This window comes from uncultured Pseudophaeobacter sp. (assembly GCA_905479575.1).
In the GTDB taxonomy this organism is placed as follows: domain Bacteria; phylum Pseudomonadota; class Alphaproteobacteria; order Rhodobacterales; family Rhodobacteraceae; genus Pseudophaeobacter.
This window is the reverse complement of sequence record CAJQNB010000007.1, coordinates 57,672-115,342: the sequence shown is the minus strand read 5'-3', so window position 1 is coordinate 115,342 and position 57,671 is coordinate 57,672. Positions and strand designations below refer to the sequence as shown.

The 57,671-nt window shown below is 61.8% G+C and carries 41 protein-coding genes and 1 riboswitch (1 of these 42 only partly in view); of the genes, 20 read left to right on the top strand and 21 right to left on the bottom strand.

Annotation, left to right across the window (positions count from 1 at the left end):
* Window positions 1-70 precede the first annotated feature (70 nt).
* A complete protein-coding gene (locus tag QZ268_RS02700; RefSeq protein ID WP_295447561.1) occupies window positions 71-292 on the top strand; it encodes a hypothetical protein in 222 nt (73 codons plus the stop codon).
* Between the two features lie 39 nt (window positions 293-331).
* A complete protein-coding gene (locus QZ268_RS02695; RefSeq protein WP_295447559.1) occupies window positions 332-1,024 on the top strand; it encodes a CDP-alcohol phosphatidyltransferase family protein in 693 nt (230 codons plus the stop codon).
* 179 nt (window positions 1,025-1,203) lie between these two features.
* Here the strand turns inward: QZ268_RS02695 and QZ268_RS02690 are convergent, their stop codons facing one another.
* Window positions 1,204-1,656, bottom strand: coding sequence for a methylated-DNA--[protein]-cysteine S-methyltransferase (locus tag QZ268_RS02690; RefSeq protein WP_295447557.1), 453 nt, complete (start codon window positions 1,654-1,656; stop codon window positions 1,204-1,206).
* 187 nt (window positions 1,657-1,843) lie between these two features.
* On the opposite strand from QZ268_RS02690, the gene QZ268_RS02685 reads away from it, so the two are divergent.
* A complete protein-coding gene (locus QZ268_RS02685) occupies window positions 1,844-2,236 on the top strand; it encodes a hypothetical protein (RefSeq protein WP_295447555.1) in 393 nt (130 codons plus the stop codon).
* A gap of 248 nt (window positions 2,237-2,484) precedes the next feature.
* On the opposite strand, the gene ileS is transcribed toward QZ268_RS02685, so the two are convergent.
* The 4 genes from ileS to QZ268_RS02665 form a co-directional block, all read right to left on the bottom strand.
* A complete protein-coding gene (gene ileS, locus QZ268_RS02680; protein ID WP_295447553.1) occupies window positions 2,485-5,400 on the bottom strand; it encodes an isoleucine--tRNA ligase in 2,916 nt (971 codons plus the stop codon).
* Window positions 5,401-5,676: 276 nt separating this feature from the next.
* On the bottom strand, window positions 5,677-6,153 hold the full coding sequence (locus tag QZ268_RS02675) for a DUF2269 domain-containing protein (protein ID WP_295447551.1): 477 nt from the start codon (window positions 6,151-6,153) through the stop codon (window positions 5,677-5,679).
* A 1-nt stretch (window position 6,154) separates the two neighbouring features.
* Complete coding sequence (locus QZ268_RS02670) at window positions 6,155-7,480, bottom strand: SDR family oxidoreductase (protein ID WP_295447549.1); 1,326 nt, start codon at window positions 7,478-7,480, stop codon at window positions 6,155-6,157.
* Window positions 7,481-7,661: 181 nt separating this feature from the next.
* Window positions 7,662-8,372 (bottom strand): VIT1/CCC1 transporter family protein, encoded by a 711-nt coding sequence (locus QZ268_RS02665; protein WP_295447547.1) that lies wholly within the window; start codon window positions 8,370-8,372, stop codon window positions 7,662-7,664.
* 158 nt (window positions 8,373-8,530) lie between these two features.
* Between QZ268_RS02665 and QZ268_RS02660 the strand changes: the two genes are divergently transcribed.
* Window positions 8,531-8,980, top strand: coding sequence for a group III truncated hemoglobin (locus tag QZ268_RS02660; RefSeq protein ID WP_295447546.1), 450 nt, complete (start codon window positions 8,531-8,533; stop codon window positions 8,978-8,980).
* Window positions 8,981-9,568: 588 nt separating this feature from the next.
* On the opposite strand, the gene QZ268_RS02655 is transcribed toward QZ268_RS02660, so the two are convergent.
* The 3 genes from QZ268_RS02655 to QZ268_RS02645 are packed head-to-tail and all read right to left on the bottom strand — an operon-like array spanning window position 9,569 to window position 12,491.
* Window positions 9,569-10,588: a TIGR01620 family protein gene (locus QZ268_RS02655; protein ID WP_295447544.1), complete on the bottom strand. Its 1,020-nt coding sequence runs from the start codon at window positions 10,586-10,588 to the stop codon at window positions 9,569-9,571.
* Window positions 10,585-11,079 (bottom strand): GNAT family N-acetyltransferase, encoded by a 495-nt coding sequence (locus tag QZ268_RS02650; RefSeq protein ID WP_295447541.1) that lies wholly within the window; start codon window positions 11,077-11,079, stop codon window positions 10,585-10,587. The genes QZ268_RS02655 and QZ268_RS02650 overlap by 4 nt, the downstream gene beginning before the upstream one ends.
* On the bottom strand, window positions 11,076-12,491 hold the full coding sequence (locus QZ268_RS02645; RefSeq protein ID WP_295447539.1) for a YcjX family protein: 1,416 nt from the start codon (window positions 12,489-12,491) through the stop codon (window positions 11,076-11,078). Before QZ268_RS02645 ends, QZ268_RS02650 begins: the two co-directional genes overlap by 4 nt.
* 109 nt (window positions 12,492-12,600) lie before the next feature.
* On the opposite strand from QZ268_RS02645, the gene truA reads away from it, so the two are divergent.
* Window positions 12,601-13,407 (top strand): tRNA pseudouridine(38-40) synthase TruA, encoded by an 807-nt coding sequence (gene truA / locus QZ268_RS02640; protein WP_295447537.1) that lies wholly within the window; start codon window positions 12,601-12,603, stop codon window positions 13,405-13,407.
* A gap of 191 nt (window positions 13,408-13,598) precedes the next feature.
* Here the strand turns inward: truA and QZ268_RS02635 are convergent, their stop codons facing one another.
* The 3 genes from QZ268_RS02635 to QZ268_RS02625 all read right to left on the bottom strand — a co-directional run bounded on the left by QZ268_RS02635 (window position 13,599) and on the right by QZ268_RS02625 (window position 18,117).
* A complete protein-coding gene (locus QZ268_RS02635) occupies window positions 13,599-15,755 on the bottom strand; it encodes a hybrid sensor histidine kinase/response regulator (protein ID WP_295447535.1) in 2,157 nt (718 codons plus the stop codon).
* Window positions 15,756-16,071: 316 nt separating this feature from the next.
* Window positions 16,072-16,878: a thioesterase family protein gene (locus QZ268_RS02630; RefSeq protein WP_295447533.1), complete on the bottom strand. Its 807-nt coding sequence runs from the start codon at window positions 16,876-16,878 to the stop codon at window positions 16,072-16,074.
* Window positions 16,879-16,881: 3 nt separating this feature from the next.
* On the bottom strand, window positions 16,882-18,117 hold the full coding sequence (locus QZ268_RS02625; protein ID WP_295447531.1) for an acyl-CoA dehydrogenase family protein: 1,236 nt from the start codon (window positions 18,115-18,117) through the stop codon (window positions 16,882-16,884).
* 123 nt (window positions 18,118-18,240) lie between these two features.
* Between QZ268_RS02625 and QZ268_RS02620 the strand changes: the two genes are divergently transcribed.
* The gene (locus QZ268_RS02620) at window positions 18,241-19,176 is read left to right on the top strand and encodes a glyoxylate/hydroxypyruvate reductase A (protein WP_295447529.1); all 936 of its coding nucleotides are present in this window, start codon (window positions 18,241-18,243) and stop codon (window positions 19,174-19,176) included.
* 19 nt (window positions 19,177-19,195) lie between these two features.
* Here the strand turns inward: QZ268_RS02620 and QZ268_RS02615 are convergent, their stop codons facing one another.
* From QZ268_RS02615 to QZ268_RS02595, 5 genes are all read right to left on the bottom strand, one after another.
* Window positions 19,196-20,941: an amidohydrolase gene (locus tag QZ268_RS02615; RefSeq protein ID WP_295447527.1), complete on the bottom strand. Its 1,746-nt coding sequence runs from the start codon at window positions 20,939-20,941 to the stop codon at window positions 19,196-19,198.
* 212 nt (window positions 20,942-21,153) lie between these two features.
* Window positions 21,154-24,021, bottom strand: coding sequence for an aminomethyl-transferring glycine dehydrogenase (gene gcvP / locus QZ268_RS02610; RefSeq protein ID WP_295447525.1), 2,868 nt, complete (start codon window positions 24,019-24,021; stop codon window positions 21,154-21,156).
* Window positions 24,022-24,197: 176 nt separating this feature from the next.
* On the bottom strand, window positions 24,198-24,557 hold the full coding sequence (gene gcvH, locus QZ268_RS02605; RefSeq protein ID WP_295447523.1) for a glycine cleavage system protein GcvH: 360 nt from the start codon (window positions 24,555-24,557) through the stop codon (window positions 24,198-24,200).
* 160 nt (window positions 24,558-24,717) lie between these two features.
* Window positions 24,718-24,800, bottom strand: a riboswitch (glycine riboswitch).
* 210 nt (window positions 24,801-25,010) lie between these two features.
* Window positions 25,011-26,480, bottom strand: coding sequence for a glutamine synthetase family protein (locus tag QZ268_RS02600; protein WP_295447521.1), 1,470 nt, complete (start codon window positions 26,478-26,480; stop codon window positions 25,011-25,013).
* 80 nt (window positions 26,481-26,560) lie between these two features.
* Window positions 26,561-27,877, bottom strand: coding sequence for an aromatic ring-hydroxylating dioxygenase subunit alpha (locus tag QZ268_RS02595; protein ID WP_295447519.1), 1,317 nt, complete (start codon window positions 27,875-27,877; stop codon window positions 26,561-26,563).
* A gap of 165 nt (window positions 27,878-28,042) precedes the next feature.
* Here QZ268_RS02595 and QZ268_RS02590 point away from each other — a divergent pair, with 165 nt between their 5' ends.
* The 4 genes from QZ268_RS02590 (at window position 28,043) to QZ268_RS02575 (ending at window position 31,584) form a co-directional block, all read left to right on the top strand.
* On the top strand, window positions 28,043-28,819 hold the full coding sequence (locus tag QZ268_RS02590; protein ID WP_295447518.1) for an IclR family transcriptional regulator C-terminal domain-containing protein: 777 nt from the start codon (window positions 28,043-28,045) through the stop codon (window positions 28,817-28,819).
* Between the two features lie 240 nt (window positions 28,820-29,059).
* Window positions 29,060-29,884, top strand: coding sequence for a bifunctional allantoicase/(S)-ureidoglycine aminohydrolase (locus tag QZ268_RS02585; protein WP_295447516.1), 825 nt, complete (start codon window positions 29,060-29,062; stop codon window positions 29,882-29,884).
* A 205-nt stretch (window positions 29,885-30,089) separates the two neighbouring features.
* Window positions 30,090-30,476, top strand: coding sequence for a hypothetical protein (locus tag QZ268_RS02580; protein ID WP_295447514.1), 387 nt, complete (start codon window positions 30,090-30,092; stop codon window positions 30,474-30,476).
* Between the two features lie 121 nt (window positions 30,477-30,597).
* Window positions 30,598-31,584, top strand: a complete 987-nt coding sequence (locus QZ268_RS02575) for a glyceraldehyde 3-phosphate dehydrogenase NAD-binding domain-containing protein (protein WP_295447512.1) — start codon at window positions 30,598-30,600, stop codon at window positions 31,582-31,584.
* Between the two features lie 356 nt (window positions 31,585-31,940).
* On the opposite strand, the gene QZ268_RS02570 is transcribed toward QZ268_RS02575, so the two are convergent.
* From QZ268_RS02570 to puuE, 3 genes are all read right to left on the bottom strand, one after another.
* Entirely contained in the window at window positions 31,941-33,374 is a 1,434-nt protein-coding gene (locus tag QZ268_RS02570) for a nucleobase:cation symporter-2 family protein (protein ID WP_295447510.1), read from the bottom strand.
* Window positions 33,375-33,442: 68 nt separating this feature from the next.
* A complete protein-coding gene (locus tag QZ268_RS02565; protein ID WP_295447508.1) occupies window positions 33,443-33,940 on the bottom strand; it encodes an ureidoglycolate lyase in 498 nt (165 codons plus the stop codon).
* Window positions 33,937-35,355, bottom strand: a complete 1,419-nt coding sequence (gene puuE / locus QZ268_RS02560; RefSeq protein ID WP_295447506.1) for an allantoinase PuuE — start codon at window positions 35,353-35,355, stop codon at window positions 33,937-33,939. The genes QZ268_RS02565 and puuE overlap by 4 nt, the downstream gene beginning before the upstream one ends.
* 199 nt (window positions 35,356-35,554) lie before the next feature.
* On the opposite strand from puuE, the gene uraH reads away from it, so the two are divergent.
* Entirely contained in the window at window positions 35,555-35,923 is a 369-nt protein-coding gene (gene uraH / locus QZ268_RS02555; protein WP_295447504.1) for a hydroxyisourate hydrolase, read from the top strand.
* A gap of 309 nt (window positions 35,924-36,232) precedes the next feature.
* Here the strand turns inward: uraH and QZ268_RS02550 are convergent, their stop codons facing one another.
* On the bottom strand, window positions 36,233-37,177 hold the full coding sequence (locus QZ268_RS02550; RefSeq protein ID WP_295447502.1) for a LysR family transcriptional regulator: 945 nt from the start codon (window positions 37,175-37,177) through the stop codon (window positions 36,233-36,235).
* A gap of 192 nt (window positions 37,178-37,369) precedes the next feature.
* Here QZ268_RS02550 and QZ268_RS02545 point away from each other — a divergent pair, with 192 nt between their 5' ends.
* From QZ268_RS02545 to QZ268_RS02525, 5 genes are all read left to right on the top strand, one after another.
* Complete coding sequence (locus tag QZ268_RS02545; protein WP_295447500.1) at window positions 37,370-38,602, top strand: urate hydroxylase PuuD; 1,233 nt, start codon at window positions 37,370-37,372, stop codon at window positions 38,600-38,602.
* A 257-nt stretch (window positions 38,603-38,859) separates the two neighbouring features.
* Window positions 38,860-40,683 (top strand): BamA/TamA family outer membrane protein, encoded by a 1,824-nt coding sequence (locus QZ268_RS02540; RefSeq protein ID WP_295447498.1) that lies wholly within the window; start codon window positions 38,860-38,862, stop codon window positions 40,681-40,683.
* Entirely contained in the window at window positions 40,683-44,195 is a 3,513-nt protein-coding gene (locus QZ268_RS02535) for a translocation/assembly module TamB domain-containing protein (protein WP_295447496.1), read from the top strand. Before QZ268_RS02540 ends, QZ268_RS02535 begins: the two co-directional genes overlap by 1 nt.
* 148 nt (window positions 44,196-44,343) lie before the next feature.
* Window positions 44,344-44,628, top strand: coding sequence for a hypothetical protein (locus tag QZ268_RS02530; protein ID WP_295447494.1), 285 nt, complete (start codon window positions 44,344-44,346; stop codon window positions 44,626-44,628).
* Window positions 44,628-45,599 (top strand): glycosyltransferase family A protein, encoded by a 972-nt coding sequence (locus QZ268_RS02525; protein ID WP_295447492.1) that lies wholly within the window; start codon window positions 44,628-44,630, stop codon window positions 45,597-45,599. The genes QZ268_RS02530 and QZ268_RS02525 overlap by 1 nt, the downstream gene beginning before the upstream one ends.
* 188 nt (window positions 45,600-45,787) lie before the next feature.
* On the opposite strand, the gene QZ268_RS02520 is transcribed toward QZ268_RS02525, so the two are convergent.
* Window positions 45,788-46,543 carry a WecB/TagA/CpsF family glycosyltransferase gene (locus QZ268_RS02520; protein ID WP_295447490.1) on the bottom strand — a complete coding sequence of 252 codons (756 nt, stop codon included), beginning with the start codon at window positions 46,541-46,543 and terminating at the stop codon, window positions 45,788-45,790.
* Between the two features lie 401 nt (window positions 46,544-46,944).
* On the opposite strand from QZ268_RS02520, the gene QZ268_RS02515 reads away from it, so the two are divergent.
* The 4 genes from QZ268_RS02515 to QZ268_RS02500 all read left to right on the top strand — a co-directional run.
* Entirely contained in the window at window positions 46,945-48,408 is a 1,464-nt protein-coding gene (locus QZ268_RS02515) for a hypothetical protein (protein ID WP_295447487.1), read from the top strand.
* 272 nt (window positions 48,409-48,680) lie between these two features.
* The gene (locus tag QZ268_RS02510) at window positions 48,681-55,217 is read left to right on the top strand and encodes a type I polyketide synthase (protein ID WP_295447484.1); all 6,537 of its coding nucleotides are present in this window, start codon (window positions 48,681-48,683) and stop codon (window positions 55,215-55,217) included.
* Window positions 55,218-55,222: 5 nt separating this feature from the next.
* Window positions 55,223-56,236 (top strand): glycosyltransferase family 2 protein, encoded by a 1,014-nt coding sequence (locus QZ268_RS02505; RefSeq protein ID WP_295447482.1) that lies wholly within the window; start codon window positions 55,223-55,225, stop codon window positions 56,234-56,236.
* Window positions 56,233-57,671 carry the start of a MupA/Atu3671 family FMN-dependent luciferase-like monooxygenase gene (locus QZ268_RS02500; RefSeq protein ID WP_295447480.1) on the top strand. The gene runs 3,208 nt beyond the window's last position, so the window shows 1,439 of its 4,647 coding nt (coding positions 1-1,439); the start codon lies at window positions 56,233-56,235; its stop codon lies beyond the right edge, outside the window. Before QZ268_RS02505 ends, QZ268_RS02500 begins: the two co-directional genes overlap by 4 nt.

Sequence of the window (57,671 nt, the reverse complement as noted above, 5' to 3'; positions counted from 1 at the left end):
CCGGCTGCATCTGTGGTTAACGCCTTGCCGCTTATCTGAAGCCTCCTCTTGCTCCAGAAAGGATGCTCAGTTGACTGTACAGACTCTTGCGTTTCATCCCGCCCCTGCTTGCCCCGCCCCGGCCCCGTCGCAGATCCACATTCCGCGTCTGCCCCATCGCATTCGCCGGTCCGATCTGCCCCAGCCAGATTCGCCCAAGGCAAAAATGATCTTGCTTGCTGCGCAAAATGAGGCCCACGACACGGTGATGATGGGCCTGCAACGTCAGGAATACCCCACTTGGTTGCACTGAGGTCTTGCAGGCGTCGGTGAAATTCGCCATCACGAGATTATGACACCACAGTTTCGCGCCCTCTCCGTTCACCTGCTCACCGCCACAGGTGCTGTTTTTGCAATGCTCTCCATGCTGGCCGCAGCGGAGGCCAAATGGAGTTTGATGTTCGTTTGGCTGGTTGTGGCCTTTGCGGTGGACGGCGTTGATGGACCATTGGCGCGACATTATCAGGTTGGTCGCTATGCACCGCAGTTTGACGGCGTGCTGCTGGATCTGATCATCGACTACCTGACCTATGTCTTTATCCCGGCCTTTGCCCTGTTCCAATCCGGGCTGATGTCGGGCTGGACTGGCTGGTTTGCCATTATTGTCATCACCTTTGCCAGCGCGATGTATTTTGCCGACACCCGCATGAAGACCAAGGACAATTCCTTTTCCGGATTTCCAGGCTGCTGGAACATGCTGGTGCTGGTGATCTTTGCCCTGGAACCCAGCCATTGGACCATACTGGTGCTGGTGACTCTGCTGTCTATTGCCATGTTCCTGCCCCTGAAGTTCATTCATCCCGTGCGCACCGAGCGCTGGCGCCGGGTCTCGCTTCCGGTCGCCCTGGCCTGGACTTTTTTTGCCGGCTGGGCCGCCTGGGTGGATTTCCACCCGGAAAGCTGGGCGCATTGGGGCTTGGTTGTGACCTCTGTCTATCTGTTGTTTGTCGGCATTGCGCAGCAGATCTTTCCGCAGCGTGACTGACCTTCCACTTTGCGTGACTGGCCTCCCACTTTGCGTCCTGCCAAAGCCAGCCCCTGTTTGCAGCGGTGTAATATAAAAGAGGCCAACCCCTCTGTGCTGTGACTGAGTCAAAGCACATGCCCGCCGGAACGTTTGTGCAAAGACACAATCCAGAGGTCGCATTGGGGGCGCGCAAAGCCTTAGATCAGTAAGCTGGCAGCGCCTTCGTGTTTGAGCAGGGCTATTTTTGTCTCAATCCCCGTGCCGCCAGAAAACCCGCCCAGGCCCTCTGCCGCCAGAACCCGGTGGCAGGGAATGATTACCGGGATTGGATTGGCGCCACAGGCATTGCCCACGGGTTGAGGCGGGATGTTCAGCTCCTTGGAAATATCGCCATAGGTCCTGGTCTGCCCCATGGGAATTGCCAGCATTGCCGCGCAGACCGCCTGCTGGAACGCCGATCCGGCAATATGCAATGGCAGATCAAAACGATGCAGCTCCCGGGCAAAATAGGCTCTGAGCTGGTCTATGGCGCGGTCCAGGAGCGCGGTTCTGGATTGTTCCTGCGGCCCCCAGCGCAGGCCGGTTATCGCCCCATCGGTCTCTGTCACGCTCAATATTCCGACAAATGTATCAATCTGGGCCGACGGCATTGCAGATGCTCCGTAAGGATAAGGACGGTTTCCTGCACTAGGGCATAGATTTGGGGCGTAAATACAGAGTAAATTCGCACTTTCGTATAGGTCGCTAACCTAATTCCTCCGAACCGTGACCCAAGGGGGGGCGTCAATTTTGATAAAAATCTGTTAAAACAAGTTCAGAAAGAATGAATGGGTTAAGATGATGATCTCTGCAATTGGTTCAAATCTCAATGTCAGCAACCTTGCCGCCTCTTACAAGGCAGGCGTTCCTGAAATGGATGCAAGTCTTAACGAAGGTAAGACCCAAGGAATGGATCGGGCCATCCAGCGTGAAACAGCGCTGAAGGCGGCAGAGAAAGCCCAGCAATCCGAAATGGGCACCCCCCAGTCAGCAGGCCCGGCCCTGGAAGCGGCAAGAAACAAGGCCCTGGGCCGTGTCAGCTATGCCGAACAGGCAATGTTGGCGCAGTTCCTGGCTCTGACCTCGAACCATGCCCCGGGCCCAAAACCTGTCAGCAGCCTGATGGCAGAAGACAGCTATCGCGCCGCGCGCAGCCAAGCTGTGGCTGCGGTTGATGGAGCCTCTCTGTAACGCCCTCCACATCAGAACCCTCCCGCGTTTTACGACCTCTCTCTCCTTCCCCTCCAGACAAGAAAACCTGCCGCGCATGGCGCGACAGGTTTTTTTTGTTCGTCCGGTCCAAGCTGCGAGTCGCACCGCAGATTGGCGGCCGTTTTATGGGTGGCCGGGCAGCACCAGGCTGCCAGACACGTTTTGAGTTCAGACCCTTATACGATTGGGCCCGTATAAGCTGAGGCCTGTATAAGCTGAGGCGCGCCTCAGCTCAGGGCTGTATCGCAGCGGCCGCAGAGGCCGGCGTGGGAATGGCTGCCAACATCCGGCAGGATTTTCCAGCAGCGCTGGCACTTGTCGCCTTCGGCTTTTTCAAAGACCACCGAGATACCGTCGACTTCGGGCATACGGAAGGCCTCTGCCGGCGCCGGGTCAGTGGTGAGGGAGATGTCGGAGGTGATGCAGATATCGGCAAAGTTCACCGATTTCAGCAGGGCCAGCACCTCTGGATCACGCACATGCACCACCGGATTTGCCTCCAGCGAGGCACCAATCACCTTGTCGATACGCTGCAGTTCGAGTGCAGCTGTCACCACCCGGCGGGCCTGACGGATCTGCGCCCATTTGGCCGAAAGCGGCTCGTTCAGCCAATCTGCCGGGGTATCGGGGATATCGACCAGATGCACCGAGCTGTCCTCGCCGGGGAAACGCTCCAGCCAGACTTCTTCCATGGTGAACACCAGGATTGGCGCCAGCCAGGTGGTCAGACGGTGGAACAGGATATCAAGCACGGTCCGGGCGGCGCGGGCATTCAGCGTGTCGCCGTCACAATACAGCGCATCCTTGCGCACATCAAAGTAGAAGGCGGAAAGGTCGACGGTGGCAAAGGTAAAGATCGCCTGCCACACCCCGTTGAAATCAAAGGCTTTATAGCCGTTGCGGACCTGGTGATCCAGCTCGGCCAGACGGTGCAACACCCATTGCTCCAGCTCGGGCATATCCGCAGCATCAACGCGCTGATCATCGGTGAAATCATGCAGCGAACCCAGCATATAGCGCATGGTGTTGCGCAAGCGACGATAGCTGTCGGCGGTGCCTTTCAGGATCTCAGGGCCGATGCGCTGATCCGAGGTATAATCGGTCTGCGCCACCCAGAGCCGCAGGATATCGGCGCCGTACTGTTTGACGATCTCCTCAGGCACGATGGTATTGCCCAGAGATTTGGACATCTTGTTGCCCTTGCCATCCAGGGTAAACCCATGGGTAACAACGTTTTTATAGGGCGCGCGCCCCTTGGTGCCGCAGGCCTGCAACAAGGAGGAGTGGAACCAGCCCCGGTGCTGGTCGGTGCCTTCCATATAGACATCTGCAATGCCATCTTCGGTGCCGTCTTTGCGGTCGCGCAGAACAAAGGCATGGGTCGAGCCGGAATCAAACCAAACGTCGAGCACGTCGAACACCTGCTCCCACTCGTCCGCCTTGTAATCCGATCCCAGGAAACGTTCCTTGGCGCCGTCCAGATACCAGGCATCGGCGCCTTCGGTTTCAAAGGCTGCAACGATACGGGCATTCACCGCGTCATCGCGTAGCAAAAAGCCCTCATCCGTGGGCAGCAGACCCTTTTTCACAAAGCAGGTCAGCGGCACGCCCCAGGCGCGCTGGCGCGACAGTACCCAGTCCGGGCGGGCTTCGATCATGGAATAAAGCCGGTTACGGCCCTTTTGCGGCGTCCATTTCACCAGCTCGTCGATCGAGCGCAGGGCGCGTTCGCGGATGGTTGTGCCCATCTCGTCCTGACCGTCGCCCACCGCGCGATCCACGCTGGCAAACCACTGGGGTGTGTTGCGATAGATGATCGGTGCCTTGGAGCGCCAGCTGTGCGGGTAGCTGTGCTTGATCTTGCCACGGGCCAGCAAGCCGCCGACCTCGACCAGCTTGTCGATTACGGCCTTGTTGGCATCGCCCTCGCCGCCCTTGCGGTTAAGGATGTATTTGCCACCAAAGAACGGCAGATCGGCGCGAAAGCCGCCATCATCCATGACGTTATAGGTGATCACCTGCTCCAGCATGCCCAGATCACGGTAGAGCTCAAATTCCTCCATCCCGTGGCTTGGCGCGCAGTGCACAAAACCGGTGCCTTCTTCATCGGTGACAAAGGGCGCGGCGCGGAAATCACGCGGCGCATCCCATTCACCGTTGCTGCCGTCGGCTCCAGCCAGCGGGTGCGACAGTTGCAGCGGTGCCAGCTCATCCGCTGGTACGGTGCGCACGCGGCTATACTGGCCCTCGGCAAGGCGGGCGCGGGACATCACGTCAGCGGCCAGTTTGTCGGCCAGGATGAAGCGATCGCCTTTGGCGGCCCAGCATTCTTCCGGCGCGTCGGTGACCTCGTAGAGGCCGTAATCAAAGCTGTCGCCATACACGACGGCCTTGTTGGACGGCATGGTCCAGGGGGTGGTGGTCCAGATCACCACATGGGCGCCTGCCAGGTCTTCAGATCCGCCGGTGACGGCAAACTTCACCCAGACGGTAAAGCTCTCCTTGTCGTGGTATTCCACCTCGGCCTCGGCCAGGGCGGTTTTTTCCACCGGCGACCACATCACGGGTTTGGAGCCCTGATACAGCGTGCCATTCATCAGGAACTTCTGAAACTCCGCCGCGATCACCGCCTCGGCATGGAAATCCATCGTGAGGTAAGGATCAGCCCAGTTGCCGGTGATGCCCAGGCGCTTGAACTCTTCGCGCTGGATATCCACCCATTGGTCGGCAAAGGCGCGGCATTCCTGGCGGAACTCCACCACATCCACGGCATCTTTGTTCTTGCCCTTCTTGCGGTACTGCTCTTCGATCTTCCACTCGATCGGCAACCCGTGGCAATCCCAGCCCGGCACGTAGCGCGAGTCAAAGCCCATCATCTGGTGCGAGCGCACGATCATGTCCTTGATGGTCTTGTTCAGCGCATGACCAATGTGCAGATGGCCGTTAGCGTAGGGCGGGCCGTCATGCAGCGTGAAAGGCGTGCGCCCTGTCTTTTCGCGCAGCCGGTCATAGACGCCGATCTTGGCCCAGCGCTCCAGCCAGTGGGGCTCGCGCTTGGGCAGGCCTGCGCGCATGGGAAAATCGGTCTTTGGCAGGTTCAGGGTCTGTTTGTATTCGGGGGTATCAGCAGTGTCGGCGCACATGGGTGGCGTCCTTTGGATAATCGGTTCGGAAATCGGGATATTCGGTTCGGCGCGATGGCTCAAGCGCCTTTGCCCGGCGTCTCATGTGATCAGAGCGCCGGGGATATAATTCGAATAATGATGGCCAGGATATTGGACATGCAGGCGTTATAGGCCGACTACGCCCCGGGGTAAAGCGGGGTTCTACCAACGCTGAATGTCGCAGCCCAAGGTTTGATTTCTGGAAAATCCGCTTGCACCGACCCGCCTGCGACACCCTGCCAGAGACACCGAGCTTCAAAAGCCTATATCGGGGCGCGCCAGCATCAGCCAGACGATGGCCAATACGGCTGCAAAGGCGGGAAAGCCGCAGGCAAACCAGATGCGAAACAGGCGATGGTATGTGGCTGGGAGCCCGGCCCCTGTGGTCGCCGCCGCGCGCGCAAGATCCCGGAGCCGGATCTGGATCCACACCACCGGCAGCCAAAACAGCCCCGTCAGCAGATACAGGCCCAGCGACAGCAGAATCCAACCTTCCCACAGGCTCCACCCCAGCGCATGTGCCAGCAAAGCACCGCTCACCGGCTGCACCACCACGGCTGTGGTGGTAAACAAGAGATCGGCCAGCACAACCACCCCGGCGGTATGGGCAATTATCCGGGGGTCCGCGCTGCGATGCGCCATCACCATAAAAAAGGCGATACCAGCGCCGGTGCCAAGCAGGGTACAGGCGCCCAGCACATGCAGCCAGCGCAGGATCAGGTCATACTCCACCTTAACGCTCCTGCAGCAGTTGATGGGTGATCAGGGCCAGCATCAGCCCCGGCAATGTCTTGACCAATGGACCCAGCGGATCGCTCCACATCTGCGGCGTCACCAGGCTGGCAGCGCCAAGGTAAAACAGCGTCACAGCCACCATGCCAAGACAGGCCTGCCGTGCCCGGGGGCGCCACAACAGCGCCAGTGCCAGGACGATATCGACGCCCGCCCAAAAGGCCACACTGGTGCGGGACAGGCCGGGGCTCCAGCCAGCTGCTGTCAGATGCAGTGCTGCGCTGTCGAGCTGCCACAGGGCGATGATGCCGGATAAAAACCAAAACAGGCTCAGCAGCGCCACCGCAAAGGGCATGCAAAGCAGCATCCGCGCTTCCAGCCGGTGCTCCCGCCCCGCCCGCATCTCGCCCAGGATCTGTGGCAGGGCAGCCACCCCCTGCCCGGTCGCTTGGCGGTAGGGGGCGGGATCGCCAGCGATGCCCTGTTCCAGCACCTGAACCGCAGTGCGGCGCAGCGGCGAGCGCCAGCCCAAATAACCCAGCACATCCGCCCCCCGGGTGGTCAGCCACAGCAGCGGGCGCGGCAGCAAAATCTGCCAGCGCGCCGGGGCAAAACCCAGCCAGGCCCGGGTCTGCCGCAGGATCTCTTGCAGGCTGTGCGGCTGATCCTCCACCAAATCATAGCTGCCCGGCGGCAGCGCGGCCCGCGCCGCCTGACAGACAGCAGTGGCCACCGCCTCCAGACCGACAGATTGGATTTGTGCCTGCCCCAATGCCACGGGTTGCACCACAGGCATGGCCGCCAGCATCCGCAACAACGCAGTGCCGCCAAAAGCACCCTGACCAAGAACCAGCCCAGGTTTCAGCACCCAGATATTGGTGCGGTCGGCCTGTTTCACCACCGCCGCATCTGCAGCCGCCTTGCTGCGCATAAATTCTGTGGCGCTGTCAGTACTGGCCCCCGCAGCAGAAATCTGCACCAGGCCAGTCCCCGTATCGCCGCAGGCCACCGCCAAAGCGGCAATCGCCAGATGCTGCACCTGATCCAGCTCTGCCGTCGAGGCCTGCAATTGCCCCGCTGCGTTCACCACCAGATCATAGCCCCTGATGACCGCCAGCCAGTCCTGCGGCTTTGCAAAACTGCGCAGATCTCCGGGGACAAACGCCACCCCCGGCACGACGCGCTCTGCCATTTTGCCATCACGGCCAAAGACCGCAACCGCGCAGCCCGCCCGGATCAGCGCCCGCACCAGCGCGGCGCCAATAAACCCATAGCCCCCAAGGACCAAAACCCGAGGTCCTGTACTGGGGGCGGTGCTCTTGGCCATTGTCATAAATTTCCATTGAATCAGCCCCGGCAAGCTGGCGCAGCGCCGGGGTTTTGTCCAGCGCACAAGGCCGCCTGTGGCACCTGCGCACACCAGTTTAGGAAAGTCGGGGGCAAGATTACCAGACCGCTAATTCGTTTCGCACGCGAAACCTTTGGGGCAGTGCCTCTCCCGGCCTGGCTCAGGCCTGAAACAGGCAGCCTACCCCATAGGCCAATGCCGCAGCTGCGCCGCCAATGGCCAGGGTCTCTGCCCCCGAACGCCACCAGGGCGTCAGGGCCCAGTGGCTTTTGAAGGCGCCAATGGCAAAAAAGGTCACCAGCGTCAGCCAGACCGAAATGGTAAAGGCCGATTCCAGCCCCAGCAAGAAGGGTAGCAACGGCACCATTCCCGCCAGCAGAAAGGCCGCAAAGGTAGCCAGCGCCGCGCGCATTGGGTCAGGGTCCACCGGGCTGACGCCATATTCGCCCTCCATCATCAGGTTGATCCAGGCCTCTTTGTCGGCGCAGATCGCATCGGTCGCCGCCTCCAGCACCGGCCCCGACAACCCCTTGAGCCGCAGGATCTCTCGCGCCTCGCCGCGCTCACCTTCGGGGTAGGTTTTGATGTGGTTCTCCTCGACCTGACGCAGGCGATTGAGATCGTCCAGTTCCGCCTTGGTGCCGGAATAATTGCCCGCAGCCATCGAAAACCCATCCGCCAGCACATTGGCCAGCCCCAGCGCCACAATGACAAAGGGCGACAACCCCGCACCCGCCACCCCGGCGACAATTGCGAAGGTGGTGACCGAACCATCAATGGCACCGTAAACCACATCCCGCAGCACCCCGCGCCCCGGAGGCCTGCCAATGCGGTCGCTGATTTCCTGCGGGCTGTGTCCGTGATCGACCATGGCGGGCTCCTTCTGTTAGGGCTCCTACATCTAATGGATCCGGGCGCCTGTGCCTTGCGACAGATCAACGCCGCCCCTACCCATCAGCCAAGGAAACCCCTATGTGAGGGCAGCAGCGGAACCGGCCGCTGGGCCAAGACCGCAAGCGAGACAGCCCCATGACCAAGACCTCTCCTACCGATACCCCCCAAACCGCCAATCACCCGATGAAGCGCTTTGACATCAGTGGATCCGAAATCGACCGTGTGGTGACCCTGTTCTACATCCGCATCCGCGCGCATCCAGAGCTGGGGCCCATTTTTGCCCGCTATGTGGCAGATGCAGACTGGCCCGCGCATGAGGCCAAGATCGCCCGGTTCTGGCGGAATGCGATCCTGCGCGAAAAGAGCTATAACGGCAACCCGATGCGAGTGCATGTCTCGCGCCCCGAAATCCAGGCAGAGCATTTCCCACAGTGGCTAGGGCTGTTCCACGAAGTGCTGCGGGCCGAGCTGCCCGCGCCGATTGCGCTGCAATGGGGCACGCTGGCAGATCGTATCGGCGAGGGCTTTCGCACGGGGATCGTGGCCATGCGCCAACCCAAGGACGGGCCGCCCAAACTTTTCTAAGGCACAGCGACGTCCAGACCGGCCCCAAACCTGAAATCAGGACTGACCCCAAAGTGCCCAAAGTTGAGAATTGGAAAATTATCGCCCCATATTCCGGTTAGGCCCGCGATAATTGTTAGAAAAACACCACTAAAGAAACGCAAAATAGCCGTGATAGAGCTGCCACCGCAATCTCAATTCTGTGAATAAATATGCCCCGCCTGTGGATAACACCTCTCCACCTGTGGAAAACAGCGCTCTTGCAGAGCCTCGCGGCTCCCATGGCGCAGCTGCCACCTGACCCAGATTTTTGCGCAGGTCACCGGCCGCTGAGCGGGTGAGTTCCAGCCAGGTGGGGGCAAAGACAGGCAAAGCAACGGATCCCGGTTATCACTGATACTCACAGCTAGCGCCTGTCCGCAGCTCAGCTGAAGAAAAGGGTAAAGGCCCTTAATATCATTATGATTTTGGGTCCCTCCTAGCACTGTGCACAGGTATTTCCACAGGGTTTTCCACAGAAAAGATCACCCTGACCTGTGGGTTTGACGCGGCCTGTGGGTCTGACGCGGCCTGAGCTACGCAGAACAGGCGGTTGGATTATCGCGACTTTTACGGTTCCGGGGCCTGATCGCGGCGAAACAGCCCGGCCAAGGCGCCTTTGATCACCCGCCGGGTCGCGGGGCGATGCGCCCGCGAGAAGGGCGAGGGGCGGCAGACCTCCATGGCAGCGATGCCAACGCGGGCCGACAGGGCGCCATTGACAACCCCTTCGCCAAAGCGGCGTGACAGCTTGGACAGGACTGAACCGCCCAGCACCGACTCCAGAACATCATCCCCCGCAGCCACCGCTCCGGTGGCGGCAAGATGGGCCAGCACCGCGCGGGTCAACCGCCAGGAGCTGAACAGCCCCGAGCGCCCGCCATAGATCTGCGCCACCTGGCGGATCATCCGCACTGAGGCCAGCAGCGCCACAGTGACATCGGCCAGCGCCAGCGGCACCAGCGCCGTCACTGTGGCAACCTGACGGGCGGCGGCCTCGACCTCTTGCAGGGCACGGGCATCCAGTGGCGCCAATAGCTCTTCTTCTGCCAGCACCAGCAGAGCATCGGCGTCCAGCACCTCATCCTGTCGCTCTGACAGCCGGGCCAATTGCCAGGCCATATCCGGGCGCCCGGCATAAAAACGCTGCAGCTTGGCCACATGTGACTTGGCGGCGGCAAGGTCGCTATGCGCCAGCGCTGCCCCCTGACGCAGCCCATCGACCCGCTTCAACCGGGCCAGCGCTGCCAGCTCGCGCAGCAGCATCACCAGCGCCAGGATCAGGGCCAACACCAGCCCGGCGCTGACCGCCCAGCCCAAAAGCGGCATCCGCGCCACCAGCCCAACGGCAAAATCCCAGGCCGCTAAGGACACCACCGCGCCCAGCAAGCCCAGCACCAGCCCCCAGAACCACCGCGCCAACCGTGAAGGCGGCCGGGCCGCCAGACGCGCCGCCTGCTCCATCGCAGCAGGGGGCGCAGACTGGTCCAGGTTCGGCAGAACATCCGGCACCGGCGGAGCCGCCGCGACATCCGGAGTCTGAGGGCTGTCATCCTGCTCCAGATCAAACAGTACCGGTTTCTGGCTCATCCCTGTTGCTCCTGCTGTTGGGGGGCGTACGCGTGAGTCTCGGCCTGCCATTCCATGCGGACATCCGGCAGGCCTTCGTCGTTGCCGCTGCCGTCGCTGCGGTCCGTTTCAAAGAACCCTTCGCGCTGGTAAAAGCGCCGGGCGCCGGTATTGGCCGCAAGGGCCCGCAACCACAGCGCCGGCTGCGCCGCCTTGGCCTGTCGCAACAGGACCTTGCCAACCCCCTGCCCCTGGGCGTCCGGTGCCAGATAGAGGCTGCAGATCTCAGCCCCGTCGCGGGCCATAAAGCCAACCACCCGCCCGTCATGTTCAGCCACCGTGACCCAGCCGTGCCTAATCATTACCTCGCAAAAGCCAATGATTTCCGCCTCGGAGTACAGCACCGGCATCCACGGGGTGTAGAGCGCAAAGCGGTGCAGAATCCAGCCCGTGGGACCCGCATCCAGCGCCGAGGCCGGACGTAGGCTGACAGCAGGGAGTGGAGAGTTCACAGGGCGTCTCCGATCAGGAATTCTGCGGCCCGATCCAGCCGGATATGAGGCGGCCCATCCCCCGGCTTCAGGCTCAGCGGCGCCGGGGCAAACTGCATCGCCTGATAATCGCCGTCCAGCCAGTGCCGCGCCCCCTGACGCGCCGGAGACAGCAGCTGCGCCGGATCCGTCGGCAGGGCGCCGGGGTAAAAGGCCGCCTGCTTACCGGTCTCCAGCAGTCGCCCGCGCACGCAGGCCAGCTCTGCCCCATTGTGAGGACGCATCTCTTCGGTGGTGGCCCGCAGCGACGCCAGCGCCAGCGCCGCGGTTTCGGCCCCGGCGAACTGCGCCCGGTCGCGGGCATCGCTGGTCAGGGCTTCGATGATGGCGGTCATCTGTGGATGTTGCAAATGGTGCAAATGGTCGGCCTTGGTGGCGGCGAAGAGGATTTTCTCAACCCGCTTGCCGCGCAATAGCGAGGTGAGGAACCCATTGCGACCGGGGCGAAAGGCCGCCAGCACATCGCCCATGGCCAGACGCAGATCTTCCACCGCCTGCGGCCCGGCGTGAATGGCGCTGAGCACATCCACCAGCACCACCTGACGGTCGATGCGGGTGAAATGATCGCGGAAAAACGGCTGCACCACCTTGGACTTATAGGCCTCGTAGCGGCGCTCCATCTCGCGCCACAGGCTGCGGCGCGGCGCGGTCTCTTGTGGTGGCAGGGGGCCAAAGGTCAGCACCGGGGAGCCCTCCAGATCGCCCGGCAGCAAAAACCGCCCCGGCGAGCAGTCATAAAACCCGGCCCGGCGCGCCGCGTTCAGATAGCGGGTGAATTCCGCCGCCAGCGCCTGTGCCTGTGGTTCATCATGGGGCGCCGTGGCCTCGACCGTGGTCAGAGCTTGCAGGAAATCCGCCGCCACCTCGCGGACGGGCAGCCGGTCCAGCACCTCGGCGGACCACTGGGCATATGATTTGTCCAACAGCGCCAGATCGAGCAGCCATTCGCCGGGGTAGTCGACGATATCCAGATGCAGCCGACGCGGCCCCTGAAAGCCGGACAGCAGCCCCGCAGGGCGCAGGGTGAGACTGAGGCGCAGCTCAGACACGGCGCGGGTGCTGGCAGGCCAAGAAGGCTGCGGGCCGGTCAGCGCCGCCAGATGGTCCTCATAGGCAAAACGCGGCACCGTATCGTCGGGCTGGGGTTGCAGATAGGCGCTGTCGATGCGGCCCATGCGCGCCGCATCCAGTTGCAGCATCCGCCCACGGTTCAGCAGGTTGGCCACCAGCGAAGTGATAAAAACCGTCTTACCCGCACGCGCCAGCCCCGTGACACCCAGCCTGAGCGTCGGCTCAAAGAACCGCGAGGACACAGTGCTGCCAAGGCTGTCCAGCCCGCGTGCCGCGCCCTCGGTCAATGTCAATAATACCACCCGGCCCACCTGCTGTTGTTTGCTTGGCTCAAGATAGGCAGGTGGTAGCGGGTTTTCCAGCCTGTCTGAGCACTTGCCTCAGCCCTGTTGCCGGGTTACTTGCCCGCTCATGCCTCGTTTTGCTCTCAAAGTTGAATACCACGGAAAGCCCTTTGCCGGATGGCAGCGGCAGAAAGATCAGCCCTCGGTGCAGGGCGCGATCGAAGATGCGCTCGCCCGGCTGGAACCCGGTCCCCATACCATTGCCGCGGCAGGCCGCACAGATACCGGCGTGCATGGGCTGGGACAGGTGGCCCATTGTGATCTGCAAAAAACCTGGACGCCCTTTCGGCTGTCGGAGGCGCTGAATTTCCACCTGAAGCCCGCGCCCGTGGCGATTGTGGACTGCGCCGAGGTCGACCCGGAGTGGCACGCCAGGTTTTCCGCCATCGAGCGGCAGTATCTGTTTCGCATCCTGATCCGCCGCGCACCCGGCACCCATGACGCGGGCCAGGTCTGGCAGGTCAACAATGATCTGGATGTCGACGCCATGCAGGAGGCGGCCAACCACCTGCTCGGCAACCATGATTTCACCACCTTCCGCTCGTCGATCTGTCAGGCGCAAAGCCCGCAGAAAACCCTGGATGAGCTGCGCATCGAGCGGGTCATGGGACTGTCCGGCCCCGAGGTGCATTTTCACGTGCGGGCGCGCAGTTTTCTGCACAATCAGGTGCGCAGCTTTGTTGGCACATTGGAACGCGTCGGCGCCGGCGCCTGGGAGCCGCAGGATGTGAAATCCGCATTGGAAGCCTGCGACCGCGCCGCCTGTGGCCCGGTCTGCCCCGGCCATGGTTTGTATCTGGCCCGGGTTGGCTATCCGGTGGATCCGTTTATGGCGCCCGGTCACAGCCCCAAGGACAGGCTGACCGGTTCTTGAGCCGCTCTGGCTTGAATGCCTGCCAGCCGTTCATCGCTTACAATGCTGATGTGCTGCCCTAGCGGGCTGCTGAAAAACGCCCAGTATACCTGCGTCTGCGTCTGCGTCTGCGTCTGCGTCTGCGTCTGCGTCTGCGTCTGCGTCTGCGTCTGCTACGACCATTTAAGTAGAGCCAGACACAACCGCGTTTGTCATGTTTCAGCGTCTGATAGAGCGGTTTCTTTTCCCAGCTTGCCCTCCAGGACCATGCCGATGGCGGCCAGAAGCTCTGCCCTGCCAACAGGTTTCATCAACCGACAGTCTTCTGGCATCAGCCCGTTGCCGTGGATCATTGCCTCACTGGCATAGCCGGACATAAAGACAATTGGGACAGTTGGGTCGACCGCCCGGATCTCTTTGGCAAGATGGGTTCCCTGGAGCTGCCCCGGCATGACAATATCGGTGACCACAGCGTCGAAGTCTCGCAAGTCAGACCAAGTGGTAAATGCCTCATCTCCACTTTTCGCCGTGGTCACACTGTATCCGGCTTTGGTCAGCATTTCTGCAAGCGGCTTCAACAACTCGGCATTGTCTTCCACCAGAAGAACTTTGCTGTGATCTGCCCTGGCAGTCCGGGTTTCCATCACCGGCATCGCGTCAAAGGAGGCAGCCTGACCTGCTGCCTTGAAGTACAATTTGAATGTCGTACCAGTGCCGATTTCAGAATAGACCTGTACCGCCCCCCCTGATTGTTTCATGAACCCGTGCACCATAGAGAGCCCAAGACCTGAGCCTTTACCAACTTGTTTGGTTGAAAAGAACGGTTCGAATATCTCTTTGAGATGCTGAGGTTCGATGCCGGACCCTGTGTCTGAGATGGCCAACATGATGTACCGGCCTGGCTTGATGTGTTCATTCCTCTCACCCAGGTATTCATCATCTAATCGAACATTTGCGGTTTCAATCGTCAAACGACCGCCATCGGGCATCGCGTCTCTTGCGTTCAGCAGAAGGTTAAGAAGGGCGCTCTTTGTGAGCGCATCATCGGCTAAAAACGGCCAAATAGATCCCAGCAGAGATGTTTGAATTTCAATGTTGGCGGGCAGCAGACGCTCTGCCCAAGTCAGCACTTCTCGAACGACGGAATTCCCGTCCAAGAGCTGAGGCTCCAGGTGTGATTTTCGCGCAAAGCTGAGCACATTCTTCGTTATCTCAGCACCCCGTTTTGCAGCCTGAATCGCACTTGTGCGATAGCGAGAGTGGCTCTCTTTCTGGTCCGTTGTTTCCATCAATTCAAGATTGCCAAGGATGACCGCCAAAATATTATTAAAATCATGCGCCATCCCACCGGCCAAATTCCCAACAGCCTCCATTTTCTGAGATTGCCGAAGCTCGTTTTCCAGATCAATTGTTCTTGAAATATCCTGGATAATCCCAACAAAACCATAAATTTCGCCCTGACCATCAATAACGGGCTCTCCGGTATTCACAACGGACAGTTCTGACCCATCTGCTATTCTTATTTTATGAAAGCAGGTATAGGGTTCCCGCTGGTGGCCGGATTTAGACATCCGGCTCTCCAGCTTTTCCCTGTCCGCATCAGACATTAGGGAAAAGAATTTCTCCAGAGTATCGGGACCCTCGGAACTTGAGAAAGCTAGAATTTCTCGCATTGATTTCGAGGTTTTCAGCGCGCCGTTTTTCAGCACCTTCCAGTGGCCTAATCTGGCAATTCGTTCAGCCTGCAACAGTGTCGCTTCACTCTCGCGTGCCTTTACCCGCGCTTTTTCAGCGGTCTGCAGAAGCCGAACCAGCGTCACTGTCAATAACAGCAATGTGAGCACGAAGGCGGCAAAACAGCCCCCACCTACGGTCACAAGAAGCCACCTACGCCCCTGCATTGCGTTGATTAATTGGAGCTCAAAGGCGCGTATGTTCTCAGCGGCGTCAATGTCCGACAGACGCACGCGGGCATCGACTTCAGCTGCAGATTTTCCCGTCAGCTGCAGTTGCCTGGCTTCGTCAATCATCACGCGATAATCTGACAATGTGTCCTCCAGAGAGGTAAAATCGGCCTGCAACCCCACCGATTGCGCCGTGAGGCTGATCCGCGTGAGAGTGGCCACTATTTCATCATAGTTACGTTCCGCTTTGGTAAAATATTCCTCATCCCGGCGCAGGACACCATTTTTGAAATTGTGAATAAATCCATCATATCCAAGAGATCTCTCCAGCCGTATAACCTGTTTCGGCAATACATAGATGGCTCTGTCGAGTTCAACCGCTCTGCTGACAAGAAAAACTGCTGACAAGGCAAATATTACTGCGGCAAAACCAGCAATCTGCAATCGGCTCTTGACCAAGGTCATAGCGGCATTCCTCGCAACGTTTCCACATTCACGAGACAGATTGTTCTGTGACTTGTCAAGTTTCGGGCTGAACAGGCAATTAATACGAAGTGCTATTTTGTGCAGATATTCAACACGCCAATAGGGTGTATATTGAAACTCTCAGGCCTCTAAACCTAGGGTCAGGACCCATTTACCCTACGCCGTCAGCGGTAATCTAACGTCATTTGCAACCTCTTGCGCCGCTCGCAAATGCAACCACTATTGGCGTGATGCCCCAAACCCTTGAGATTTTACAAAAGCGCTGCCAGGCATGCTGAATGAATAGGGCCTGATCCTAACCTTTGGGCGGATGTAGAACCAGGGTTTGCAGGGCTGTGGCCACCGGGCCTTGTTCGTCCTGCAAAACCGATTGCGACATACCAATGCCGCTACTGTGCCAATGGGAGATCGATTCTGAGGCATGCCAATCGCCAACGGGCTCGCGGTGCACATTGAGGGTGAGGTCGGTATTCATAAAGCCCATCTCGCTGGGGGCCGCATTCCAGGAGATGCCATTGCCACAGTCCGCGAGCGCACAGAGCGACTGGATCGGCGATTGCTGCTCCCCCTCCAGCAGGGTGGTGGTGCGCATCCAAAGGGTCTTTGGACCGGGTTTCAGGCCAAACTCAGGCGGATAGGCCACATCCAGAAATTCACCAAAATAGGGTTTGTCATGCAGACCTGCGCCAATGGAAAACCGCCCAGGCACGGCCTCGGCGCGGTTCAGTGGCAGCACCGGCGCGGTTGGCACCGGCCCCAGATCTTTACGCACCAGATGCATCGAGGTGCCCAGCGCGCACAGGTTGTTGTCGAGATCATGTACGGTGATCTGTGTCGTCGCCAAGGTGCGGCTGTGGCGCGTGGTTTCGGCCGCAACCCGCAGCCCCGCCAGTGGCAGCGGGCGCAAAATATCCAGCGTCAACCGACAGAGCATCTTGTCGGCGCCCACCTCGATCTCGGCGGCGCGAACCGCCAGGCCGGTGACCGGCCCGGCATGGCAGTGATCCGCAGACCAGGGCCCCCGCGCCGGATCGTTGCCCACAAAAACGCCTTCAGAGTTTTGCGAAAAGAACGGTGCCGCCGCGAGAGCCTTGGAGGTCATGGTTCAGACCTTTTCCTGAGTGTATTTCTTCAACTCAACCCGCGCCACCTGGCGACGGTGCACCGCATCCGGGCCATCGGCCAGACGCAGGGTGCGCACATGAGTCCAGGCCGTGGCCAGCGGTGTATCCTGGCTGACGCCCTGACCACCAAACATCTGCACCGCCTCATCAATGACTTTCAGCGCCACCCGTGGCGCAACCACCTTGATCTGGCTGATCCAGGGCGCCGCCGCGCGGCCATCGCCCTGATCCATGTACCAGGCAGCCTTGAGACACAGCAGGCGCGCCATTTCGATTTCCATGCGGCATTCCGCAACGATATCGTAATTGGCGCCCAGATGGGCCAGCTTCTTGCCAAAGGCTTCGCGCTGCAGCGACCGTTTGCACATTTGCTCCAGGGCGCTTTCGGCCTGACCGATGGCGCGCATGCAGTGGTGGATCCGTCCAGGCCCAAGGCGGCCTTGGGCGATTTCAAAGCCGCGACCTTCGCCCAGCAGGATACTATCGGCTGGCACCCGCACATTGGTGAAGCGGATATGCATATGGCCATGGGGCGCATCGTCGTGGCCGTAGACCTCCATCGGGCGCAGCACTTCGATACCGGGGGTGTCTGCGGGCACCACGATCATCGACTGACGCTGGTGCTTGGGCTGCTCTTCGCCAGCGGTTTTCACCATGACGATATAGACCTTGCAGCGCGGATCCCCGGCCCCCGAGGCCCACCATTTTTCGCCGTTCAGCACATAGTCGTCGCCATCGCGCACGCAGGCCATCGACACATTGGTCGCATCCGAAGAGGCCACATCGGGCTCGGTCATCAGATAGGCAGAACGGATCTTGCCCTCCAACAGCGGCGCCAGCCACTGTTGTTTCATCGCCTCGGTACCGTAACGCTCAAAGACTTCCATATTGCCGGTGTCCGGCGCGGCGCAGTTAAACACCTCGGCCCCCAGTGGTGTCTTGCCCATTTCCTCGGCGAAATAGGCGTACTCCACGGTGGAAAGCCCAAAGCCCTTGTCGCTGTCGGTGAGCCAAAAGTTCCACAGACCCGCTGCTTTGGCCTTGGCTTTCAACCCTTCGAGGATCTCAGCCTGGCGGGCGGTATATTGCCAGCGGTCGCCTTTGCCGATCTCGGCTTGATATTCGGCCTCCAGCGGCATGATCTCATCGCGCACCATGGTGGCAACCCGCTCCAACAGCTGGCGATTCTCTGCCCGCATGCCAAAATTCATATCCATAGAAATTCTCCTCCACTGCCACTTTCGCTCTTGCGAAAACCATGGCTTAGTCGCGCAACAACTGTCCAGCGCAATGACGGGACGTCATTGAGTCACAATAGAAATTATACGGAAGGAACCAGCATGGCGTTATTGGTCAATATTGGACATGACGGATGGTATCGCGACCGCGAACTGGCAGCTGAGCTGCGCAATTTGTTCCCCGGCGCCGACATCCGCACCCTGGAAGAGCCCGGCGATCTGGCAGAGATCACCATGTTGGCCGTCTCCGGGCTGGCCGACGATCTGCCGGCCCAATTGCCCAATCTCGCATTGGTGCAAAAACTGGGGGCTGGTGTGGAAACCATCGTCGCCCACCCGGCTCTGGCGCCACATGTGCAGGTCACTCGGTTAAAACCGCTGGAACCCGCCCGCGAGATTGCCCAGTATTGCCTGGCCTATGTGCTGCAGGGGCAGCGCAACATTCTGGCCCATGCGGCCAATCAGGCCCGTGCCAGCTGGGAATCGCTGGAGCCAAAGCAAAACCACAAGACCCGCGTTGGGGTGTTGGGTATGGGTCATATCGGTGGCGAAACCGCCGCTCTGATGCGCGATCTCGGCTTTGAGGTGCACGGCTGGAGCCGCTCTGCCAAAGACATGGAAGGCGTCACCTGCCACCACGGGGCGGAAACGCTGGAGCCTATGTTGGGCATCTGTGACTATATCTGCGCCATCCTGCCCTCGACCGGCGAAACCCGTGGGCTGATCAATGCGCAGACATTGGCCGCGATGAAACCAGGCGCCACCTTCATCAACGCCGGGCGCGGCGATTTGGTGGATGAAGCGGCGCTGATTGCCAATCTGGATCGCGGCCATCTGGGCCATGCGGTGCTGGATGTATTTTGCACCGAGCCCCTGCCCGAGCAGGATCCGCTGTGGTCGCACCCTCAGGTCACCATCACGCCGCATATTTCGGGCTGGCACCTGGGCGAGGCGCTGCAGGATGTGGTGGAAAATTTCCGCCGTCTGGGCAAGGGCGAAGATCTGCTGCACGCAGTGGACCGGCAGCGGGGCTACTGACCCCGCCGCCACCGCGTCGCTAAAACAGCATAGATTTGAGAGCCGCTAACGCCGGGCCAAATCGCAGCCAGCCTCCCAGCCCGGTCTGGGTGGGCTGGCCATCCTTCCACGTTCCCGCCACGGATAAGCCCTGCCAGTCCGCGGTCAGCGGGTTGCCGTTGAACAGGGTGAAATCCGCGCGTTTGCCGACCTCAATCGTGCCAATCAGCGCCTCCTGCCCCAGCTGCTGTGCCGCCTGGCGCGTCATCGCCGACAGAGCCTGATAGCGAGAGATCGCCTGATCCGGCGCGGTTATGGTCGCGCCTGAAACCGAGGTCCGGTCCACCGCCGTGCGCAGGGTGCGCAACGCCCCAATCGGCGAGGCCGGATGATCCCCGTGCAGCGTGGTAATCACCCCGGCACGCATCGCCGTCCCCACGGGCATGTAGCGCTCTGCCCGGTCCCCCACGATATCCGGCAGCGCATCGCCGTAGTAAAAGATGTGGTCGACAAAAAAGCCGAGACTGATGCCCAGCCCCTTGGCCCGCTGCATCTGCGCGGCGGTGATCAGCGCATTGTGCTCCAGCCGATGCGGCAGACCAAGGTTTGGCCCGGCAGCCTCAAACGCATCCAGCACCTCGTCAATGGCGCGTTCCCCCTGGCTGTGCACGGCAATCTGATGCCCGGCGCTTTGCAGCGCGGCGACCTCGGCGGTAAAATCGCCGGGGTCATGGTTCACCGGCCCCAGATGGCCGTGGGGGATATGCATCCGCTCCGAGGTAAGATCGCTGTGCTCATAGGCCTCGGCAAAGGCCGCACCACCGGTAAAGGGCGAACCATCCATCCAGAACTTGGTGCCCAGCACCCGGAAATCATCATTGCCGCCCAGTGCCTTGCCCTGATGCGGCAGCAGATAAAGATAGGCCCGCAGAGGCGCAGCCGTGGCGCCGATATGGCGCAACAGCCCCACCGGATCCGGGTGTTTGCCCACCGCCCCGGTGATGCCAATGGTGGTATAGCCTGCCTTGGCATAGGTGGTGTATTCCTTACGCACCAAGAGCTCGATGACTGCGGGATCGGCCGCGGGCATGGCGCCGAGGATGGCGTTCACCGCCTCCAGCTCGCGGAAGGCACCGGTGGCGCGGCCTGCGGCGTCGCGGATGATGCCCGCTTGCCCCGCCTGTACGTCCTGCGCGTCCTGTGAAACCAAATCAATACCAGCGGCTTGCATGGCAGCGGTATTGGCAAAGACCTCATGCAGCATCTGGGTGATCACCACCAGAGGGCGGTCCGGCGCAATGGCGTCCAGCTCTGCCAGGGTTGGCGCTGTGAGATCAGCGATGGCCACCGGATCCCAGCCGTAGGCCACCAGCCAGGGGGTCAGCGCCGTGCCATCCGCCGCCTGCGCCAGGGTTTGCATCACCTCGGCGCGACTGCTGTGGGTAAAGCCGCTGACATCCACCACCGCCCCCAAAAGCGCCGTGGCAATCGGGTGGGTATGGGGTTCGATCAACCCCGGCGTCAGCACCTTGCCCGCAAGATCATGCACCGGCGCGCCACTTTCTTGCAGCTGTGCCAAGGTGCCAACTGCGGTGATCACGCCATCCTCTACCAAAATCGCCTCGGGACCGGGCACCTCGGCCGCTGTGGCCATGGGAAGGATCTCCCCTCCGGTCAGGATCAGCTGGGATGCGACGCGCTCGGGGCGCAGGAGATACCAGATCAGCCCCGCCGCCAGCAGCCCCAACAGCAACAATCCTTTGAGTACGCGCCGCAGCCATTTCATCGCACACTTCTCCCCGTCCCTTTGGGCGGCAGGATTGGGGCGGTGCTGATTCCAAACAAGGCTGACGTGGCGGGAAGGTACCTACAAAGAGGAGTATGCCCCTGTGCTCTCGCAACCGTGGCGCAGCTGCGGACACAAAACGGGCCCCGAAGGGCCCGTCTGATATACCTGCCTGATATACCTGCCTGATTTACATGCGCTGGCGGTTTGGCCTACTCCGCCGCCTCGGCGTAGTCTTCCAGCGGGGGACAGGTACAGATCAGGTTGCGGTCGCCGTAAGCATTGTCAACGCGGTTGACCGGCGGCCAGTATTTGTCGACCCGGAAGGCACCGGGGGGAAAACAACCCTGTTCGCGGCTATAGGGGCGATCCCAGTCCTTCACCAGATCCTCCATGGTGTGCGGCGCATGTTTCAGCGGGTTGTTCTGCGCATCGATTTTGCCGTCTTCGATGGCCTGCACTTCGGCCCGGACCGACAGCATGGCATCGACAAACCGATCCAGCTCCGCCTTGGTCTCTGACTCGGTGGGTTCCACCATCAGGGTGCCGGCCACAGGCCAGCTCATGGTGGGGGCATGAAAGCCGCTGTCCATCAGCCGTTTGGCCACATCATCCACCGTCACCCCCGCGCTCAGGTCAAAGGGGCGCGTATCCAGGATGCATTCATGGGCAACACGGCCAGTTGGCCCCTTGTACAGCACCCCATAGGCGCCCTCCAGCCGCTTGGCGATGTAGTTGGCGTTCAGAATGGCCACCTTGGTCGCCTGGGTCAGCCCAGCGCCGCCCATCATCAGGCAATAGGCCCATGAGATTGTCAGGATCGAGGCAGACCCGTAGGGCGCTGCTGAGACCGGCCCCGCATCTGCGCCGCCCCGTTCTGGGTGTCCCTGCTCCGGGTGTCCCGGCAGATGCGGGCTCAGATGGGATTTGACGCCAATTGGGCCCATGCCGGGACCACCGCCACCATGGGGAATGGCAAAGGTCTTGTGCAGGTTCAAATGGCTAACATCGCCGCCCAGGTCGCCGGGACGGCTGATCCCCACCATGGCATTCATATTGGCGCCATCAATATAGACCTGACCGCCGTGATCATGGGTGATCTGGCAGACCTCATGCACGGTTTCCTCAAACACCCCATGGGTCGAGGGGTAGGTGATCATGCAGCCCGCCAGATTATCGGAGTGCTTTTCCGCCTTGGCGCGGAAATCATCCAGATCAATATCGCCATTCTCCGCCGATTTCACCACCACGACCTTCCAGCCCACCATCTGCGCCGAAGCCGGGTTGGTGCCATGGGCCGACATCGGGATCAGACAGATATTGCGATGCCCCTGCCCCTGGGCGCGGTGATAGGCAGCAATGGTCAACAGACCCGCATATTCGCCCTGCGCGCCGGAATTGGGCTGCATCGAGATCGCATCATAGCCAGTGATCTGGCACAGCTTGTCCGACAGGTCCGTTACCATCTCAGCGTACCCTGCCTGCTGCGCGGCGGGGGCAAAGGGGTGGATATGGGCAAACTCGGGCCAGCTGAGCGGCATCATCTCGGCGGCGGCGTTCAGCTTCATGGTGCAGGACCCCAGCGGAATCATGGCGCGATCCAGCGCCAGATCACGATCCGCAAGACGGCGCATATAGCGCATCATCTCGGTCTCGGCCCGGTTCATGTGGAAAATCGGATGGGTGAGATAATCGGATTCGCGGTGCATATCCGCTGGTACACGGTATTCCGGCGCCAATTCGTCATCCGCACGGGTAATGCCAAAAGCGCGCCAGACCGCCTCGGTGGTGTCCCGCCGGGTGGTCTCATCCAGGGTGATGCCAACGCGGGTCTCACCGACGCGACGCAGGTTAATGCCCTCGTCGAGGGCCGATTTCATCACCGCCGCCTGCAGCGGCCCCACATCAACAGTGATGGTGTCAAAAAAGCCTTTGGGATCGACCTTAAAGCCCGCCTCTTCCAGCCCACGCGCCAAACGCACGGTCTTGCGGTGGATCCGCTGGGCAATCGCCTTGAGCCCTTTGGGACCGTGGAACACCGCATACATCGAGGCCATCACCGCCAACAGCGCCTGCGCGGTACAGACGTTGGAGGTGGCTTTTTCGCGGCGGATATGCTGCTCGCGGGTTTGCAGCGACAGCCGGTAGGCCTGGTTGCCCTGGGCATCGATCGACACGCCGACAATGCGCCCCGGCATCGCCCGTTTATAGGCGTCACGGGTGGCCATATAGGCGGCATGTGGCCCGCCTGCGCCCATTGGCACGCCAAAGCGCTGGGTCGAGCCAACAGCAATATCCACCCCCATGGCGCCCGGCTCTTTCAGCAGGGTCAGCGCCAGTGGGTCTGCCGCCACCACGCCAATCGCACGAGCGGCGTGCAGCGCCTCCATCTGCGGGGTAAAGTCACGCACATGGCCATAGGTGCCAGGATACTGGAACAGGGCGCCAAAGACCTGATCGGCCTGCATCTTGTCCGGGTTTGCGACAATCACTTCGATATCCAGTGGCTGTGCCCGGGTCTGCACCACGGCAATGGTCTGCGGGTGGCAGTCCCGATCAACAAAAAACGCCTTTGCCTTGGATTTGGCCAGCCGCTGCGCCATGGTCATCGCCTCGGCCGCCGCAGTGCCTTCATCCAGCAGTGACGCATTGGCGACTTCCAAACCGGTGAGGTCGGAAATCATCGTCTGAAAGTTCAGCAAGGCCTCAAGCCGGCCCTGGGAAATTTCGGGCTGATAGGGCGTATAGGCGGTGTACCAGGCGGGGTTTTCCAGAATATTGCGCTGGATCGCCGGGGGCGTCACCGTGCCATGGTAGCCCTGCCCGATCAGTGAGGTCAGCACCTGGTTTTTATCCGCCACTTCGCGCATGTGAAACAGCAGCTCGCGCTCGGACAGCGGGCGGCCAAACTCCAGTGCTGCAGCCTGCCGGATGGAGGCCGGAACCGTGTCGTCGATCAGCGCCTCCAGGCTCTCGGCACCGATGACGTCCAGCATGGCCTGCATCTCTTCGGGAGAGGGGCCAATGTGGCGACGGTTGGCAAAATCATAGGGAAGATAGTCGGTGGGAGTGAAAGGCATCACATAGGTCCTGTCTGTTCAGGGCGGGTCAAAGCGGTTCGGTGCAGGGCGCGACAGCAGATCGCGGACACAGGAAATGCCTTCGGGCAAACCCGTCTGCCTGATCAAAGCGATCAAGCCAATCTGCAGCTGCTAAGCAAAACCCGCCGAACCAGGGGTGCGACGGGCTGTAGATCTTATCCGATGAAAGTCTTGTAGGCGGCTTCTTCCATGTAGTCGTCCATCGGCGACAGGTCTTCGACCTTGAGCTTGAAGAACCAGGCATCGCCCTGTGGATCGTCATTCACCTTGCCGGGGGTCTCGGTCAGGGCCTGATTGACCTCGACAACTTCGCCGTCCAGTGGCGACAGGATGTCAGAGGCGGCCTTCACCGATTCAATCACCACGATTTCATCGTCTTTGGCAAATTCGTCGCCAACCTCGGGCAGTTCAATAAAGACCACATCCCCCAGCTGCTCGGCAGCATGGGCGGTGATGCCCACGGTCACAATATCGCCGTCCACGTCCAGCCATTCGTGTTCTTCGGTAAATTTCATCGCTCTCATCCCGTTATGCTTGCCCCGGAGCACCTTGCCCGGTGGTTTGATCTGGCCTTCCCACCCCCAACAGGGAGCCGGACATTCGGGCCGGCTTGATCAGTGGGATCTGGTCAAGTCTCTCCGGCATCCCCGCGCGCGCACCCGGCCCGCACAGTTCGATGCCCCCTCTGTCCGCTTGCCTGAGATCGTTATCCCTTCGGCGGCGCGGGCTCTCCCCGCGCTCTCTCCAGAGTCTTTCGTGTATAAGGTCCCTGCTGCCTGAGAGTTTCCGGGGCGGTTGCTCCTTCGGCACCGGGCTTACGCAGGGGCCTAAAAGCCCAACAGCGCCGCGACGGTTCTCCCATATACACAAGGCCACAAGTACCAGCGCGCCGGGGCGCGTTCAAGACGCAAATACGCCCCAGCTTGTCGCTTTTACTCATAACCATCTTGAGCGCCGCAAAAGGTGCTTCAGAACAGGTTGAAATACTCCGCCTGCTCCCACTCGCTGACGGTATTGAGGTAGCGTTCCCATTCAAACCGTTTCAACTGTGCCAGGTAGCTGACAAATTCGGGGCCCAATGTGTCGGCAAACAGATCGGAGCTGGCAAAGCTGTCCAGCGCCTGCCCCAGCGAGCGCGGCAGCCGCGCGGCGCCGGTATCATAGGGGGAGCTGGTCGGCGCCGGGGCCTGCAGGCCCGCCGCCATCCCGGCAGCGCCCGCCAGGATCTGTGCGGCAATGGCAAAATAGGGATTGGCCGAGCTGTCAGGGGCGCGGTTTTCTATCCTTGAGGCGGCGTCTCCCGGCTGCATCAGGGCGCGCAGCATGGCGCCGCGATTGTCCTGCCCCCACTGAATGCGATCCGGCGCCAGTTGATAGGGCTGGTAGCGTTTATAACTGTTCACCGTTGGCGCGATCATCAGGGAGGAGGCCGCCGCATGGGTCAACAAACCCGCAATCCAGCCCGAGGCCTGCGCAGTCAGACTGCCATCCGCACCCGGTTCAAACAGATTGCGCCCAGAGCTGCGCTCCAGCAGCGATTGATGCAGGTGCCAGCCATTGGCCATGGCGTTGTCCAGACGCGGCTTTGCCATAAAGCTGGCGTGCAACCCGGCGCGGGCACAAAGCTCTTTGACCATGGTGCGGAACATCACCATGGCATCGGCCTGCTCTAGCGCCGGCAGCGGCGCAAAGGTGAATTCAAACTGGCTCGGCCCCATCTCGATCTCGACCGAGCGCACCTGTAGCCCCAGCGCCTGCGCATTGCGACGGATGTCATCCAACACCGCCTCACAGTCGCTGTAGCGGCTTTCGGTCAGGAACTGATGGCCCTGGGTCAGATTGCGGGTGGCCACCGGTGCGCCCGGCATGGTGCTTTGGCTGTGATCCAGCGCCGCATCCAGCCGTTCAAAGATCTGAAACTCCACCTCCAGGCCAAAAATCGCCTCCAGCCCCTGGGCGTCCAGATCGGCAGTGGCCCGGCGCAGCACCTGGGCTGAGGAAAAGCTGATAGGGCTGCCATCGGTCTGCACCGGGTCGCACAGAATCCAGGCGGAATGCGGCGACCAGGGCAGCACTCGAAAGGTTTCCGGACGCGGCACCAACAGCACATCCCCGGCGCCGCGCATGGGCACAAAGGCGCCACCATCGCCCTGCTCGGCCTCCCAGACCGCAAAGGCAGTCCGGTGTGACGTATCCTTGAGCAGCAGGGTCGAGGGCATGTTCAGCCCAGAGCGAAACACCCCCTCAAAGGCCTCCGCAACCAGGGTCTTGCCGCGCAGGATACCGTGCTGATCGACAAACAGCACCCGCAGGGTTTCAATGTTCTGCGCCCGGGCCTTGGCCAGGACATCCTCTGCCAGCGCCAGCGCCTGTGGGGCAAGCAGCCCCATCCGTGCCAAGCGCCCCGTTGCAAGCCCTGTCGCCAGATCTTCAGCCATTGCACATTTCACCTTTTATTGCGGCACCAGCCCCTTGGCTGCCCCCGTGGTCCGTCTATCACCCTGCACTGATTGGTCGTCTAGACCTTGGCATCCCAGGAACAGGCGCCGCGACGCTGAAGATCAGCCTCCTGTGCGGCACGTTCCCAATCACCATCCTGCGCAATCGAGTCATTGGAAACTGGCCCGAAAACGGTGGCAAGGTCCAGCCCGCCATACATCGGCAGATCCTCATCGCGCCCCTCTTTTACCGCAGCAATTGCAGCGCGCAACTGGCGGCGGTAGCGGATGATGCCAACATCGGTCTTACCCAAGTGTTCCTGCGTGCGGTCCTGAATGGCGCCCATGCTTTCAACCGCCCATTGGTCATGCACATTGATATCCAGCCCCATGCCGGTATAGGTCTCGCGCTGCTGCTCCTCTGGATCAAAGCCGTAGTTGTTATGGCGACCTTTCAGGGGGGCATAATCCGGCAGGCGGTGTTCCTTGAGACGTTGTTCGCGCATCAGCGTCTTGTTCACCGGTTGGTCAAAACTGGTGAACATGGAATACCAATAACAGGATTTGTCGTCGATCGGCACATGCCACTGGGTAATGGTCATCTCGCGCGACATCGGGATGCAGATCGCCTCCGGGAAGATCTGGTTGGTGATGCGCACATGAGTGCGCCCATCGCCAAGATCGCGCAGGGCGGTGATTTTCAGCCCATGATCCGCCTCTTCGGCGGTGATTTCAGGGCGGGGGAAATCGCGCAGCAGCTTGGTCATCGGGATTTCCGTATTGCCAGCGGTGTCGCGGAACTGCTTGCCATAGGCCTCTGCCGGGTCTTCGTCCTGCAGGAACCGATGCAGGAATGACGCATGCGCCGGGTCAATCCCCACCTCCATCGCCTGCAGCCAGTTGCAGTCCCACAGCCCCTTGAAGGCAAAGACATGGCTGGAGGGCGCGCGGAAACAGTCCAGTGCGGGAAAGTCCGGCGGCGTGCCCGGCCCCATATAGGCCCAGATGATGCCGTTCTTTTCCATCACTGGGTAGGCGGTGCTTTGGATCTTCTCATGCATCCGGCTGCCCGCCGGTTCGCCGGGCTGTTCGACACATTGACCGGCCCGGTTGAAATGCCAGCCATGGAACGGGCAGCGCAACCCGTTGTCCTCCAGGCGGCCGAAACACATATCGGCGCCGCGATGTGGACAGTGGCGCCCGATCAGGCCCAGCTCGCCCTCACTGTCGCGAAACAGCACCAGGTCCTCCCCCAGCAGCCGCACCGGCACCACGGGGCGGACACCTTCCAGCTCATCCACCAAAGCCGCCGGTTGCCAGTAGCGCCGCAAAACCTCCCCGGCATCGCTGCCTTTGCCAACACGGGTGAGGCTATCGTTCAATTCCTGGCTGATCATGGCTGGCTCTATCCTTTGGCTCTGCACACTGTGAATGGCGCTTTCGCGCCCTTGACAAAGTTCGTTAAACGTACTTATGTTTTCACATACGACCAATTTTTGTTGTGTGTTCCGACCATTGTCAAGGTCACAGCCAATAATCATTTTTGACAAGCGACAGGTTACATGACCAAACCAGTACAAGACCGAAATATTTCTTCCAGTTTTTCCAAAGGCCTGGCCGTTCTGGCCGTGTTTGATGCGGCCACGCCCTGCATGACCCTGGCGGAGATCGCCCGGCGCACCAACCAGGATCGCGCCACAGCGCGGCGCGGCGCGCTGACGCTGGTACAGGCGGGGTATCTGCGCCAACAGGGCCGCATGCTGTCCCTCACCCCCAGGGTTCTGGCCCTGGCCGGCGGCTTTTTGCAGGCCAATCAGTTTGGTCGCCGAATTCAACCCACCCTGAACCAACACGCGCGCGATCTGAAAAGTGAACTCAGCCTGGCGATCCTGGATCAGGATCGGGTGCTGCTGCTGGCGCAATCCACCACCGAGAGCGGACCGGTCACCTTTGGCTTTACTGCGGGCGCGCATATCCCGCTGGTGCATACCAGCCTTGGCAGGATGCTGCTGGCCTGCCTGCCCCAGGACGAGGCCGCCGAGCTACTGCACCGCGTGAAGATCCCGCGTCACACAGAGCAATCGATTCTGGACCGGGAGGTGATTTTGCAACAGATCGCCGAGGCCCGCAGCTGCGGCTACTGCATCACCGACAGCGAGTTTGAACCCGGCATAGCTGGCTACGCGGTGGCGCTGTCACGGCCCGGCAATACACCGGTGGTGCTGGGCAGCTCGGCGGCCAGTGGTCTACACCCAAACCGCCGCAGCGACGCGCTGATACAGGGGCTGCAGATCTGCGCCGCTGAGCTGCGCCAAACCAATGCCGTGGACGATCTCTGATCCAGCCTGCCCCAGGGCCTGAACAGACCCTCGGCGTCTTTGGGTTTGTTGTTTTGCCATTTCCGGGCTTTTGTACCGGACGCTGTCCAAAACGGCCGCTGCACTGCCATTGCGATGGCCGTTTTCAAAAAATTACGAAGGTAGTTATCGCCCTTGTGTTGCTTGGACCGGCGCCCGGACACCCGCATATTGCCTGTGACCTGCCCCGATGGCAGCGACGGTATCGAGCAAGGACGCACCATGAGCCAAAGCAGCTATTTCACCCCCAAAGGCGGCCTCCCCGGCCAGCAGCAGCTGCTCACCGGGCGAGCGGTTTTCACCGATGCCTATGCGGTACTCCCGCGCGGCACCATGCGCGATATCACCACCTCTTTCCTGCCCGGCTGGACTGGCATGCGCATGTGGGTCATCGCCCGTCCCATGACCGGTTTTTCCGAGACCTTCTCGCAATATATTGTGGAACTTCAGCCGGGGGGTGGTTCTGACTGCCCTGAAACTGATGCCTCAGCCCAGAGCGGTCTGTTTGTCACCGATGGCGCACTGCAGCTGACCATAGACGGCGCAGAACATAGTCTCACCGCGGGCAGCTTTGCCTATCTGCCCGCTGGCAGCGCCTGGCAGTTGCACAACAGCAGCGAAGCCAGTGCCAGTTTCCACTGGATCCGCAAGCGCTGGCAATCCGCCCCCGGTCTCGACAAACCCCAGGCTTTTGTCTGCAACGAGCAGGACATCGCCCCCAATGCGATGCCCGACACCGAGGATCGCTGGGCCACCACCCGGTTTATGGATCCCGAGGACATGTCCCACGACATGCATGTGACAATTGTCACCTTTCAGCCCGGCGGCGTCATCCCCTTTGAGGAAACCCATGTGATGGAGCACGGGCTTTATGTGCTGGAGGGCAAGGCGGTTTACCTGCTGAACAAAGACTGGGTCGAGGTCGAAGCCGGGGACTTCATGTGGCTGCGTGCCTTCTGCCCACAGGCTTGCTATGCCGCCGGACCGGGGCCTTTCCGCTACTTGCTGTATAAAGATGTCAACCGCCACATGCCCCTGAGCCTGTAGGCAGGACCCGTAGCCTGCCCCTGCAGGCTGCACCTGTCCCCCAATGGCCAGCCCCCACAGCCTGTGCGGCCGGACTGGTGACAACCCCTGGTGCGGTCATAGCCCCTGCCGGGTTCTTTGTGCCGCTGGCAGAGATCACCATTGCAAAGCGCCGATGCAACGCTAGGCTGGCGGCAAATATCTTTGACCGCCGGAGCTGTTCCTGATGATCCCCCGCCCCCTGCTCTATCCCCGACCCCGTCCACTGCCGCGCGCGCGGACCGCTGCCCAAGCCCTGACGCTTGGTCTGTGCCTGACGCTTGCCACCTGCCTGATGCCGACCGGGTCCGGGGCCAAGGAGGCATCAGCGGAGAAACACGTCACCGTTCTGGGACGCAACTGGGTTGTCGCTCCCGCGGAACAGGCGCCGGGGCTGTATCGCGCGGTTCGGCTCAACACCGAGCTACAGCCCAATCGCCCGCCTGCGGTGCTCAGCGCCCGCCAGGCAGTGCGGGCCTTTCGCAAAGCGACCGGCTGCAGCGCCAATCTCGACTCGCTGTATCGCAACATCACAGGGGCCTATTTTGCCACCCTGATCTGTCCCCGTAAGTAACATCACCCATGTAGCCACCAGACGCCGGTTTGATCTTGATCGGCCAAGGTAAATCCCCTGAACAGATCCCGGTGCACTGCCCCCATCCCCGGGGGAGCCGGAACGCTAAAGAGTTGCGCTTATGAAAATTGCCATCAATGGGTTTGGCCGCATCGGTCGCGCCATTTTGCGCCAGATCCTCACCACGACGCGCGGCGAGGCCGTCGAGATCGCCCTGATCAATGACATTGCCCCCTTGGATATCTGCGCCTATCTGTTTCAATACGACAGCACCTTTGGGCCCTTCCCCCATGCGGTGACCCATGGGGGCGGCACGCTGAGCGTGCTGGAGCAGAAAATCCCGTTTCGCCATGAGGCCGACCTCACCCGGGTCGATCTGTCCGGGGTGGATGTGGTGCTGGACTGCACCGGCATTGCCCGCAGCTCGGATGTTGCGCAGCGTGGCCTGGCGGCGGGGGCCACGAAGGTCTTGATCTCAGGTCCCTCGCCCGCCGCAGAGCAAACGGTGGTCTATGGCGCCAATGAGGACCAGTTGGGAGCAGCGCGGATTGTCTCCAACGCCTCCTGCACCACCAATGGGCTGGCCCCGCTGGTCAAATTGGTGGATGAGATCGGCGGCATTGCCAGCGCCCATATGACCACCATCCATTGCTACACCAACTCGCAGCCCATGGTTGATGCGCCACGGGGCGATTTTGCCCGCTCGCGGGCGGGCGCCCTGTCGATGGTGCCAACGACCTCCTCGGCCACCCATCTGATTGACGAGGTGCTGCCGCATCTCAAAGGCCGGATCAGCGGCGCCGCCGTGCGGGTGCCCACTGCCAGCGTCTCGGCGGTGGATCTGGTGGCGCAGTTGCACAGCCCGGTTGAGGAGCACCGTTTCATCGCAGCCCTGCAGGCCGGTTGCGCGGCATCCGAAGTGCTGGGCTGGACCGACATGCCACTGGTGTCGTCAGATTTGCGAGCGCGGCCAGAATCCCTGGTGCTTGCAGCGCCGGAAATCCGACGGGTTGGCGACCAGCAAGTCAGGGTCTTTGGCTGGTATGATAATGAGTGGGGCTTTTCGGCGCGAATGCTGGATGTCGCCCGCCTGATGGCCCGCCCCTAAGAAGCCAAAGCCCGGCTCTCCCGCCCGTCGCTGCCGCAGCACAGCTGCAGCGCTCCCGTTGGGCCCAGCGCCGCGCTTTGCGCGGCGCGGCCACGCCCTATGGAAAAGGCAGTTTCTTGCCGCATCCTGGGTCAAGGGCAGCCTTGGCTGCCGCGCGCAAGCGCGGTTCACCCTTGAGGCAGGATGCGGCGCCACAGGCTTGAAAGGGTTCTGAAGGGGCAAACCCGCCCCTTCAGAACCTCTCAGAAAAAGAAAAGCGCCGCGCGTCAGCGCGGCGCTGGGCCCAACTAAACTGGTCCAATCTTTGATTGGTTCAGTTTGGACGGGAGCTCCCCCTTTTTTGACTTCTAAAAACCCTACTCTCCAGGCAGGCTGCCATCACCATGCCCTGCCATGCCGCCAGAGACTTCTTCGGTGGCTTCATCCGCCAGTTCTGCAGGCAGGACCAGGTTCAAGACGATTGCAATCAATGCAGCCGGTAGCAAGCCACTGGTCATCAGCACCTTCAGCGTACCCGGCAGATATTGCACCGCCCCCGGCTCCAACTGCAGCCCCAGACCAACCGACAAAGATATGGCAAAGATCACCATATTGCGCCGGTTCCAGTTCACATCGGACAGCATCGAAATCCCGGCGGCCACAACCATGCCAAACATCACGATGACACCGCCTCCAAGCACCTCAATCGGAATAGTGCGAATGATCGCTCCGACCTTGGGCACCAGACCACACAGGATCAGGAACAGCGCCCCGATGGTGACCACATGGCGGCTCATCACGCCGGTCATGGCGATCAGTCCGACGTTCTGGCTGAACGAGGTATTTGGCAGGCCGCCAAAGATCCCGGCCACTGCCGAGCCAACACCATCGGCAAAGGTAGCCCCGGTGATTTCCTCTTCCGTGGCCTCCCTCTTGGCGCCACCACGGGTGATCCCGCTGACATCACCAACGGTCTCTACTGCTGACACAAAGGCCATCAGACAAAAGCCCAGAATGGCTGCAAAGGAGAACTCAAACCCGTATTTGAACGGCACTGGAAGGGCAAAACTTGCCGCCCGCGACCAGCTGCTGCCAATCGCCTCGACCGTCACCATGCCCATCATCAGCGCGTAGATATAGCCGACAATCAGACCCAACAGCACCGCCGAAACCGACAGCATGCCGCGGGCAAAAAACTTAAGCCCCAGGGTGGCAAAGATCACCACCAAGGCCGCCGACCAATTCAACAAGGAGCCATATTCAGGCGTGCCAATCGCAGGCACCCCGCCGGCCGCATATTGAATACCAACCTTGACCAGTGCCAGACCGATCATGGTCACCACCAGCCCTGTCACCAGCGGCGGCAGCGCAAAGCGGATCTTGCCGATCACCAGCCCCAGCAGACCATGGAAGATACCGCCAATCAGTACCCCACCATACAAGGCCGCCAGGCCATCCACGCCCTTGCCCGCCACCAGCGGGATCATGATCGGCAAAAAGGCAAACGATGTCCCCTGCACAATCGGCAGCGCCGCCCCCACAGGTCCCAGGGTCACAGTCTGCAACAGGGTCGCCACCCCGGCAAAGAGCATCGACATCTGGATCAGATACAGCATATCCGGAAAGCCCAACGCGCCGGCGTCAGACCCAAAGCCAAAGCCCGCAGCCCCCGCCACAATGATCGCCGGGGTGACATTGGAGACAAACATTGCCAGCACATGCTGGATGCCCAGCGGCACCGCGCGCGCCAGCGGTGGAGTGTAATTCGGATCCCGCAGTTGCGCAGGTGTTCCTAAAGCGCCATCAGCCATTTTCATATTCCCTCGTTCTGTTGGTTTTCAAGATCGCCACCTTCTTTGGGTGGTCCCTCTCGTCGTTGTCAGCTTCGCTCCACCACAAAAGGCGTCTCGAACCAGTGTTCCTGCAGGTTGGCGCCAGCACCAATGCGATCCACAACCGCAAACAGCCCCGGCGCATGCAAAGGTGTCAGAACCCCATGCCAGGTGCCGCAGTGAAAATTCACCGCCTGTCCCGGCTGGGTCTCAAAGGCCAGCGGTGTGCCGGGCGCACCGCCCGCATCCCGGGCCACGATCACCAAAAACCCGTGTTCACTCATCGGGATAAAGGCCTGACTTCCCTGCGGGTGGCGCTCCATCATCGTCAGCGCCAGCGGCAGGGTGCGGGGTTCCGCATTGAACAGGCTCAGCCCCGCCCGACCGTCACAGAAATCCATCTGCGCCAGATCATGGTAGCGACCGCAAAGCCCCTGATTAATGATCTTGTCCGGCGCGCCAGTGACCTGCAGCAGATCGCCAAAGGGGGCAAACCCCGCAGCGCTTATCGGCTGAATGGCGATCTTGTTCTCCGGCGCGCTCATGCTGGCACCAGATCGCGCAGGCGGAACTCGGCAATGCGCTCCACCTGTTTGCAGGCCTCGGCAAATTCCACGGCGCGGCTGTTGTCGATACGCCGTTCAAAGGCCGCCAGGATCGAGGCCTTGTCGTAGTCCCGCACTGCAATGATGAAGGGAAAGCCGTGTTTGTCCACATAGGCGCTGTTGAGCGCACTAAACCGCTGCCGCTCTGCATCTGTCAGCGCATCCAGCCCGGCGCTGGCCTGCTCCGTGGTGCTCTCTGCGGTCAGTCGTTTGGCCGCCGCCAGTTTTCCCGCCAGATCCGGGTGCGCGGTCAAAACGCCCAGGCGTTCGTCCTCGCTGGCAGAGCGGAACATCCGGCACAGGGCATTATGCACCCCCCCTGCGGTGTCATGCGCCGGGCCCAGCTCCAGCCCATGGGCGCGCTCGGCAATCCAGGGGGAATGCTCAAAGATACCGCCAAAGACCTCGACAAACCGCGCAAGATCCATCTGGCTGGCACGCTCCCGGCGTTGATGCGGATGGGTCTTGGCCCAATGGTCGGCAATCTCGATACGGCGCGGACACCAGACATGATCAAAGCCCTGAATATACTCAAGAAACTTCTTCAACCCTGCCGCTTTTCCAGGACGACCAATCAGCCGACAGTGCAACCCGACGCTCATCATCTTGGGCGCGCCATTTGCCCCCTCGGCATAGAGCAGGTCAAAGGCGTCCTTCAGATACTGAAAGAACTGTTCGCCAGTAATATAACCCGGTGCGGTGGCAAAGCGCATATCATTGGCTTCCAGCGTGTAGGGGATCACCAGCTGGTCGCGCGCACCGACCTCCAGCCAATAGGGTAGATCGTCATCATAGGTGTCCGAGACATAGTCAAAGCCACCCTCTTCTGCCACCAGCCGCACCGTATTGGCGCTGCAGCGGCCAGTGTACCAGCCACGCGGCCGCTCCCCGACCACTTCGGTATGCAGCCGCACCGCCTCGGCAATGGCCGCGCGCTCGTCTTCCGGGGCCATATCTTTGTGCTCGACCCATTTCAGGCCATGGCTGGCGATCTCCCAGCCGGCAGATTTCATCGCCGCCACCTGATCGGGAGAGCGCGCCAGCGCCGTCGCCACGCCATAAATTGTCAGCGGAATCCCGACAGCGGTGAACATGTCATGCAGCCGCCAAAACCCAGCCCGCGCGCCATATTCATATATCGATTCCATATTCCAGTGCCGTTGCCCCGGCCAGGGCGCAGCCCCGGCAATATCGGACAAAAAGGCCTCGGACGCGGGGTCGTCATGCAGGGTGCAATTCTCGCCACCCTCTTCGTAGTTCAGCACAAATTGTACCGCCACACGCGCCGCTCCCGGCCAGGCTGCGTTTGGAGCCTGCGCCCCGTAGCCAATCATATTGCGCGGATATCTGTTCATGCGCTGCGTCTCTTTCTTAACCTCTGTCCACCGCTCTGCCGTCAAAAACGGCAAAACCGGCCTATTCTCTCTTGCTATTGTAAAAGGCGCGGCTTCTTTTTCAAATATTCCCGAATACACTGTCAAAGCAGCGGTGTTTGCAGCAAAATCCATAGTCATGCAGGAAAATGCAGCACACATCTCACGGAGCGCCTCTGAAATGACCGGATATCTGACCACCCATGTTCTGGACACCGCCCAGGGCAGCCCTGCCGCCGATCTGCCCATCACTCTCTACCGGATCGACGGCGACAGCCGCCACCAGCTGGCCCAGATGAATACCAATGCCGATGGGCGCACCGACAGCCCCATCCTGCCCCAGGACCAGTTCACCCCCGGCACCTACGAGCTGGTGTTTGACGCCGGCGCCTATCTGCGCGCCAGCGGCCAGGCCGGTGATCAGGCCAGCGCCGAACCCCTGTTCCTGGACCAAGTGCCCATTCGCTTTGGCATCAGTGATGCAGAGGCCCATTATCACGTGCCCCTGCTGCTCTCACCCTTTGGCTATTCCACCTATCGCGGCAGCTGACCGGCGCACTTTGCCCCGACCCTCTGTTTTGACCGGGTCAAGGGCGGCGCAGCCGCCGGGCTCTGCCCGGCTTGCCCTTGAGGCGGGCAGAACAGGTTTAAACTCGACAGGGCGTCTTCAGAGGCAGACTGCCTCCTGAAGCGCTTCTCAGCAGTTTTTCTTTCTGCGCCGCGACAGCGGCGCCGGGCCCAAGACCGGGACGGGCCCGGCAGGGCATGTCACCGGAGGCGGGAGCCCCCCCCTTAACAAAGCTGAGTGGGAGCCCTCTTTTACTTCACAGGCGAGAGCTTCCCTTTTGGCCTCGCGACATTAGTTTTCGCCTGGCGCGCAAACGGCAACAGATGCCTCGGCGGCGCGCACCGAGGCGCCCATGCGTTGGGTCATAAAATCCATAAACAACCGCGTCTTTGGGTCCTGGTGACGACGGTGGGTATAAAGACAGGCCATCTGCACCGGCACCGGCGGGCTCTGCTTCGCCACCGCCACCAGCGCCCCCGAGATCAAATGCTCCGCCACCTCAAACACCGGCTTGAGGGCAATGCCTTCCCCGGCCAGGGCCCAGTCTATCAGCACATCACCATCGTCACATTCATAGCGCCCGGAAACCGCAAAGCGTTTCGGCCCGTCTTCACTTTGCAACATCCACTGAAACTCGCTGGCGCCAGGATAGCGCAGGTTCAAACAATTATGCGCCCCGCCAACCAGATCCTCCCCCCGCTCTGGTGTGCCGTGGCGGGCAAGATAATCCGGCGCCGCGCAGAGCACCCGCTGGCAGTCAGCAATCTTGCGAATGCGCAGATTGCTGTCCTCCGGTTGCCCCAGGAAAAACGCCAGATCCAGCCCTTCGGTGGTCAGATCCACCGTCCGGTCTGACAGCCGCAGGCGCATGTTGATCTCTGGGTATTCTGCCAGAAAGGCTGGCACCTCCGGCGCCACCAGCCGCCGGCCCGCCCCCAAGGGAGCCGCCACAAAAAGGGTGCCGCGCGGCGTATCCGTCAGATGCATCACCTGGGCCTCGGCCTGATCCACTGCCTCCAGCACCGAAACCGCGCCGGAATAAAACGCCTGGCCCTGTTCAGTTGCGGTCAGATTGCGGGTGGTGCGCTGGAACAGGCGCACCCCCAGGTAATCCTCCAGCTGCGAAATCCGCGCCGAAGTCACCGCCGGAGAAACCCGCAGATCCCGCCCCGCCGCCGACATCGAGCCCAGCTCATAGACACGCACAAAGGTTCGGATATTGTCGAGATAAGACATGGCGCCTCCGGTTGCCTCACGGCATTCTTCTTGTTTTTTTGATACAGCTTGGAAGTTTACTGGAATACCGAATAAAGATGCGCTTGCCTAGGGTGGCCACGGGGGAAACCATAGGGAAATCTATGGAACCCCCTGAACAAATCTCAACGCTGCACAAAGACGACACCACACAGACCATATGAGGGCACGGGCATGTATGAAATTCTGATGATGTGGGATTGGCTGGGCTTTGCCATTCGCTGGCTGCATGTAATCACCGCAATGGCCTGGATTGGCTCTTCTTTCTATTTCATCGCCCTGGATCTGGGCCTGCGCAAGGCGCCCAATCTGCCGGTTGGCGCCCATGGCGAGGAATGGCAGGTGCATGGCGGCGGATTTTACCACATCCGCAAATTTCTGGTGGCCCCGGCTGAGATGCCGGAGCATCTGATCTGGTTCAAATGGGAAAGCTACACCACCTGGCTGTCGGGCTTTGCCTTGTTGATGGTGGTCTATTGGGTGGGCGGCGAGCTCTATCTGATTGATCAGGCCAAGGCCGAGCTGACCCTGTGGCAGGGCATTGCCATCTCGGCGGCATCGCTGTCGATTGGCTGGCTGATCTATGATCGCCTGTGCAAGTCCGGCCTGTCCGAGCGCCCCACCCTGTTGATGGTACTGCTGTTTGGCCTGCTGGTGGTGATGGGCTATGGGCTCAATCAGGTCTTTACCGGCCGGGCCATGATGCTGCATCTCGGGGCCTTTACCGCCACCATCATGACCGCCAATGTGTTCTTCATCATCATGCCAAACCAGCGCATTGTGGTGGCAGACCTGCAGGCAGGGCGCACCCCGGACGCCAAATATGGCAAGATCGCCAAGCTGCGCTCGACCCATAACAACTATCTCACCCTGCCGGTGATTTTCCTGATGCTGTCGAACCACTACCCGCTGGCCTTTGCCTCTGAGTACAACTGGCTGATCGCAGCCTTGGTGTTCCTGATGGGGGTGACCATCCGGCATTATTTCAACACCAAACATGCAGGCACAGGCAATCCCACCTGGACCTGGCTGGCCACAGCGTTGCTGTTCCTGGGGGTGATTATCCTGTCCACTCTGGGTCTGGAACAGGAGGGCGAGGCCGATGGGGACAGCGCCGCACTGACCGGCACCGCGCTGATCATGGCACAGGCCGATGGCTTTGAAGAGGTCCATGAGATCGTCCTGGGCCGGTGCAGCATGTGCCACGCCCGCGAGCCCTTCTGGGATGGCATTCGCACCGCCCCCAAGGCGGTTTTGCTGGAAACCGAAGCCGATCTGGCCCGCCAGGCCAAGGCGGTGTTTCTGCATGCCGGCATGACCGATGCCATGCCCCCGGCCAATGTCACCTTTATGGAGCCAGAGGATCGCGCCGCCATTCGCCGCTGGTTCAAGAACGCCCGCATGTAGCAACGCCCCCATGTAGCGCGGCTTTCACCTGCCTGCAGCCTGGCTTTCAGATGAGCTTGCACTGCGCGCCACAGGTCAACTTGCGCGGCTTCCTGCCCGCGATGCCAAACTCTGCTCAAATCCCTCTTGGGACTACTTTACCTCACGCTGCTCTGTGCTAGGGTCACCAAGACATCCTGAGTGGCGGCCCTGCCTGTTGCCACGTACCCGGGATCGTTCTGTCTGCGCCCAATTCCTGCACGCTGCCCGGAGTGCCCATGTTTTTCAAATTGCCCCTGCGCTCTGCCCCGCAAAGGGTCCTGCGCGCAGCCGCTTTGGGCCTGTGTTTGACCGCCCCCTTTGTGCCCACTGCGGGCATCAGTGCCGAGGCGCAGCTCACGGCGCCCGGCGCCTCAGAGGCGCTGACCCAGCGGTTGCAAGGGGCCTCCAGCGTTCTGGGAGCCGATCCGCAGATTGATGCGCAGGAACTGCTGGCCGCCGCCCTGTCGGACTATCGCACTTTGGTGCAGGTGCTGTATGACGCCGGGCATTTTGCGCCGCAGGTCACCATCCGTCTCGACGGGCAAGAGGCCGCCCGCATTGAGCCACTGAACGCGCCGCGCCAGATCAATCAGGTGCGCATTACCGTGATCCCCGGCCCCAGCTTTCGCTTTTCCCGCGCCGAAATCACCCCCTGGCCCAGCAACAGCGATGTGCAGCGCCCCGCCGGTTTTGCCGTCGGTCAACCCGCTACCACCGGGGTGCTGCGCGATGCCGGTGCCGCCGGGCTGTTGGCCTGGCGCAGGGCTGGCCACCCAAAGGCCCGTCTGGCACATCAGGCGATCACCGCCAACCATCGCGCCAATACGCTGGACGCCCGCCTGACCATGGCCCCTGGGGCAAAATTGCGGTTTGGCACGCTGCGTCTGGCCACCCCCAGCGCCGTGCGCACCGAGGCAGTCCAGCGCATCGCGGGCCTGCCAACCGGCGCGGTCTACCACCCGGATCTTGTGGCCAAATCCGCCACCCGCCTGCGCCGTACCGGTGCCTTTTCCTCGGTCACCCTGCGCCCCAAAGACCAGCCTAACCCGGACGGAACGCTTGATTATATCGCCACGGTCGAGGACATGCCGCCGCGGCGGCTGACCTTTGGGGCCCAGCTCAGCTCCTCTGACGGGATCGAGATCACCACCAGCTGGATGCACCGCAATCTGTTTGGCGGCGCGGAAAAACTGCGCTTTGAGACCCGGCTCAGCGGGCTGGGGGGCAGCAATGACATTGACGGACGCATTGCCCTGCGACTGGACCAACCGGCTACGCTGGGGCCGGATGACAATCTGTTTTACCTCATTGAGGCCGAACGGCTGGACGAAGAACATTATACCGCCACCCAAGCCCGGGGCGGTATTGGTCTGCGCCGGGTCTATTCCGATCAGCTGTTTGCCGAAGCGGGCTTTGGCTTTAACACCATCCTGGCCGAGGATGCCTTTGGCAAACGGCGCTTTAAATATGTCGCCGGTTTTTTGCGGGCGGAATATGACCGGCGCAACAGCCGGGTAGATGCCACCAGCGGCTATTTCATCAATGCCCGCCTCACCCCTTTTCTGGGTATAGACGGCACCGACGATGGCCTGCAGGTCAAGCTCGATGGGCGGATCTACCACGGGCTGGGCGGCAGTGATCGTCTGGTTCTTGCCGGGCGCGCCCAGCTGGGATCGGTGATTGGCCCCTCGCTGGGCAATACCTCCCCGACATTGCTGTTTTTCTCCGGCGGTGCCGGCTCTGTGCGCGGCCATGAATACCAGTCTCTGGGCGTGCCTGTGGGCGCCAATTCCGCCGGGGGCCGTGGCTATCTGGCGCTTTCGGGCGAATTGCGCGGCAAGATCACCGACAAGCTCTCGCTGGTTGGCTTTTTTGACATTGGCTATGTGGACAGCGATGCCTTTGTCTCCAGCACCTCGCAAAGCCATTCCGGCGCCGGGTTTGGCCTGCGCTATGATGTGGCCGGGATCGGGCCGCTGCGGGTGGATTTTGCCTATCCGGTGGATGGCGGCACCGAGGATGGATTGCAGTTCTACATCGGTATAGGGCAGGCTTTTTGATGCGCGTTTCGGTTCTGTTTCCCGCCGCTCTGCTGGCCAGCTCAGCGCTGCCGCTCGCCCTGGCCTTGCCTCTGGCTGCGCAGGACACCACGCCCGAAACCCCGCCTGCGCCTGAGCCCAGCTATCTCGAAAGCTTCCTCGAAGAAAACCTGTCCGCAGACAACCAATACATCACCGTAACCGGGCTGAACGGCGCCTTTTCCTCGCAGGCGGTGATCGACGAAATCACCGTCGCCGATACCGAGGGCCTCTGGCTGCGGCTGCGCGGCGCCGAGCTGGACTGGAACCGCCTGGCCCTGCTGCGTGGCAATTTGTCGATCAATCACCTGAAGGCCGCCGAAATTGCCGTGCTGCGGCAACCAAAGCCGCTGCCGCCGGATCCCAGCCTGCCCAGCCCCGAGGCCACGCCCTTTCAATTGCCGGACCTGCCGGTCGCGATTGAGCTGGGAGAGATCAGCGTCGCCCGCATCCTGCTGGATGAGACCCTGTTTGGCTTTGCTGCCAGCCTCAACCTGCAGGGCGGGCTGAAACTGGCCGAGGGCAGTCTGACAACCCAGCTCGAGGTGAATCGGCTCGACAAACCCGGCGACCGGCTGAGCCTTGAGGCCGGATATGCCAAGGACAGCCGCCAGATCACCCTTGATCTGGCGCTCCAAGAAGCCTCGGGCGGCTTGATCTCTACCGCCTTGGCGCTGCCTGCGGCCCCCAGCCTGCAGCTCGATATAAAAGGCAGCGGCCCGGTCGAAGATTTCACCGCCCAGATTGCCCTGTCCTCCAACGGCAGCAACAGACTGGCAGGCCAGATTGAACTGACGGCTCTGGCCGCGCCACCCGAAGCCGGGACAGGTGCCACCGGAACTCCCGACGATGGCGCCACCACCGCAGCGGCTGGCATTGGCTTCACCGCCGATCTTGGCGGCGATATCGATGCCTTGCTGCTGCCGGACTATCGCCCCTTCTTTGGTCCGGACCTGAAACTGGCTCTGCGGGGCAGCAGCACCTCCACAGCCGGGCTGGTGCTGGACAGTTTTGCCCTGCGCAGCCAGGCCCTGCGGCTCAGCGGGGCACTGGCCATGACCCCCGCGGGACAGCTGGACACCGCTAATATCCGCGCTGCAATCACCCCGCCCCCAGGGCAGGCTGCGGTGCTCCTGCCCTTGCCCGGCGCCGATACCACCCTGGCTGGCACAGAAATTCTGGCGCAAAAAACCAGCGACGGCCCCTGGTCCCTGAGCGCCGAGTTGACCCAGCTCAGCCATCCTGAGGCGCTGATCGAAACCGCGCTGATTACGGCTCAGGGACGGCTGTCACTGGATGACAGCGGCGCGCAGCAGCTCGACGGGGATGTCACCGCAGAGTTGCAGGGGCTGAAACTGCGCGATCCAGCCCTGGCCACCGCAGTGGGGCGCGAGGTTTCTCTGTCCAGCCATCTGACCACCCAGGGCGCGGCGGCATTTTCGCTGCATGAGCTGCTGCTGCAGGGGCAGGACTATCAGGCCAGCGGAGACCTGGGCTTTGCGGGGCTAGAAAGCGGCCTGCAGGTCACTGGTGATCTGCGCCTCGGTGCCGGCAATCTGCTGCGGTTTTCTGCTCTGGCCGGCCAGCCCCTGTCGGGCGCCGTGCAAGGCCAGATCCAAGGCGCGCTCACGCCGCTTTCCGGCGCCTTTGAGGCCGATATGGCGCTACAGGGCCAGGGCGTTTCTGCCGGGATTGACGTTCTTGATCAGCTGACAGAGGGCACTCTGGCGCTGACCTTCAAGGGCGGGCGCGATGCCGCCGGGCTGGAGATCAAACAGTTCACACTGCTGAGCGGACAAATCTCAGCCGAGGCCAGCGGCACCCTGGACAGTCGCGCCGGCAGCCTGCATCTGCAAGCGGGCCTCAAGGATCTCAATCCACTGGTGCCGCAGGTCTCTGGGGCGCTGACCCTAGAGGGCGACCTGACCCGAAGCGGCGACAGCCTGTCGGGGCAGCTCCAGCTCAAGGGGCCACATGCCTCCTTTGCGCAGCTCCAGGGCCGTGCCCAGCTGGACGGCGCGGCAGATGTCACCTTTGAGGCCTCACTGGAAGAAATGCAGCGCTTTGTTCCCGAACTGCCGGGCAGGCTCAGCGCGACAGGAGAGGCGCGACGTCGTGATGGCCGCTGGCAGATCACCAGTGACGCCAAGGCGCCTTCGGGGGCTGAGGCGCGCCTTGCCGGCAGCTTTGACGAAAGCAGCGGGCTGGCCGACATCACCGCCAAGGGTCAGGCCCGGCTGGAAGGCGCCAACCCCTTTATCACCCCCAATCTGCTGAGCGGCACCGCCGCCTTTGATCTGGCACTAAAAGGCGCGCCTACGCTCGCGGCCCTGAGCGGCAGCATCACCACCCGTGGCGCCGCACTGGCGCTGCCTGCTGCGGCCCAGCGGCTCGACGATATCAACGCAACGGTCACGCTGCAGAACGCTGGCGCGCAGTTGCAGGTTTCGGCACGCCCCCGGGATGGCGGCAGCCTGCGCCTGACCGGCCCCATAGCTCTGACACCCCCGTTTGATGCTGCGCTCAAGATTGGCATATCGGATGTCACGCTGACCGATCATCTAAGCTATGAAACCCTGCTGAACGGCGCCCTGTCTTTTGCCGGTCCGCTGGCGGGCAACAGCCGTTTGAGCGGTCGGATTGATATTGGCGAAAGCAATATCAACCTCAACACCGCCGGGGGGGCAATCTCGGCGGCGCCCATCCCGCCAATCCGTCACATCGGCGAATCGCGCCCGGTTCGGCAGACCCGCGCCCGCGCTGATCTGATCCAAACCACCGCAAGCACCGGATCCAGCAGCAACATCGCCCTGGATCTGTTGATTGACGCGCCAAACCGCATCTTTGCCCGGGGCCGTGGGCTCAATGCCGAACTGGGCGGCCGCATCCAGCTGCGCGGCAGCACCGCCGCCCTGGCCCCTGCCGGGCAGATCAGCCTGAAACGTGGCACCTTTGACATCCTTGGGCGGCGTCTGGAACTGGACGAAGGCCGCATTACCCTGCTGGGGGATCTGAAACCACATCTGGAGTTCCGCTCCTCTGCCAGCACCGCCACTGGCAGTGCAACGCTGGAAATCGAAGGCCCCCTGGATGCGCCGCAAATCAAGGTCACCTCCGATCCACCGCGCCCCAGCGAAGAGGCCCTGGCGCTGCTGTTGTTTGGCGACAACATTGATGATCTGTCCCCCCTGGCGCTGGCGCGCCTGGCCAAATCTGCGCTGGATCTCAGCGGACGTGGACTGGGCAACCAAAGCCGCCTGCGGGACGCAACCGGCGCTGACAACGTCGAGGTCGGGCTCGACAATATTGGCTCGGGACTGTTGGGGCTGGGCGGCTATATCGGCGAGAAAGCCTATACCGATTTCAACGTCAACACCGAGGGCGACAGCGAGCTGAGCATCAACATCGACCTCACAGATTCCGTCACCGTGACCGGCTCTGTCGACAGCGAAGGCGAAAGCGGTTTTGGCCTGTTCTTCAAGCGGGATTACTGATTTTCTGGCCCCCGCATACCCCACGCCATCAGCGCTCCGCCCAGGCGGCGCAATTTCGACACATGTCTTCGTTAGGTCTGCACCTGCTTTTCCAAACCGGAGCAGCCGCTTAACCTGGCCCTAAAGCCCCGACAGCTGGACAGATTGCATGAGTGAACACCCGCCGCAGCCCGCCTTCGCTGCCCGTATCACAAAACGCCTCAACTCTGCGCTGCATCGCGCCCGGTTTTTGGCCTCTCAGCGCCATGTGCATGGGCCAAAACAGCGGATCGCCGCCGCCCATGAGATGGTTCTGGTCGCGCTGGTGCGCGATGGCGTCACTCCCGCCCCTCATCCCCATGCCTCAACCGGGCTACGGCTGGCGCCCCCCGCCTATAGCGCCTATGTAGCCACGCACTCAGGCAGGTCTCACAATGACAGAGGGGCCGCATAATGACGGTGTCCGCCCCGAACAGCGCGCCTCTCATCAGCGCCGTGGTGATAGGCCGCAACGAAGGCGCGCGTCTGCTCGCCTGCCTTGCCTCGCTGCAACCGCAGATACACCGGCTGATCTACGTCGACAGCGGCTCTAGCGATAGTTCGATCAAAGCGGCGCAGGCGCTGGGGGTCGAGGTGGTGGCGCTGGATATGTCGCTGCCCTTCACTGCCGCCCGTGCCCGCAATGCGGGGCTGGACAGGTTGCAGGGCGAACAGGGGTTTGTGCAGCTGGTTGATGGCGATTGCGAGGTGGACGCCAACTGGATCCCCCAGGCCGCGGCGTTTTTGCAGCAGCACCCAGAGGTGGCCGTGGTCTGTGGCCGCCGCCGCGAGCGCTTTGCAGAGGCGTCGATCTACAACCAACTGTGCGATGCGGAATGGAACACGCCCATAGGTGAGGCCAAGGCCTGCGGCGGCGATGCGCTGATGCGGCTGAAGGCCCTGCGCGCAGTGGGCGGATATCGCGCCGATCTGATCGCAGGGGAAGAGCCCGAAATGTGCCTGCGCCTGCGCCGCGAGGGCTGGAAGATCTGGCGCATTGATGCGGAAATGACCCTGCATGATGCGCAGATGACCCGGTTTGGCCAATGGTGGAAGCGCAGCCGCCGGGCCGGCTATGCCTTTGCCCAGGGGGCCGCGTTGCATGGGGCCTCACCGGAGCGACACTGGGTCACCGAAACCCGCCGCGCCCTGCTCTGGGGTGGGGGGCTGCCGCTGGCTCTTCTCTTGGGCACTGTGGCGATCTCCCCTTGGGCCCTCGTGGCTGCAGGACTATATCCGCTGCAGCTGCTGCGTCTGAGCCCGCGCATGGGACTGCGGCCTGCCTGGTTTTCGCTGCTGGGGAAATTTGCCGAATGCGCTGGCGTGGCAGAATACTCCTGGGACCGCGTGCGGGGAAAAAACCGCAAAATATTGGAGTATAAATAGGCTCGCACCGCCCTTCCCCTTGCCGCATTTGCCACTGAACACAGAGCACAAAACAATGCGCTGCAGCGCTGGCGCGTCAGAGCCAGCGCCGGGCCCAAGGCTGCCAAGAGGGGGCAAAGCCCCATCTGCAGGCGCGGCCCCCCCCTTGCCGGGTCCCAGCCCGGTTCTGTTTATGCGAATAGAGGAGACTACAGTTTGGGCCGGTTGCGCAGGGCCTGCCAGATCTGACCGGGCAGAATGGCAAAACACTTGGCATAGCGTGGCACCATCCGGCCTGGGCTGCTCAAGGCGCGCCACAGCCATTCCATGGCAATCTTGCGCACCCAAAGCGGCGCCCGTGTCTGATGACCACCCAGAAAATCCAGCCCCGCCCCAATCGAGGCAAAGCCAACCAGCGGCGCCGCGCTGCGGCCGCGATGGGCCAGGCGTTCCTGCTTGGGCGCGCCCAGGGCCAGAAAACACAGGCGAATGCCCTTGCTGTTCAGGTTTTCGAGTATTTTACCGGCTTCATCGCTCTGTGGGTCAAAAACCCCCGAGGGCGCATGGCACCAGGCCAGATCCAGCCCCGGCACCTCTGCCTCCAGATGTGCCTTGGCATCGCGCAGTGCCACCTCGGTACTGCCAACCAAGGCCACCGGCACCCCGGCTGCAGCGGCCAGACGGCAAAGCGGCAGAACCAGATCAGACCCCGGCATCAGTTCAACCGGGCGTTTGGCCAACTGCGAAAGCCAGACAATGGGCCGCCCGTCTGCCACCACCAAATCCTGTCCGGCGTAGGCCTGCAGAAACTCTGGCGAGTCAGCCAGTTTAACCAGATGATCCAGGTTCACGGTTGCCAGGGCAAAGCCTTCGCCCGCCGAAAAGCGCCGCAAAACTTCGCTCTCCAAGGCGGCCCGGGTGGGCAAATTCACTGTGATACGCTGGCCTTGAAACTCAAAAAACACCAATTCACTCCCACGCTGACCCCAAAACCGAGATCCGCCAATTTCCAAGCAGCGCTGCGCAAATACCCCGCAAAAGACCGTGGCTCAAGCCACTCTAACATAACCGGCTGAATATAGCCGTTTGCGCCCCTCATTTATCCCTTTGACTATAATATGCGCGGAATTTCCCGCGACACCGCGCCAAGGCCGTTGTAATCTGGTGGGGTATGACTTGCGGCAAAGCGGCGCAAAAAGAGCGCAGTCTTGCTCACCGGTCCAGCTCACTCGTCCAGGTCATCAGGTCAGGTCATCAGGTCAGGCCCCTAAATGGGTAACAATTCTGACCACACTCTCGTCACGCCGCCCCCCTGCGGTCACCAAATGCCCATCGCCCTGCCGCAATTGGAGACTAGATCCTTCTCATGCCTAATGCACTTGCCTCATTGATGCTGCTGCTCTGGCCTGTGGTCAGCCTGGTGCTGTTCCGGCGCTTGCCGCTGGAACGGGCCATTTTGTGGTGCATTCTGGCGGGCTACCTGCTGCTGCCCCCGGTGGCCGAGTTCGACCTGCCGCTGGTGCCGGATATGGATAAGTTCACCATTCCCTCGATCATGGCTTTTGTCCTGTGCATCGGGGTTATGGGCAAAAAAGTACCGCTCCTGCCCCGCCATCCTTTGGCCAAGCTGCTGACCCTGTTGTTTACATTTGCGGTAATTCCCACGGTGATGACCAATGGCGATCCGGTGATCTTTGAAGTGCTGGCAGATGCCGACCCCATTGTCTTTATCACCGATATGCTGCCAGGGCTCAGATGGCGGGATCTTGGATCGGTGATGATCAACCAGGTGATCATCCTGATGCCCTTCTTGCTGGCGCGGCGCTATTTGTCCTCGCCAGAAGGACAAAAAGAGCTGTTGCTCGCCCTTTGCATCGCCGGACTGGCCTATTCGATCCCGTCGCTAATTGAAATCCGTCTCAGCCCGCAGATCAATATTATGGTCTATGGCTTCTTTCAGCATGATTTTGCGCAAACCATGCGCCAGGGCGGCTTTCGCCCTATCGTCTTTATGCCCCATTCCCTGTGGCTGGCCCTGTTCATGTTTTCGGCAGTGCTGGCCGCGGTGTCCCTGGCCCACGCTGCGAAGGGGCGGGACCGCCTGCGGCTCGCCATCGCTGCGGCCTATTTGTTCTTCGTGTTGTATCTGTGCAAAAGCTTTGCCTCGCTGGCCTATGGGCTCAGCTTTGTGCCGCTGGTGGCGCTGGCCTCGCCGCGCTGGCAAATCCGTGTCGCCATCACTTTGGCGGCCCTGGCCATCACCTACCCCATGCTGCGCAACCTCGGGCTCATTCCCACCGAGGCCATCCTGGCCCAGGCCCAGGCCATCAGCCCCGAGCGGGCGCAATCACTGGGCTATCGCTTTGATAATGAGGCAATGTTGCTGCAGCGCGCCGCTGAAAAGCCCTGGTTCGGCTGGGGCGGCTGGGGCCGCAATCTGGTGCGCGAGCTGGAAACCGGCGCTATTGTCTCGATCCCGGACGGCCATTGGATCCTGCTCTTTGGCACATTGGGCTGGCTGGGCTATCTGGCCGAGATGGGATTGCTCTCGCTTTCCATACTGTTGCTCGGGATCGAGATCCACCGCCGCCGCCGCCAGCAGATCTCCCCCTATGCCACGCCCATCGCGCTGATCCTTGCCGCCACCATGGTGGATATGATGCTGAATGATACCCTGGTGCCGATGACCTGGCTCTGTGCCGGATCGGTTCTGGGCTATGCCGAACGGCTGCGCTACCCGGGGCTGTTTGAAAAACCCCGTGCCCTGTTTGCAGGCAGGCAGGTCTTGATGCCGCAACCCCTTCCCCCCGGAGCACGCAAGCATATATAATGCCTTATTGTTTTCGCTTTAAGACCCATTTTCAACACCAAGCTTTCACAGCTTTGCCGCAGTGATGCACCAATTTCGCCTTGGGTAACAAGGAATCGTAACCGCAGGCAGATCAGCAGGCCCCAGCCGCCGAACTGCCCACCGCGTGCGCCCGGACCGACCCATCAGATATTTGCCTCTCCTGGGGCACCGGACTCTGCCCATTGGCATGGCAGGGATTGCAGGCAGGAGAGGCATCCCAAGTTTGCCAAATGTAGAGGTCAAAGTTTGTCGTGGTAAAGACAGCAGATCATAGCTCAGGCGCGCCGCAATACAGCGGCGATATCGCCATTGTCGGCATGTCGGTCAATGTTCCCGGCGCCGAGGGCGTGCAGACCTATTGGAACAACCTGCGTGATGGCATTGAATCCATTGTGCCGCTGGACCGCGATGCCCTGCTCGAGGCGGGTGTGTCCGCCGCGACCCTGGCCGATCCAAACTATGTGCCCCATGCCGCCCTGCTGGAGGGCTTTGCCGATTTTGATGCCGAATTCTTTGGCTTCAGCCCCAAAGAGGCGGCCATTCTCGACCCGCAACACCGCAAGTTTCTTGAGGTCGCCTGGGGCGCCATGGAAAACGCCGCCCATCCGCCCGAAAGCCTGTCGGAGCCCATCGGCGTCTATGGCGGCTGTGGCATGGGCAGCTATTTCTATTTCAACATCTGCTCCAACCCTGGTCTGGTGGATGACGTGGGCATGTTCCTGCTGCGCCATACCGGCAACGACAAGGACTTTCTCACCACCCGCGTCAGCCATATCTTTGATCTCAAAGGGCCTTCGGTCAATGTCCAGACCGCCTGCTCCACCTCGCTGGTGGCGGTGCATTACGCCTGCAAGGCTCTGCGGAGCGGCGAATGTGGCATGGCGCTGGCCGGGGGTGTCACCATAGATATGCCCCAGGGGCGCGGCTACCTTTATAAAGAGAACGAAATCCTGTCGCCCGATGGCCATTGCCATGCCTTTGACCACCGCGCCCAGGGCACCGTCTTTGGGTCTGGTGCGGGCGCCGTTGCCCTGCGTCGGCTTGAGGATGCCCAGGCCGACGGCGATCATATATGGGCAGTGATCAAGGCCAGCGCCATCAACAACGACGGCGCCGACAAGGCCGGCTATCTGGCACCCTCGGTTGAGGGCCAGGCCAGCGCCATCCGCCAGGCGTTGGACGCAGCGGATATTTCAGCCGAGACAATTGATTACGTGGAATGCCACGGCACCGGCACCTATCTGGGCGATCCGATCGAGGTCTCGGCCCTGACCGAGGCCTTTCGTGACAGCACCGAGGCCGAAGGCTACTGCCGCATTGGCTCGGTCAAAACCAATATCGGTCACTTGGACACCGCCGCCGGCATCGCCGGGCTGGTGAAAACCGCGCTGGGATTGAAGCATCAGCAGATCCCCCCCTCGCTGGGCTATGAGGCGCCTAATCCGGCAATTGATTTTGACAGCTCCCCCTTCAAGGTCAATGACCGCCTGACGCCCTGGACCTCGCACAGCGGGCCGCGCCGTGCCGGGATCAACGCGCTTGGCGTTGGGGGCACAAATGCCCATGCCATTCTGGAAGAAGCTCCTGCACGCGCGCCCTCCGAGGAAAGCGATTTCCCCTTCCATGTGCTCTGTCTTTCGGGGCAGTCCAAGGCGGCGCTCAACGCCAATGCCGCTGCCCTGGCCGATTATCTGGAGGCCAACCCGGAGCTCGATCTGGCCGATGTGGCCTATACCCTGAAACAGGGACGACGGGGGTTTGGCAAACGCCGGGTGCTGGTGGCGGAAACCGCGACCCAAGCCGCCGCACTGCTGCGGGCGGGCGATCCGCGTCAGGTTTTTGACCATGATCAACTGGGGGACGCCCCCGAGGTGGTGTTTTCCTTCCCTGGCGGTGGGGCGCAATATGCTGGCATGGCGCGGGATCTCTACGAGACCGAGCCGGTCTTTGCCGATTGGATGGACCGGGGTCTGGATCATCTGCAGCCCCAGCTCGACCACGACATTCGCGCCCTGTGGCTGCCGAACCCCAGCGATGAAGGCGCTGCCAATGCCCAGCTGCAACGGCCCTCGGCGCAATTGCCGCTGATTATGATCATTGAATATGCGCTGGCCCAGCTCTGGATCAGCTGGGGCATTCGCCCGGCTGCCATGGTGGGCCATTCCATGGGGGAAAACACCGCCGCCTGTCTCGCCGGGGTGATCTCCTTTGAGGACTGCATTGATCTGGTGCTGCTGCGCGGACGGCTGTTTGACCAGGTGCCTGCGGGCGGCATGTTGTCGATTGCCCTACCGCTGGCCGAGGTAGAGGCGCTGATCGGCGATGATCTCGATATTGCCAGCGTCAATGCGCCCAACCTCACCGCCGTCTCCGGGCCGCAACAGGCGCTGGACGCCCTGGCTACACAGCTCGCTGCGCGTGAGGTGGATTTCCAACGCATCCAGATTGATATCGCGGCGCATTCACGGATGCTCGACGGTATCCTGGCAGAATATCGCGCCTTCCTCGCCGGGTTGTCCCTGGCGGCGCCACAGATCCCGGTGATATCCAACCGGACCGGTCAGCCGCTGACGGCTGAACAGGCCATGGACCCCGATTACTGGGTTGGCCAGCTGCGCAATACGGTGCGGTTTGCCGATTGTATCGCCACCCTTGCTGCCACACCCGGGCGGGTGTTCCTGGAGGTCGGCCCCGGCAAGGCGCTGAGCGCGCTGGCCCAGATGTCGCCCACTGTGCAGCCCGGACAGGTGCTCAGCGCCCTGCGCCACCCAGAGCAGGAGATCATGGATGACGCCTATTTCTTTGGCGTCATTGGTCGGCTCTGGGCCTGCGGGGTTGAGGCCGACTGGGATCAGATCTGGGGCGAGGCCAAGCGCCATCGCCTGCCGTTGCCCACCTACCAGTTCCAAAGAAGCCGCTATTTCATCGCGCCGGGCACGCAACAGCAGCAGGAAGACGCATCGCCGCCCCGGCGCCATGACGCGATCAGCGACTGGGGCTACCGCCCCGCCTGGCGTCCCCGGCTGGCCGATTGCGCCTTGGATGTGGACACAGACCTGGGCGAAACACCGCAGACCTGGCTGATCTTTGCCGATGACTGCGGGGTGGCCACTGCGACAGCCACCCGACTGCGCGCTGCGGGGCATCGCGTCAGCCTGGTGCGCCCCGGCGACACCTATGCACGGCTTGCCCCCGACGACTATATCCTGCCCCCCGAACAGGGCAGGTTCGGTTATGGCGCTCTGCTTGCCGATCTGGCAGAGGCCGATGCCCTGCCCCATCGCATCGCCCATTTCTGGCTGGTCACCGGCGAGGACGAACAGGTTCGCCCCGGCTCCTCCGTCTTTGACCGCAACCTCGAAATGGGGTTTGCCTCTGTCACTGCCCTGGCACAAGAGCTGGGCGGCCTGGACCTGGATCACCCCGCCCATCTGAGCGTCTTTACCACGGGCGCGGCGCAGCTCGGTGCTGAGCCCCTGCCCTACCCGGAAAAGTCGATGATTGCCGGCCCCGCCGGGGTCATCGCACGGGAATTCCCCGGGATCACCTGCGCGACGGTAGATATCGAACTGCCCGCCCAGCCCGGACTTATCGCCACTTTGCGCGGTGCCCTTCCCGCAGATCTGACCCCGCGCCTGCTGCAAGAGCTGATGGCCGACCCCGCCAATACCGTAAGCATCTGGCGCGGCGACAAACGGTTTGAAAAAAGCTGGCGCAGCCAGCCCCTTCCCGAGGTCCCAGCCGCGCCACCAGCGGATCTGGCCGGGTTCAAACCGGGTGGCAGCTATCTGATCACCGGCGGTTTTGGCGGCATCGGCCTGGCCACGGCGGCGCATCTCATGCGTCACTATGATGCCAAGGTGGCGCTGGTTTCGCGTCAGGGCCTGCCGCCGCGCGCCGACTGGCCGCGCTATCTGGCCAGCCACAGCCCCGCCAATCGCATCGCCCAACGCATCCGCGCCGTGCAACAGCTGGAAGACATCGGCTCAGGCGCCGTGCTGCCCTTGGCCGCAGACATCTGCAACAGCGCCGAAATGGGCAGCGCCCTACGCAAAATCGAGACCGAATTTGGCCACCTCAACGGGGTGATCCATGGCGCTGGCGTCATCGACGATGGGCCGATCCTGGTCAAATCAGAGGCGCAGATCGCCCGGGTTCTGGCCCCCAAGGTCACCGGCCTGCGGGTGCTCGACGATCTGTTCCCCGACGGCAGCCTTGACCTGATGCTGCTGTTTTCCTCCTCCTCGACGGTCACCCGGCCCGCCGGGCAAATCGACTATGTCGCCGCCAATGAATATCTCAACGCCTATGCCGCCCATCGCCAGGGCGATCAGACCCGGGTTGTCGCCATTGACTGGGGTGTCTGGGCCGATACCGGCATGGCCGCCGAAGCCATGGCCGCGCGTCAGGGCGGCACCGCCCCATCTGAGCGCCAAAGCTGCGCCCAGCCCCTGCTGGACGAGATCGGATTCGACGCCTTTGGCAATCCGATCTTTGCCAGCCGGCTGGACGCAAACCAGTCCTGGATGTTGAATGAGCACCGCACCAAAGGCGGCACCGCGCTGGTACCCGGCACCGGCTATATCGAATGGATTGCCGAGGCGCTGGCGGCACAGGACCTGCAAGCGCCGTTTGAGATCAGGGACCTCACCTTTTTGCGGCCCCTGGTGGTCGCGGAACCGACCCCGCGCGCGGTGGTTTTGCGGCTGCAGGCGCAGGATACGGGCTATGATTTTGCCACCCACAGCGCCCTTTCTGCGGGGGGCTATGCGCTCAACGCCGAGGCCAAAATCACCCTACTGCCCGACTGCAAACACCCCGACAGCAAGCAGCCGCCATCGCTGGATCTCGCCGCCATCCAGGCCCGCTGCCCGCAGGTGGCGCACGCCACGGCCGACAAGCCGCTGCATTCCCCGCAAGAGGCACATCTGGATTTTGGTCCCCGCTGGCAGGTGCTGCAACAGACCGCCTTTGGCCCCGCTGAAGCCCCGACAGAAGGCCTGGCCCATCTGCGCCTGCCCCCGGCAGCGCAGGATGATAACTGCCTGCTGCACCCCGGTCTGATGGATCTGGCCACCGGCTGGGCCATCTCCCTGGCGCCGGGCTATGAGGGCCGCAATCTTTGGGTGCCGCTGGGCTATCGCAGCATCCTGGTGCGGGCGCCTTTGACCACAGAGATTTGCAGCCATATGCGCCTGCGTTCTGGCGCCACCAGCGACAGCGCAGCTTTTGATGTTACCCTCACCGACACTGAGGGTCGGGTGCTGGTTGAGATTACAGATTTCCAGATGACCCGGCTTGCCGGAGGCTTTGAAGCCACGCCGCCCCAAACCAATGCCGACCACAGCGCCGAGGCCCTGGGCCTTGTGGCCAGTGCCGCGCCGCAGCCTCTGTCGGAAGACGAACGCCGGTTGCAGCTGAACCTGTCCAATGGCATCCGCGCGGCCGAGGGCCCAGAGGCGATGGTGCGCGCGCTCGCGACAAACCGCACGCAAATTGTGGTCTCTTCGCTGGATCTGCCGTCATTGATTGAACAGACAGCGCAAAGCCGTGCAGAGGCCGTGGCCGATGAGAGCCAGAGCTTTGAGCGCCCCCAGCTGGATACAGACTATGTGGCGCCCTCCACCCCGGTGCAAGAGCACCTGGCAGCCCTGTTCCAAAGCCTGCTCGGGGTCACCCAGGTTGGGGTGGCGGACAGCTTCTTTGATCTGGGTGGCCATTCGCTGATCGCGGTGCGGCTCTTTGCGCAGATCAAACGCCACTATGATGTGGACCTGCCGCTGTCGACCCTGTTTGAGGCCCCCAGCGTTGCCGCCCTGGCTGATCTGTTGATCCAACGCGGCGCAGGTGCTGCACAGGGCGATGCCACGGCTCAGTCCGGCCAGGAGACCGCCCAAAATGCAGCGGTGCCCCATTCCCATCTGGTGATGCTGCACCCCGGGTCCGGCACTGATGCCGCGCCGTTCTTTGTGGTGGCCGGGATGTTTGGCAATGTGTTGAACCTGCGCCATCTGGCGCTGGAACTGGGCGGCGAGCGCCCGGTTTACGGCCTCCAGGCCCGTGGATTGATCGGCGAGGAGGCCCCGCATACCAGCATTGCTGCAGCGGCCACCGATTACCTGGCCGAGATCAGGCAGATCCAACCTCAGGGGCCTTATCTGCTGGGCGGCTTTTCGGGTGGTGGCATCACCGCCTATGAAATGGCCCAGCAATTGCAGGCAGCCGGCGAAGAAACGGCGGCGCTGGTGTTGCTCGACACGCCGCTGCCGGTACGCCCCAGCCTGAAACCTGTCGACAAGGCGCTGATCAAATTGCAGGAGCTACGCCGCAAAGGCGCGGGCTATTTGCTGGAATGGGCCAAAAACCGCATCCTGTGGGAGCTGAGCAAACGCCGCCAGGCCCCGGCAGAAACCGGTCAAGCGCCCGCTTTCAACAACCGCAAGATCGAGCTGGCTTTCCGGCACTCGGTCGAAAACTACGCGCTGCAGCCCTGGAACGGCCCGCTCACACTGCTGCGCCCGCCACTGGACCGCCATTGGCAGGTCTCGGGCGGCAATTGGGTCAGCTGCGAGCGGGAATATGTCTTTGCCGACAATGACTGGACCCGCTGGGTGCCCAGACTGGAAGTGATCGAAGTGCCCGGGGACCATGACAGCATGGTGCTGGTGCCCAACGTGAGCACCCTGGCCGCGGCGCTGAAGCCCCGGCTGGCCAGTGATCCACAGGCACCACAGCCAACCCCCAAGGACGCCGATCTACAGGCGCCCTATTCGCGAGCCGCGGAATGACCCAGATGAGCACAGGCAGCATTCTCACCATTATCCTGAACTACCGCACCCCGGAGATGACCCTCCGGGCTGCCGAGGCTGCCCTGGTGGAGATGGCGGATCTTTCGGGTGGGGTTCTGGTGATCGACAATGGCTCGGGGGATGGCTCCTGGGAGGCGCTGCAGGCCGGGGCGGCGCAACGTGGCTGGCAGGCCAGTGACAAGATCAGACTGCTGCAATCCCCGGTCAATGGTGGCTTTGGTGCCGGCATGAACATCGGCTTTGCCGCTGGCCTGTCGGATGGCACCGCACCCGATTATTATTACCTGCTGAATTCGGATGCCTTTGTGCAGGGGCAGACCATGCGCACCCTGCGTGATTTTCTGGCCGATCACCCCGGTGCCGGGCTGGCGGGCTCTTTTGTGCATGGCACCGATGGCACACCCCATCGCACCGCCTTTCGCTTTCCCTCGATCGCGGGTGAGTTCGAAATGGCCGCACGCACCGGTGTCTTTACCCGGCTGCTGCACCCCTGGGTGGTGGCGATGGAGATGCCGCGGACACAAACCCAGGTGGATTGGACCGCTGGTGCCAGCCTGATGATCCGCCGCCAGGTGATCGAAGATATCGGCGGTTTTGACGAGACGTTTTTCCTCTACTTCGAAGAGACCGACCTGTGTCGTCGCGCCGCCCAGGCGGGCTGGCGGACCCATTATGTGCCGGACAGTCAGGTTGCCCATCTGGGCTCTGCCTCGACCGGCATGAAAGACTGGGACCGCACCCCTGCCTATTGGTTCCAGTCGCGCAGCCATTATTTTGCCAAATCCCATGGCCGCGCCTATGCCGCCCTTGCCACCCTGGCCCGCATTGCTGGCACCGGTCTTTATGCACTGCGCCGTCTGGTGCAGGGCAAGCCGCAGGCCGATCCCAATCATTTCCTGAAAGATCTTATCTCACATTCCCTTGCGCCTGTGTCGCACAAGCCCTCACCCCCATGTGAAACGCGCCTTCACTCCCCGGTTTCGGAGGATCCAAAATGAGCCAATTTTCCTGTGTCGTCATCGGCAATGAATCCCTATTGATCGGCTGCGCCGAAGCCGTTCTGGCCCGTGGCCACCAGATTCAGGCGGTGGTTTCGACCGACAGCGACATCCGCGCCTGGGCCGAGGGCAAGGCGCTGCCCGTGCTCACGGACCCAACTGAAGTCACTGACGCGTATGATTGGCTGCTCTCGATTGCCAACCTGCGGGTGATCCCAGATCCGGTGCTGGCATTGGCGCGCAAAGGCGCGGTGAATTTCCATGATGGCCCGCTGCCGCGCTATGCTGGTCTGAACACACCCAACTGGGCGATTATGGCTGGCGAAGCGCAGCATGGCATTACCTGGCATGTGATGGAGGGCGGCATTGATGAGGGCGACATCCTCGCCCAGCGCCTGTTTGATATTGCCGAGGATGAGACCGCCTTTAGTCTCAACTCCAAATGCTACGCCGCTGCCATGGACAGCTTTGGCGAGGTGCTGGAGCAGCTGAGCACGGATGCGCTGCATCGCCAGCCGCAGGATCTGTCCCAGCGCAGCTATTTTGCCCGGGATCACCGTCCGGCCGCTGGGGGAATTCTGGATTTTTCCCAGACCAGTCAAAACCTGAGCCGCCTTGTGCGCGGGCTGGATTATGGCGCCTATTGGAACCCACTTGGCTGCGCCAAACTGCTGCTGTCTGATCAGGTTTTGCGCGTGGGTAAGGCCACCCCTACTGAGGGCAGCAGTCCGGCAGGCTCCCTGCTTAGCGTGACTGGCGCGGTTGTCAGCGTTGCCACCGCTGATGGTGCCATTGCGCTGGAAGATATCACCACACTTGACGGCGAAAGCCTCGATCTGCCGACCCTGTTTACAACCGGCCAACAGCTGCCGGCGCTGCATGATCAAGCGGCCAATGACGTCGCCACCACCCTGGGGCAGAGCCAAGGCAGCGAGGCTCATTGGCGCCGCGTTTTGGCCGCGATGCAACCCGTCACGGTGCCGCTGGCCGCTCGCCATGACAGGCCTGCAGGCACCACGCGCTATCCGCTGACCTTGCCGCAAGAAGCCGGTGTTGACCTCACCGAAACACAGATCCTTGCCGCAACCCTGGCCTGGGCGCTGCTGGGCACTGGCGCAGATCAGGCCGATATCGCCTTTGCCACACCGCTGGCGGCTCAGGGCGCGGCAGCACAGGTGGTTTCCAACTGGATTCCGCTGCAGGTGACACGCGATTCATCTGTTAACGGATTAGCGACTCAGATAGATATAGACGTAGCAAAGGCCCGCAGGTTTGGCGGTTTTGCCCTGGATCTGGTGGCCCGCGCCCCAGAGCTTTGCGCGCAAGACATGCCGGCAATCGGGTTCTCAGCGGAACGGGATGCTGCCCTGCCAGGCTGCATCGCCACCGTTTCGCTGGTTGAGAGCGCCTTGGCGCTACATGTAGATGACACCCG

What these genes read in the sequence shown, in the direction of transcription:
- QZ268_RS02590 (WP_295447518.1), top strand. Translation starts at nt 28,043, where the DNA reads ATGACCAAACCAGTACAAGACCGAAATATTTCTTCCAGTTTTTCCAAA.
- QZ268_RS02670 (WP_295447549.1), bottom strand. Translation starts at nt 7,480, where the DNA reads ATGGCCAAGAGCACCGCCCCCAGTACAGGACCTCGGGTTTTGGTCCTT.
- QZ268_RS02505 (WP_295447482.1), top strand. Translation starts at nt 55,223, where the DNA reads ATGAGCACAGGCAGCATTCTCACCATTATCCTGAACTACCGCACCCCG.
- uraH (WP_295447504.1), top strand. Translation starts at nt 35,555, where the DNA reads ATGACCGGATATCTGACCACCCATGTTCTGGACACCGCCCAGGGCAGC.
- gcvP (WP_295447525.1), bottom strand. Translation starts at nt 24,021, where the DNA reads ATGCCTTTCACTCCCACCGACTATCTTCCCTATGATTTTGCCAACCGT.
- QZ268_RS02630 (WP_295447533.1), bottom strand. Translation starts at nt 16,878, where the DNA reads ATGACCTCCAAGGCTCTCGCGGCGGCACCGTTCTTTTCGCAAAACTCT.
- puuE (WP_295447506.1), bottom strand. Translation starts at nt 35,355, where the DNA reads ATGAACAGATATCCGCGCAATATGATTGGCTACGGGGCGCAGGCTCCA.
- QZ268_RS02660 (WP_295447546.1), top strand. Translation starts at nt 8,531, where the DNA reads ATGACCAAGACCTCTCCTACCGATACCCCCCAAACCGCCAATCACCCG.
- QZ268_RS02525 (WP_295447492.1), top strand. Translation starts at nt 44,628, where the DNA reads ATGACGGTGTCCGCCCCGAACAGCGCGCCTCTCATCAGCGCCGTGGTG.
- QZ268_RS02665 (WP_295447547.1), bottom strand. Translation starts at nt 8,372, where the DNA reads ATGGTCGATCACGGACACAGCCCGCAGGAAATCAGCGACCGCATTGGC.
- QZ268_RS02570 (WP_295447510.1), bottom strand. Translation starts at nt 33,374, where the DNA reads ATGGCTGATGGCGCTTTAGGAACACCTGCGCAACTGCGGGATCCGAAT.
- QZ268_RS02685 (WP_295447555.1), top strand. Translation starts at nt 1,844, where the DNA reads ATGATGATCTCTGCAATTGGTTCAAATCTCAATGTCAGCAACCTTGCC.
- QZ268_RS02600 (WP_295447521.1), bottom strand. Translation starts at nt 26,480, where the DNA reads ATGGCTGAAGATCTGGCGACAGGGCTTGCAACGGGGCGCTTGGCACGG.
- QZ268_RS02635 (WP_295447535.1), bottom strand. Translation starts at nt 15,755, where the DNA reads ATGACCTTGGTCAAGAGCCGATTGCAGATTGCTGGTTTTGCCGCAGTA.
- QZ268_RS02550 (WP_295447502.1), bottom strand. Translation starts at nt 37,177, where the DNA reads ATGTCTTATCTCGACAATATCCGAACCTTTGTGCGTGTCTATGAGCTG.
- gcvH (WP_295447523.1), bottom strand. Translation starts at nt 24,557, where the DNA reads ATGAAATTTACCGAAGAACACGAATGGCTGGACGTGGACGGCGATATT.
- QZ268_RS02575 (WP_295447512.1), top strand. Translation starts at nt 30,598, where the DNA reads ATGAAAATTGCCATCAATGGGTTTGGCCGCATCGGTCGCGCCATTTTG.
- QZ268_RS02585 (WP_295447516.1), top strand. Translation starts at nt 29,060, where the DNA reads ATGAGCCAAAGCAGCTATTTCACCCCCAAAGGCGGCCTCCCCGGCCAG.
- QZ268_RS02595 (WP_295447519.1), bottom strand. Translation starts at nt 27,877, where the DNA reads ATGATCAGCCAGGAATTGAACGATAGCCTCACCCGTGTTGGCAAAGGC.
- QZ268_RS02625 (WP_295447531.1), bottom strand. Translation starts at nt 18,117, where the DNA reads ATGGATATGAATTTTGGCATGCGGGCAGAGAATCGCCAGCTGTTGGAG.
- QZ268_RS02620 (WP_295447529.1), top strand. Translation starts at nt 18,241, where the DNA reads ATGGCGTTATTGGTCAATATTGGACATGACGGATGGTATCGCGACCGC.
- QZ268_RS02695 (WP_295447559.1), top strand. Translation starts at nt 332, where the DNA reads ATGACACCACAGTTTCGCGCCCTCTCCGTTCACCTGCTCACCGCCACA.
- QZ268_RS02580 (WP_295447514.1), top strand. Translation starts at nt 30,090, where the DNA reads ATGATCCCCCGCCCCCTGCTCTATCCCCGACCCCGTCCACTGCCGCGC.
- QZ268_RS02545 (WP_295447500.1), top strand. Translation starts at nt 37,370, where the DNA reads ATGTATGAAATTCTGATGATGTGGGATTGGCTGGGCTTTGCCATTCGC.
- QZ268_RS02655 (WP_295447544.1), bottom strand. Translation starts at nt 10,588, where the DNA reads ATGAGCCAGAAACCGGTACTGTTTGATCTGGAGCAGGATGACAGCCCT.
- QZ268_RS02530 (WP_295447494.1), top strand. Translation starts at nt 44,344, where the DNA reads ATGAGTGAACACCCGCCGCAGCCCGCCTTCGCTGCCCGTATCACAAAA.
- QZ268_RS02615 (WP_295447527.1), bottom strand. Translation starts at nt 20,941, where the DNA reads ATGAAATGGCTGCGGCGCGTACTCAAAGGATTGTTGCTGTTGGGGCTG.
- QZ268_RS02535 (WP_295447496.1), top strand. Translation starts at nt 40,683, where the DNA reads ATGCGCGTTTCGGTTCTGTTTCCCGCCGCTCTGCTGGCCAGCTCAGCG.
- QZ268_RS02690 (WP_295447557.1), bottom strand. Translation starts at nt 1,656, where the DNA reads ATGCCGTCGGCCCAGATTGATACATTTGTCGGAATATTGAGCGTGACA.
- truA (WP_295447537.1), top strand. Translation starts at nt 12,601, where the DNA reads ATGCCTCGTTTTGCTCTCAAAGTTGAATACCACGGAAAGCCCTTTGCC.
- ileS (WP_295447553.1), bottom strand. Translation starts at nt 5,400, where the DNA reads ATGTGCGCCGACACTGCTGATACCCCCGAATACAAACAGACCCTGAAC.
- QZ268_RS02540 (WP_295447498.1), top strand. Translation starts at nt 38,860, where the DNA reads ATGTTTTTCAAATTGCCCCTGCGCTCTGCCCCGCAAAGGGTCCTGCGC.
- QZ268_RS02565 (WP_295447508.1), bottom strand. Translation starts at nt 33,940, where the DNA reads ATGAGCGCGCCGGAGAACAAGATCGCCATTCAGCCGATAAGCGCTGCG.
- QZ268_RS02515 (WP_295447487.1), top strand. Translation starts at nt 46,945, where the DNA reads ATGCCTAATGCACTTGCCTCATTGATGCTGCTGCTCTGGCCTGTGGTC.